General features: G+C 68.5%; 44 protein-coding genes (1 of these 44 cut by a window edge). 20 read left to right on the top strand and 24 right to left on the bottom strand.

The window, feature by feature from the left end; genetic code table 11:
* Positions 1 to 331: 331 nt before the first annotated feature.
* The 4 genes from A3CU_RS0126820 to A3CU_RS0126805 form a co-directional block, all read right to left on the bottom strand.
* Complete coding sequence (locus A3CU_RS0126820) at positions 332 to 694, bottom strand: hypothetical protein (protein ID WP_027944906.1); 363 nt, start codon at positions 692 to 694, stop codon at positions 332 to 334.
* 102 nt (positions 695 to 796) lie between these two features.
* Positions 797 to 1,663, bottom strand: a complete 867-nt coding sequence (locus A3CU_RS0126815) for a DODA-type extradiol aromatic ring-opening family dioxygenase (RefSeq protein ID WP_027944905.1) — start codon at positions 1,661 to 1,663, stop codon at positions 797 to 799.
* Positions 1,663 to 2,472: a citryl-CoA lyase gene (locus tag A3CU_RS0126810; protein ID WP_027944904.1), complete on the bottom strand. Its 810-nt coding sequence runs from the start codon at positions 2,470 to 2,472 to the stop codon at positions 1,663 to 1,665. Before A3CU_RS0126810 ends, A3CU_RS0126815 begins: the two co-directional genes overlap by 1 nt.
* Entirely contained in the window at positions 2,465 to 3,649 is a 1,185-nt protein-coding gene (locus A3CU_RS0126805; protein ID WP_027944903.1) for a CaiB/BaiF CoA transferase family protein, read from the bottom strand. Before A3CU_RS0126805 ends, A3CU_RS0126810 begins: the two co-directional genes overlap by 8 nt.
* Positions 3,650 to 3,828: 179 nt before the next feature.
* Between A3CU_RS0126805 and A3CU_RS0126800 the strand changes: the two genes are divergently transcribed.
* Positions 3,829 to 4,638, top strand: coding sequence for an IclR family transcriptional regulator domain-containing protein (locus A3CU_RS0126800; RefSeq protein ID WP_027944902.1), 810 nt, complete (start codon positions 3,829 to 3,831; stop codon positions 4,636 to 4,638).
* Between the two features lie 349 nt (positions 4,639 to 4,987).
* Here the strand turns inward: A3CU_RS0126800 and A3CU_RS46750 are convergent, their stop codons facing one another.
* Positions 4,988 to 5,941, bottom strand: coding sequence for an NADP-dependent oxidoreductase (locus A3CU_RS46750; protein WP_245617357.1), 954 nt, complete (start codon positions 5,939 to 5,941; stop codon positions 4,988 to 4,990).
* Positions 5,942 to 6,011: 70 nt separating this feature from the next.
* On the opposite strand from A3CU_RS46750, the gene A3CU_RS0126790 reads away from it, so the two are divergent.
* The gene (locus A3CU_RS0126790) at positions 6,012 to 6,617 is read left to right on the top strand and encodes a TetR/AcrR family transcriptional regulator (RefSeq protein WP_027944901.1); all 606 of its coding nucleotides are present in this window, start codon (positions 6,012 to 6,014) and stop codon (positions 6,615 to 6,617) included.
* A 164-nt stretch (positions 6,618 to 6,781) separates the two neighbouring features.
* On the opposite strand, the gene A3CU_RS52755 is transcribed toward A3CU_RS0126790, so the two are convergent.
* Complete coding sequence (locus A3CU_RS52755) at positions 6,782 to 6,949, bottom strand: hypothetical protein (RefSeq protein ID WP_156960565.1); 168 nt, start codon at positions 6,947 to 6,949, stop codon at positions 6,782 to 6,784.
* Positions 6,950 to 7,041: 92 nt separating this feature from the next.
* Between A3CU_RS52755 and A3CU_RS0126780 the strand changes: the two genes are divergently transcribed.
* Complete coding sequence (locus tag A3CU_RS0126780; protein WP_043842655.1) at positions 7,042 to 7,383, top strand: GNAT family N-acetyltransferase; 342 nt, start codon at positions 7,042 to 7,044, stop codon at positions 7,381 to 7,383.
* Between the two features lie 25 nt (positions 7,384 to 7,408).
* Here the strand turns inward: A3CU_RS0126780 and A3CU_RS0126775 are convergent, their stop codons facing one another.
* The gene (locus tag A3CU_RS0126775; protein WP_027944899.1) at positions 7,409 to 8,269 is read right to left on the bottom strand and encodes an aldo/keto reductase; all 861 of its coding nucleotides are present in this window, start codon (positions 8,267 to 8,269) and stop codon (positions 7,409 to 7,411) included.
* Between the two features lie 187 nt (positions 8,270 to 8,456).
* Between A3CU_RS0126775 and A3CU_RS0126770 the strand changes: the two genes are divergently transcribed.
* Positions 8,457 to 9,980 (top strand): MDR family MFS transporter, encoded by a 1,524-nt coding sequence (locus tag A3CU_RS0126770; RefSeq protein ID WP_052372218.1) that lies wholly within the window; start codon positions 8,457 to 8,459, stop codon positions 9,978 to 9,980.
* Here the strand turns inward: A3CU_RS0126770 and A3CU_RS0126765 are convergent.
* On the bottom strand, positions 9,882 to 10,772 hold the full coding sequence (locus tag A3CU_RS0126765) for a DUF1295 domain-containing protein (RefSeq protein WP_027944897.1): 891 nt from the start codon (positions 10,770 to 10,772) through the stop codon (positions 9,882 to 9,884). The two genes, A3CU_RS0126770 and A3CU_RS0126765, sit on opposite strands and share 99 nt — an antisense overlap.
* Positions 10,773 to 10,888: 116 nt before the next feature.
* A complete protein-coding gene (locus A3CU_RS46745) occupies positions 10,889 to 12,568 on the bottom strand; it encodes an MFS transporter (RefSeq protein ID WP_245617358.1) in 1,680 nt (559 codons plus the stop codon).
* Positions 12,569 to 13,060: 492 nt separating this feature from the next.
* On the opposite strand from A3CU_RS46745, the gene A3CU_RS52750 reads away from it, so the two are divergent.
* Genes A3CU_RS52750 through A3CU_RS46735 form a run of 3 tightly spaced genes read left to right on the top strand, consistent with a single transcriptional unit; the run spans position 13,061 to position 16,873 of the window.
* Positions 13,061 to 13,462 (top strand): hypothetical protein, encoded by a 402-nt coding sequence (locus A3CU_RS52750; RefSeq protein ID WP_156960564.1) that lies wholly within the window; start codon positions 13,061 to 13,063, stop codon positions 13,460 to 13,462.
* Between the two features lie 31 nt (positions 13,463 to 13,493).
* Positions 13,494 to 15,926, top strand: coding sequence for a glycosyltransferase (locus A3CU_RS46740; RefSeq protein ID WP_052372216.1), 2,433 nt, complete (start codon positions 13,494 to 13,496; stop codon positions 15,924 to 15,926).
* A gap of 23 nt (positions 15,927 to 15,949) precedes the next feature.
* Positions 15,950 to 16,873 carry a glycosyltransferase family 2 protein gene (locus A3CU_RS46735; RefSeq protein ID WP_084143791.1) on the top strand — a complete coding sequence of 308 codons (924 nt, stop codon included), beginning with the start codon at positions 15,950 to 15,952 and terminating at the stop codon, positions 16,871 to 16,873.
* A gap of 522 nt (positions 16,874 to 17,395) precedes the next feature.
* Here A3CU_RS46735 and A3CU_RS0126740 read toward each other — a convergent pair.
* Positions 17,396 to 18,226 (bottom strand): alpha/beta fold hydrolase, encoded by an 831-nt coding sequence (locus A3CU_RS0126740; RefSeq protein ID WP_063628893.1) that lies wholly within the window; start codon positions 18,224 to 18,226, stop codon positions 17,396 to 17,398.
* Between the two features lie 434 nt (positions 18,227 to 18,660).
* Between A3CU_RS0126740 and A3CU_RS0126735 the strand changes: the two genes are divergently transcribed.
* Positions 18,661 to 19,425, top strand: coding sequence for an acetate uptake transporter (locus A3CU_RS0126735; RefSeq protein WP_052372215.1), 765 nt, complete (start codon positions 18,661 to 18,663; stop codon positions 19,423 to 19,425).
* A 7-nt stretch (positions 19,426 to 19,432) separates the two neighbouring features.
* Here the strand turns inward: A3CU_RS0126735 and A3CU_RS0126730 are convergent, their stop codons facing one another.
* Positions 19,433 to 19,681: a hypothetical protein gene (locus A3CU_RS0126730; RefSeq protein WP_156960562.1), complete on the bottom strand. Its 249-nt coding sequence runs from the start codon at positions 19,679 to 19,681 to the stop codon at positions 19,433 to 19,435.
* A gap of 143 nt (positions 19,682 to 19,824) precedes the next feature.
* On the opposite strand from A3CU_RS0126730, the gene A3CU_RS0126725 reads away from it, so the two are divergent.
* The gene (locus tag A3CU_RS0126725) at positions 19,825 to 20,070 is read left to right on the top strand and encodes a hypothetical protein (RefSeq protein ID WP_052372225.1); all 246 of its coding nucleotides are present in this window, start codon (positions 19,825 to 19,827) and stop codon (positions 20,068 to 20,070) included.
* A 43-nt stretch (positions 20,071 to 20,113) separates the two neighbouring features.
* Here A3CU_RS0126725 and A3CU_RS0126720 read toward each other — a convergent pair whose 3' ends face one another.
* Positions 20,114 to 20,512, bottom strand: coding sequence for a hypothetical protein (locus tag A3CU_RS0126720; protein WP_027944891.1), 399 nt, complete (start codon positions 20,510 to 20,512; stop codon positions 20,114 to 20,116).
* Between the two features lie 534 nt (positions 20,513 to 21,046).
* Here A3CU_RS0126720 and A3CU_RS52745 point away from each other — a divergent pair.
* Positions 21,047 to 21,766 carry a hypothetical protein gene (locus tag A3CU_RS52745; RefSeq protein WP_156960561.1) on the top strand — a complete coding sequence of 240 codons (720 nt, stop codon included), beginning with the start codon at positions 21,047 to 21,049 and terminating at the stop codon, positions 21,764 to 21,766.
* Between the two features lie 38 nt (positions 21,767 to 21,804).
* Positions 21,805 to 22,440, top strand: coding sequence for a class F sortase (locus A3CU_RS46730; RefSeq protein WP_245617356.1), 636 nt, complete (start codon positions 21,805 to 21,807; stop codon positions 22,438 to 22,440).
* A 14-nt stretch (positions 22,441 to 22,454) separates the two neighbouring features.
* Here the strand turns inward: A3CU_RS46730 and lepB are convergent, their stop codons facing one another.
* Complete coding sequence (gene lepB / locus A3CU_RS46725; RefSeq protein WP_084143789.1) at positions 22,455 to 23,252, bottom strand: signal peptidase I; 798 nt, start codon at positions 23,250 to 23,252, stop codon at positions 22,455 to 22,457.
* A 73-nt stretch (positions 23,253 to 23,325) separates the two neighbouring features.
* On the opposite strand from lepB, the gene A3CU_RS0126695 reads away from it, so the two are divergent.
* Positions 23,326 to 24,069 (top strand): dienelactone hydrolase family protein, encoded by a 744-nt coding sequence (locus A3CU_RS0126695; protein WP_027944889.1) that lies wholly within the window; start codon positions 23,326 to 23,328, stop codon positions 24,067 to 24,069.
* 259 nt (positions 24,070 to 24,328) lie between these two features.
* On the top strand, positions 24,329 to 24,523 hold the full coding sequence (locus A3CU_RS0126690) for a hypothetical protein (protein ID WP_027944888.1): 195 nt from the start codon (positions 24,329 to 24,331) through the stop codon (positions 24,521 to 24,523).
* Between the two features lie 53 nt (positions 24,524 to 24,576).
* Here A3CU_RS0126690 and A3CU_RS0126685 read toward each other — a convergent pair whose 3' ends face one another.
* Positions 24,577 to 25,566 (bottom strand): LLM class F420-dependent oxidoreductase, encoded by a 990-nt coding sequence (locus tag A3CU_RS0126685; RefSeq protein ID WP_027944887.1) that lies wholly within the window; start codon positions 25,564 to 25,566, stop codon positions 24,577 to 24,579.
* Positions 25,567 to 25,641: 75 nt separating this feature from the next.
* Positions 25,642 to 26,634, bottom strand: coding sequence for a DMT family transporter (locus A3CU_RS46720; protein ID WP_063628892.1), 993 nt, complete (start codon positions 26,632 to 26,634; stop codon positions 25,642 to 25,644).
* A gap of 81 nt (positions 26,635 to 26,715) precedes the next feature.
* Between A3CU_RS46720 and A3CU_RS0126675 the strand changes: the two genes are divergently transcribed.
* The 4 genes from A3CU_RS0126675 to A3CU_RS0126660 all read left to right on the top strand — a co-directional run bounded on the left by A3CU_RS0126675 (position 26,716) and on the right by A3CU_RS0126660 (position 30,581).
* Positions 26,716 to 27,594 carry a LysR family transcriptional regulator gene (locus tag A3CU_RS0126675; RefSeq protein ID WP_027944886.1) on the top strand — a complete coding sequence of 293 codons (879 nt, stop codon included), beginning with the start codon at positions 26,716 to 26,718 and terminating at the stop codon, positions 27,592 to 27,594.
* Between the two features lie 104 nt (positions 27,595 to 27,698).
* The gene (locus tag A3CU_RS0126670) at positions 27,699 to 28,580 is read left to right on the top strand and encodes an AAA family ATPase (protein WP_027944885.1); all 882 of its coding nucleotides are present in this window, start codon (positions 27,699 to 27,701) and stop codon (positions 28,578 to 28,580) included.
* A complete protein-coding gene (locus tag A3CU_RS0126665; protein WP_027944884.1) occupies positions 28,577 to 29,989 on the top strand; it encodes a vWA domain-containing protein in 1,413 nt (470 codons plus the stop codon). The genes A3CU_RS0126670 and A3CU_RS0126665 overlap by 4 nt, the downstream gene beginning before the upstream one ends.
* Positions 29,990 to 30,026: 37 nt before the next feature.
* The gene (locus tag A3CU_RS0126660) at positions 30,027 to 30,581 is read left to right on the top strand and encodes a sugar O-acetyltransferase (RefSeq protein ID WP_027944883.1); all 555 of its coding nucleotides are present in this window, start codon (positions 30,027 to 30,029) and stop codon (positions 30,579 to 30,581) included.
* 62 nt (positions 30,582 to 30,643) lie between these two features.
* On the opposite strand, the gene A3CU_RS46715 is transcribed toward A3CU_RS0126660, so the two are convergent.
* The 3 genes from A3CU_RS46715 to A3CU_RS0126645 all read right to left on the bottom strand — a co-directional run bounded on the left by A3CU_RS46715 (position 30,644) and on the right by A3CU_RS0126645 (position 33,365).
* Positions 30,644 to 31,246, bottom strand: coding sequence for a cysteine hydrolase family protein (locus tag A3CU_RS46715; RefSeq protein ID WP_156960559.1), 603 nt, complete (start codon positions 31,244 to 31,246; stop codon positions 30,644 to 30,646).
* A gap of 213 nt (positions 31,247 to 31,459) precedes the next feature.
* Positions 31,460 to 32,320 carry a siderophore-interacting protein gene (locus A3CU_RS0126650; RefSeq protein ID WP_027944882.1) on the bottom strand — a complete coding sequence of 287 codons (861 nt, stop codon included), beginning with the start codon at positions 32,318 to 32,320 and terminating at the stop codon, positions 31,460 to 31,462.
* A gap of 7 nt (positions 32,321 to 32,327) precedes the next feature.
* Entirely contained in the window at positions 32,328 to 33,365 is a 1,038-nt protein-coding gene (locus tag A3CU_RS0126645) for an ABC transporter substrate-binding protein (protein WP_027944881.1), read from the bottom strand.
* A gap of 161 nt (positions 33,366 to 33,526) precedes the next feature.
* Between A3CU_RS0126645 and A3CU_RS0126640 the strand changes: the two genes are divergently transcribed.
* The 3 genes from A3CU_RS0126640 to A3CU_RS0126630 are packed head-to-tail and all read left to right on the top strand — an operon-like array spanning position 33,527 to position 36,443.
* A complete protein-coding gene (locus A3CU_RS0126640) occupies positions 33,527 to 34,585 on the top strand; it encodes a FecCD family ABC transporter permease (RefSeq protein WP_063628891.1) in 1,059 nt (352 codons plus the stop codon).
* Positions 34,582 to 35,607, top strand: a complete 1,026-nt coding sequence (locus A3CU_RS0126635; RefSeq protein ID WP_027944879.1) for a FecCD family ABC transporter permease — start codon at positions 34,582 to 34,584, stop codon at positions 35,605 to 35,607. Before A3CU_RS0126640 ends, A3CU_RS0126635 begins: the two co-directional genes overlap by 4 nt.
* Positions 35,608 to 35,627: 20 nt before the next feature.
* Positions 35,628 to 36,443: an ABC transporter ATP-binding protein gene (locus A3CU_RS0126630; protein WP_027944878.1), complete on the top strand. Its 816-nt coding sequence runs from the start codon at positions 35,628 to 35,630 to the stop codon at positions 36,441 to 36,443.
* 54 nt (positions 36,444 to 36,497) lie between these two features.
* Here the strand turns inward: A3CU_RS0126630 and A3CU_RS46710 are convergent, their stop codons facing one another.
* From A3CU_RS46710 to A3CU_RS0126600, 6 genes are all read right to left on the bottom strand, one after another.
* On the bottom strand, positions 36,498 to 36,956 hold the full coding sequence (locus A3CU_RS46710; protein WP_052372211.1) for a hypothetical protein: 459 nt from the start codon (positions 36,954 to 36,956) through the stop codon (positions 36,498 to 36,500).
* Positions 36,956 to 37,252, bottom strand: coding sequence for a YbaB/EbfC family nucleoid-associated protein (locus A3CU_RS0126620; RefSeq protein ID WP_027944877.1), 297 nt, complete (start codon positions 37,250 to 37,252; stop codon positions 36,956 to 36,958). The genes A3CU_RS46710 and A3CU_RS0126620 overlap by 1 nt, the downstream gene beginning before the upstream one ends.
* A complete protein-coding gene (locus tag A3CU_RS0126615; RefSeq protein WP_027944876.1) occupies positions 37,249 to 38,337 on the bottom strand; it encodes a CHAP domain-containing protein in 1,089 nt (362 codons plus the stop codon). Before A3CU_RS0126615 ends, A3CU_RS0126620 begins: the two co-directional genes overlap by 4 nt.
* A gap of 14 nt (positions 38,338 to 38,351) precedes the next feature.
* Positions 38,352 to 39,140, bottom strand: a complete 789-nt coding sequence (locus A3CU_RS0126610) for a transglycosylase SLT domain-containing protein (RefSeq protein ID WP_027944875.1) — start codon at positions 39,138 to 39,140, stop codon at positions 38,352 to 38,354.
* Positions 39,141 to 39,222: 82 nt separating this feature from the next.
* A complete protein-coding gene (locus A3CU_RS0126605) occupies positions 39,223 to 40,002 on the bottom strand; it encodes an ESX secretion-associated protein EspG (RefSeq protein ID WP_027944874.1) in 780 nt (259 codons plus the stop codon).
* 22 nt (positions 40,003 to 40,024) lie between these two features.
* Positions 40,025 to 40,722, bottom strand: partial view of a WXG100 family type VII secretion target gene (locus tag A3CU_RS0126600; protein ID WP_027944873.1) — the 3' portion only. Its footprint extends 415 nt past the window's final position; 698 of the gene's 1,113 nt are visible here — the last part of the coding sequence; its start codon lies beyond the right edge, outside the window; its stop codon occupies positions 40,025 to 40,027.

Raw genomic sequence — 40,722 nt, 5'->3', positions numbered from 1 at the left:
CATCGCCCGACACGCCCGCCGAGTCCACCTCCGACTATCCCGACACGCACCCTGCAACACCCTGATCATCACCGCACACCAACGCCTCACCGCCCTGCCACAACTCGCCTAACCATCACCAACCCGCCCCGACAACCAGCAACACCACCCCGGCAGTGAACACCGGCGGCCACCCCACCGACAACGGGCACCACCAACCTGCCCCAAACCAAACAAACACCCCGAACAACAACCCCACGGACCACCCAGGACCAGCCGACCACCCCATGCAAGATCCGGGCTAGTGAAGGTGCGCATTCAAACGACCGCCGTATAGGTCGTTATACAGCAATCAGGTGGAGATGTCGGGATAAGGCAGCTTGATGTGTGACAGCTTGCGCGCGTATTCCAACTGAAAACCGAGCGGCTCGTGGTAGTCCCGCTCGAACATCCCGATGAACAACGTCAACGTGAGGAACGGGTGGGCGCCGAGTTCGAACAGCTTCACGTAGTCGTGCGCCCTGAGCGCCTCACGCTCGGTGTCCTCGAAACGCAACCAAGTGCTGGACTCCTGGCCGACGCAGTTCAGAATCCGGTTGGCCTGGGTCTCCTCCCACCACGCGACCGTGCCCGATGGGTCCTCCCGGTAGCGCTCGACCAGATCCGGATCGCGGTCGATGGTGTAGAGGAACTTGTTCATCAGGTACTTGCTCACCGTTCCTCCTGTATTCAAGCGGAAAACCCGCCACGCGAGTCCTCTGTGCTTTTGTGAGACACCCGCACCCGGTCGGTCCGCATGACCGGGGCTCCGCCATCGTCAGTCACGCGGCCCTCCGTTCGGATACCAGGTGAAATACGCCTCCATGGTGTGGAACAGGTCGTAGGTGTCGACGTAGTCGGCCTTCCGCCCCTCCCCCGCGACGCCCATCATCAGCATGAAGTCCATGAAGCCGTGCGTGGCATTTCCGGGCAGATGCAGGCTTTCCAGGGTGACCTCGCCGAGACATTCCTCGATGTCCCCACCGGCGATCCAGCCCACCGCCTTGCGGTCGAACTCCGGATCCGGCCCGTGCGGCCCGAACTGCCGTGGCCCGCCCAGCTCCAGCGACAGATGCCCGGTCCCGATGATCGCGACCCGCTGGTCTGACGGCCACGACTCCACGAGCTGCCGGATCGTCTGTCCCAATTGGACGAACCGCTTCGGTTGCGGCAGCGGGGGCGCGAAAATGTTGGTGTAGACCGGCACGATCGGCAGGTCGTTGTCCGGGCGGAGGGTGATGATCGGGCAGGTGATCGAGTGGTCGATCCGCAGCTCGTTGGAGAACGCGAGGTCGAACCCGGCGTCCAGGCCCTCCCGCAGCACGTAGGCCGACAGGTCCTCCTGGCCCTTCAGCACCATCCTCGGCAGGCCGAACTCGCGCTCCTCGTTGTAGAAGTTCGCATCGTAATGCGGGGCCTTGCCGACCAGGAACTGCGGCATGTTGTCCAGCCACAGCTGGTGGAAGTGATCCGAGCCGACCATCACCAGCACGTCCGGGCGTGCCCGGGTCAGCGTCTCGCGGAACGCCTCCACCTTGCGTACCCACTCGTCGGCGAACGGCGGGCGGTCCTCGCCCGTGGCCGTGCTGGCCCGGTAGTAGAACGGATGGTGGGTAGACGCGATCACCGCGACCAGTTCGGCCATCAGTCCCTCCTGTGGGGATAGGGATCGGGTTCCACCGGACGGTTGTTGAGGTCGACCGACAGGAAGATCTCGTTGCCGACCGGGTGGCGCAGCTCCTCGGCGAGCTGCCCGATCAGCCCGGCGGTGCGGGCCAGCAAGGCGACGGCGCGCAGGAGTTCCAGCGGTAGCCCGAGATCGGCCAGTGCCGCGCCGCACACCCCCGCGCCGTTGAGGGGTAGCGTCTTGCCGAGCACCGCGGGATGCACGCGGCCGATCGCCGCGAACAACGCCAGGTGCGGGCCGAACAGGTTCTCCTCGGCCGCGATTCGCATGAGCCGCGGGGTACGCGGGTCGCCCTCCTTGTGGACGTGGTGACCGAGGCCGGGCACGAACTTCCCGTCCTGCCGCGCTTTCCGCACAATGGCCAGCGCGAGCTCGTCCCACCCGGCGTCGTCCGCTGGAAGCGCACCGTCCACACCGGACAGCGCGTCGTGCAGGAACCTGCCGCAGTCCTCGGTCACGCCGAGAAAACGCGAGCCGCCGCCGAGCAGCCCGGCCGCGAGCGCGCCCTGGATCGAGTCCGGCGCCGACAGGTAGGTCAACCGGGTCACGATCGCCGTCGGCGTGAACCCGTGATCGGCCAGCGCGGCAAGCACCGCCTCGAACACCCGCACCTCGCCCGGTTCGGGGCGGCGCTGGGTGGCCAGCCAGAACGCCAGCTCGCCGAAGGAGACCTTGCCCATCACGTCCTCGGCGAGATCCCGGCCGAGCAGCGTGATCGTCTTCAGCGAGGACGCGCCCAGCGCGGTCGGGTACTCGTGGTCAGCCACGGTTTCCCTCCTCCGGCGAGGTGAGCCACCTTCGCAGTTCCTCGCCGTGCTCGTCCAACTCCGGCGGGGGCAGCCGGTAGCCCACCGGAGTCTCGGAGAACCGGATCGGATGTCGCGTCGTGGGCACCGCCCGCTCACCCTCCCCGACCACGACGACCGGGTCGAGACCGAACCGTTCGGCCATCGCGAACCCACCGTCGATGGTGTTGATCGGACCGCTCGGCACGCCGGCTTCGACGAGCAGGTCGAACCATTCCAGCGCGCTCCGCTTCCTGAGCCGATCGACCAGGATCGGGCGCAGCTCCTCGCGATTGGCGGTTCGATCGACGTTGCGCGCGAACCGGGGATCGTCGGCGACCTCGGGAATGCCGAGCACCTGGCAGAGCTTGCGGAACTGGCCGTCATTGGCGGCGGCGACGATCAGGTCGTTGTCCGCGGTGGGCAACGGCTCATAGGGGAACACGCTCGGATGCGCGTTGCCCATCCGGTATGGCACCGTCCCGCCCGCGACATAAGCCGAACTGTGGTTGACCAGACCGGTAAGCGCCGACGACAGCAGGTTCACCTCGACCAGCTGACCGGCTCCGGTCGCGTCCCGGTGCCGCAGCGCGGCCAGGATGCCGATGGCGGCGTGGTTTCCGGCCATGACGTCGAACACGGAGATTCCGGCCCGGTAAGGCGGAGAGTCCGCATCGCCGGTGAGGCTCATCAGCCCCGACATCGCCTGCACCATCAGGTCGTAGCCGGGCACGTGGCGGCCCGGCCCGGAGCCGAAACCGGTGATCGAGGTGTAGACGATGCCGGGGTTGGCCGCGCGCACGGACTCGAAGTCCAGCCCGAACCCGGCCAGCCCGCCCGGCTTGAAGTTCTCGATCAGCACGTCCGCGCGGCGCGCGAGCTCACGGGCCACCCCGGCGTCCGCGGAGTCCCGCAGATCCAGCGCGATCGATCGCTTGCCCCGGTTGATACCCAGGTAGTAGGTCGAGACACCGTCCCGTACCGGGGGCATCCAGGTCCGCGTGTCGTCCCCGCGCGGCCCCTCCACCTTGATCACCTCGGCGCCCATGTCGGCCAGCAACATGGTGGCGTACGGCCCGGCCAGGATCCGGGAGAAGTCGGCGATCAGCACGCCCGCCAGTGGGCCCCGGTGCTCACCGTGATCGCCGCGCCCCGGCATGCCGCCACCTCTCTGTCCGTACAGCGGACACTTGTCCGTGTATGCTCGGATTATCCGCACAGCGACCGAGGACGGTCAAGGAACGGCTCGGCAACATCGGCGGTTACAGTGACGGACGGCCATCCGGCAGGCAATCATCCCCCGTCCGCCGGCCGTCTTCGGGTGGAAGGACCTTCAGCATGCGCCGGGAGACCGGCCCGGACTTCATCGAGGCGCTCGCCCGCGGCCTCGACGTGCTTCGTGGCTTCCAGCCGGGCAGGCCGCACATGACGCTCAGCGAAGTCGCCTCCCACGCGGAGCTGGCGCGGCCGACCGCGCGCCGCATCCTGCTCACCCTGCAGGAACTCGGCTACGTACGCAGCGACGAGTCGGGATTCTCGCTCACGCCACGGGTGCTCGAACTCGGCATGGCCTACATCGGTTCGCGGAACCTGTGGGACCTCGCTGAGCCCCACCTGCGCCAGCTCGTCGCCCGCACTCACGAATCGTGCTCCATCGCGCAGCTCGATGGCTCCGACATCGTCTACGTCGCGCGCGTCGCCGTGCCCAAGCTGGTAACACTCGCGGTGACCATCGGGACCCGCTTTCCGGCGCCGCAGACCTCACTCGGCAAGGTCCTGCTCGCCGCGCTCGACCACGACGAACTGGACCGGGTACTCGCCACCCCGAGCCGGTCCGGGATCACGCCCCGGTGGAACCCGGAGCGCGACGAGCTCGATGAGGTGCTGCGCGACGTGCGGGCCCAGGGCTGGACGGTCACCGACCAGGACCTCGCACTGGGCATCCGGTCGGTGGCCACCGGCATCCGTGACGGGCAGGGCCGCACGGTCGCGGCGGTGAACGTCAACGCGCACGCCGCCGAAACCTCCGTCGAGCACCTGATCGAGCACCACCTGCCGCACCTGCTGCGCACGGCCGGCGCGATCGGCGCCGACTGGGCCGCCTGGCAGGCGCGGCCCATCGACACGGTCACCGTCCCCACCTCCTGAGCCATCGCCTGTGTGGTCGTCAGTTCCAGTAGCCGCGCTCGGGAAGGGCGAGCGCCTCGCTCTGAAAGACAGCAGCACGCCACCCTCTTCGTTGAGCTCCCCCGGGATGTAAGTCCCAGCCAATGATCTCGCCATCGCGAGCGATGCTGCCCTGGTTGCGTCACCTCGAAGAAGGGTTCCTCAGGGCCACCACCCGCTGGGTCCGCGCTCACCCTCGCCCACGAGATCAAGCAGACCGTCTTACGTCAGCAGGTTATTCTCACCGTTCACGAGGGGAAACGCCTCGCCCGCAACGCCGCCGAGTACCCTCGCGACCACCACCGGCCATTTCTCGGCGCCGGTACCGCCATCAGTCCCAAGGATGCGCGTCGTCCTCAATTTTCTGTTCGAGGACGACGCCGGCCGGCTTTCCGACGACCAGGACCCGGCGTCCGCGCGTGTGACCGGCCTGGCTGTCGATGTGCGCCGCCGCGGCGTCGGCGAGCGGGTATGACTTCTCGACCGGGATGTGGAGCTTTCCCCGCGAGATGAGGCCGACGGCCTCGGCGAGCGCTTCCGGCATGCTCCCGGCCACGCCGGAGAATCGGACGCCGAACTCCGGCGCACCGAGATCGGCGATGGAGATCACCTTCCGCGGATCCCCGGTCAGCTCGACGAGCTCGCGGATCACGCCCGAGCCGGCCAGATCGAGAGCCGCGTCGACCTGGCCGAGCTGCCGCACCCGCTCGACCCAGCCGTTGCCGTATGTCGTGGCGAGGGCCCCCAGGCTGCGCAGATAGTCCTGGTTCGCGGCCCCAGCCGTGCCGATTACCGTGATGCCGCGGTCGCCGGCGATCTGCAGCACCGCCGATCCGACTCCCCCGGACGCACCGCTGACCAGCAGCGTCTGCCCGGACCGCACACCGACCTCGCGGATGATGCGCAGCGCGGTCTCCACGACGGAGGGGTAGCCGGCCGCCTCTTCGAACGTCAGGCCCTGGGGCATACGGGCCCAGGCCGATAGCACGGCAAACTCGGCATAGGTGCTCGAGCCTTCGCCGAACACGTGGTCGCCGACCTCGACTCCTTCGACGCCCTCGCCGACCTCGTCCACCACCCCGGCGGCGTCCAGCCCGACTCCGGAGGGCAACTCGATCGGATGGGCCCCGAGGATCTGGCCTTCGCGGATCCTCCAGTCGACAGGGTTCACGCCCGCCGCCCGCACAGCGATGCGTATTTGACCGGGGCCCGGGTGTGGCTCCTCGGCATCTATGAGTTGCAGAACGTCCGGACCGCCGAACTCGGCGAAGCTCACTCTCTTCATGTCGGCCACCGTAGCACTAACGGTTAGTCTTTTAAAACCGTTACGGGTTTGTATCTGGTAGCGTGAGATCATGACCGTGCCGACCGGACGCCGTGAGCGCAAGAAGGCCGCGACCCGCCAGAAGATCGCCGACACCGCCCTGCGGCTCTTTCTGGAACACGGGTATGACGCGGTGGGCATCCGTGACGTGGCCGCCGAGGCCGACGTGGCCGTCACCACGCTCTTCTCTCACTTCGCCTCGAAAGAGGCCCTGGTGTTCGAGCAAGACGAAGACTTCGAGCAACGCCTCACGCAGGCGGTCACCGGCCGGGCAGCGAACGAACCGCTCATCCCAGCCCTGCGCCGCGAGGTCCAGGCCCTCGTGCGACATTGCACGGCGGAGGGCGCCGCCCACATCTGGCACATGATCGACGAATCGCCTGCCCTGCGGCAGTACGAGGAGTCGATGAGGCTGCGCCACGCGGAGTCGCTGGCAACGGCCATCGCCGCCGATCCCGACCTGACACAGAGCACAACGGCCTGCCGGACGATCGCGAGGTTCGTGATCGACGCCTATTCGCTGGCCCGGGAGGCGGCCGATCCGGAGACCGTGCTCGACGAGATCTTCCGGATGATCGAGGCAGCCTGGGCCGTCACCTGCCCCTCCGGAAACTCCACCGGCACGCCCGGCCCGTAGTCAGGACTTGGCCGCTTTGCACAGCCGGCCCAGCCACATCACCGACGCAAACGGATTTGCACCAGGCCTGAACAGAAGGCCTGGGCTCGGCGCTAATGGCTGTACCCCGCCAGGATCCTCAAACCTTGTGACCAGCTACGACGCTCTACTTTGCACCGGATCGTTCATTCGGGAGCAGCAGGCCGACACCCAACCGGCTCCTCCCACTGGAGCGAGACGCCACGGCCGTCTTCAGCAGTTGGGTCGGCGCCCTGTTCCGGCCGCACCCACACCTTGTCGAGGTTTTCCCAGTCGTACCAGCCGAAGCCGATCCAGCCCTCGTTGTCGACCATGGCGGCCAGTATGGCGTGGCGAATCCGGCGGAATGTTTCGCCGCACGAAGCAGTTGAGTCCCGGCGGTGGCGACGACGAGAGGATGGCGACCATGCCTGGTGCTTCGAGCTCAGCCGGTTCGGTGCGGCGAAACGACGAAGCGAACCGCTACGAACTGACCGTCGACGGCCGGTTCGTGGGCCTCGCCGCCTATCTCGACCGGGACGGGCAGCGGGTGTTCTACCACACGGAGATCGAGAAATCCTTCCAGGGGCGCGGCCTCGGTTCGGCGCTCGTCGGCGCCGCCTTGGCCGACACCCGCGAAGACGGCAAGCGCGTGGTTGGGGCATGCTCGCTCGTCGCGCATTACCTGGACAAGCAACCCGAGTTCAGCGACATCGCCGACCCGGTCGGGCCGGACATCATGCGGTGGCTCGACAACGCCCTGGGCTGAACCACGACGTGCGGTGGCCCGGCGGTCAGGACGCGTCGAGGCGCGCCAGTTCCCCCGCCGACAGCGTCAGCTCGGCGGCCGCCGCCGAGTCACGGATCGTCTCCGGTCGAGTGGATCCGGGAATGGGGATGACGGCGGGTCCCTTGGCCAGCAACCACGCGAGGCAGACCCGCTGCGGACTCACCTCGTGCGCCCGCGCGATCTCGGCGAACGCGGCGAATCGCGTCCCCAGCACGCCGGCGACCGAGCGCCCGCCGAGCGGGCTCCAAGGCAGGAACGCGATCCCGAGCTCCGCGCACAGCCGGAGCGCCGCTTCACTGTCGCGAACCGCCGGCGAGAACTGATTCTGCACGCTGGCCAGCCGGCCGCCGAGGATCTCGTTCGCCTGCCGGATCTGCTCCGGGCTCACGTTCGAGATCCCCGCCATCCGGATCTTGCCCGCGTCCAGCAGGTCCCGTAGTGCGCCGATCGAATCGGCGAAGGGAACTTTCGGGTCCGGCCGGTGGAACTGATACAAGCCGATGGCGTCCACACCGAGTCGTTTGAGCGAAGCGTCGCAGGCTTGCTCGAGATAGGCGGGCGAGCCGTTGACCGTCCACGACCCGTCTCCCGGGCGCAGGTGCCCGCCCTTCGTAGCGATCAACACACCTGTGGTGTCGCCACCGTAGCCGGCAAGGGCACGGGCGATCAGCGACTCGTTGTGGCCGACCTCGCCGGCGTAGGAGTGATAGGCGTCCGCGGTGTCGACCAGGGTCACGCCGGCATCCAGCGCGGCGTGGATGGTCGCGATCGAACGCGCCTCGTCCGGCCTGCCCTCGATCGACATCGGCATGGCACCGAGCCCGATCGCGCTGACCTCAGCATCGCCGATACGGCGAGTCCGCATGGTGGTCCCTTCCATGGCTGCTAGCGGGGGCACCACCAGGTTGCGCCGGCGGGATTGCGCTGTCCAACAAAACACTTCGATCGGGTTGACCACGCCGGGTGGATCACAGGACCCGCCCGCGGGGAATGTTTCGCTATGCGAAGGAGTTGAGTCCGGACGGTGATGACCATGGGGAAAGGGGTTGTGCGTGGCGACCACAGTGGCAGGAGTCGGGCTCAGATCGGAACGCGGGCCGGTACTGGCCTCGATCATGCTCAGCACCGGGTTGGTCGCCCTGGACTCGACCATCATCGCGACCGCGGTCCCGTCCATCGTCCGTGACCTCGGCGGTTTTTCCCAGTTCCCGTGGCTGTTCTCGATTTACCTGCTCACCCAGGCCGTCACCGTACCGCTGTACGGCAGGCTCGCCGACTCGCTCGGCCGCAAACCGTTGCTGTACTTCGGAATCGCGGTGTTCCTGGCCGGTTCGGTGCTGTGCGGCGCCGCCTGGAGCATGCCGGTGTTGATCATCGCGCGGGCCGTGCAGGGCATCGGCGCCGGCGCGATCCAGCCGATCAGCCTGACCGTCGTCGGCGATCTCTACACGGTCGAGGAACGCGCCCGCGTGCAGGGTTATGTGGCCAGCGTGTGGGGCATTTCCGCGGTGATCGGGCCGGCCGTGGGCGGGCTGTTCTCCGAGTTCCTGTCCTGGCGCCTGATCTTCTTCGTCAACCTGCCGCTCGGCGCCGTCGCCGCCCTGATGCTGGCGCGCCACTTCACCGAGCGGGTCCGGACCGTCCGCCGGTCGCGGCGCCTGGACTACGCGGGTGCCGCGACGCTGACCGCCGGGTTCTCGCTGATCATCCTGGGCCTGCTGGAGGGCGGCGTCGCCTGGCCGTGGCTGTCCACGCCCACCCTGGTGATCTTGCCGCTGGGGGTGGCGATGCTGGTCGCGTTCGTGTTCGTCGAACGCCGCGCGGCCGAACCGGTGCTACCGCTGTGGGTGTTCGGCCGGCGCGTGCTCACCGGTGGGAACCTGATCGCGGTCGTCGTCGGGGCCCTGACCATCGGGCTCAACTCGTACCTCCCGACCTATGTGGAGGGTGTGCTGGGCACCACCGCGGTGGTCGCCGGGTCCGCACTCGCCGCCCAGACCATCGGCTGGCCGCTCGCCGCGACCGTGGCCGGCCGGATCTACCTTCGCATCGGGTTCCGCGACACGGCACTCATCGGCTGGGTGTTCGTCATCGCCGGCTCCGCGCTCGCCGCGATCCTGCTCGGCGAGAACACGCCGGTGCTCGTCGCCGCGGCCGCGGCGTTCGTCATCGGGGTCGGGCTCGGCCTGTCCGCGAGCCCGACGCTCGTCGCCGCGCAATCCGTCGTCGGCTGGGAACAACGCGGGGTGGTCACCGGCGCCAACATGTTCAGCCGCTCGCTGGGCAGCGCCTTCGGCGCCGCGCTGTTCGGTGCGATCGCGAACGGCACGCTGGCCACCCGGTTCGCGAACCCGCCGGCCGGGATCGCCGCGCAGCTTCCGCAGAACGAGGACGCCACCAGCCTGGTCATGGGCGGGCGCGCCAGTGCGGGGGAACCCGCCGTCACCGGCTACATCCGTGACTCGCTGCAGGCCGCGTCACATCACGTCTTCATGGCCATGGCGGTGCTGGCCCTGCTCGGCGTCGGCGCGTTGCTGATCATGCCGCGCCGCACCGAGCCGATCGCCGCTCGCTGACCGCCGCCACGGAATCATGGCCGGCGTGCTCCGCTGGTAGCCGGCGTACTCCGGATACCGGCCAAGGGTGATGCTTTCGGTGAACCGGGTCGAACCGGCGAACAGCAGAGTCAGCAGCACCGCCCCGGCGACCGTCCACTGCCACGGCGAGCCGGCCGCGATCGCGCCGAAGGCGAACATCGCCCACCACTGTGCCTGTTCGAAGAAGAAGTTCGGATGCCGGGAGTAACGGAAGAGCCCGGTCTGGACGAACCTTCGGCCGGGTTCCCGCCCTGCGGCCAGCTCGCTCTTCTTCCAGGTCTGGAAGTTCCACTGCTGCTGGTCCGCGACCGTCTCACCGGCCAGGAACGCGAGGAACACGATGGTGACCACCGCGTCGGCCGCGCCGTACGACGTCCGGTTCGTCAGCGCGGTGTAGCCGGGAAGCGTGATCAACAGGAGGATCACGTTCTGGTAGAAGGAAATGAAGACCACGTTGAAAACCTGGAACTGCCACGGCCGCATGCGCTCCCGCAGCACCGCCCACCGGTAGTCCTCACCGCCGGGCGCGTAACCACCCTTGCGCGCGAAATTGAAGGTGAGCCGCGCACCCCACAGCGCCGACAGCGCGAACATCGTGTTCAGCCTCGCGTCGGCGAATCCGGCCGCGCCGGCGAAAATCGCGAGGTAGACCACCGGGATGACCGACCAGATGCGGTCCACCCACGAGTATTCCCGGGTCAGGACCGACAGCAGCCAGGTGACCAGCCAGGCTCCGCCGGCCACGAACAGGCACAGCTGAAGCGCTTGCACGCGAACCACTTTAGTAGCGCGCCGGTGAAAAGTGTGTGTCCCCGGTTAAGACGCCCGAATTCCGGGTTCCGGCGTCCGAGTTCCCGGTTGAGGCGTCCGAGTTCCGGGTTCCGGCGCTACTTGCGCGGGGATCGCGGGTGGCTCGGGGTCACGGTGCCGGGCAGTTCCGGGGGCGGGAACCCGGGTTCGGCAGCCACATACCGGTCACCGCGGAACAGGCTGGCCGCCGCGGCGATGACACAGGCCGCGATGGCGAAGGCGAACGCGATGTGCAGGCCCGCCTGGAACGGTCCGGAGATGAGGTCCGGGAAGAACGTGTTGCCGCTCAGCGCGGCCACGTCCGCGGGCGGAAGCTGGGCCATCGCGTCGTCGCCCACCAGGTGCCGTACCGGGTTGTATCCGAGGAACGCGGCGAACAGCACCGACACCGGCGGGCTGCCCGCCACCGCCGTGGCCACCTGGGCCGACACGTGGTGCGCCTCCAGGCCGCTGGCCAGCGTCTGCGGCAGCACGGCGGCCAGCCCGGTGATCATCAGCGTGAAGAAGATGCCGATCGAGAACACCTGCGCCGAATTCTGGAACGTCGAGTTCATCCCGCCGCCCGCGCCCCGGTGATGCACCGGCAGGCTGTTCATCACCGCCGCCCGGTTCGGCGCGGCGAAGGCACCCATCGCGAGCCCGTTGAGCAGGAGGATCGCGGCGAACGCCGGGTACGGGAAGTCGATCGGCAGCAGTTCCAGGAACCCGAACGTCGCGGCGGCGACCAGCATGCCCGCGGTGGCGAACGGCCGCGCGCCGAACCGGTCCGACAGGTATCCCGATACCGGTCCGGCGAGCAGGAACCCGAAGGTGAGCGGCAGCATGTGGATTCCCGCCCACAGCGGGGTCTTCTCGAAGCTGTACCCGTGCAGCGGCAGCCAGATTCCCTGGAGCCAGATGATCAGCATGAACATCAGCCCACCACGGCCGAGCGCGGACAGGAACGTCGACAGCGTCCCGAAGGTGAACGCCCGGATCCGGAACAGCGCGAGCCGGAACATCGGATACCGCACCCGCGTCTCGATCACGCCGAAGGCCACCAGAAGCGCCACACCCGCGGCAAGCGAGGCGATCACCATCGGACTCGTCCAGCCCATCGTGTGGCTGCCGTAGGGCTGGATGGCGTAGGTGATGCCGATCATCACTCCGACGAGGCCGACCGCGAAGGTGACGTTGCCGAACCAGTCGATCGGCTCACCGCTGCGGGTGCTCAGGTCGCGCAGCCGCCGGTAGGCCCAGATCGCGCCGAACACGCCGAAGGGCACCGAAATCAGGAACACCAGCCGCCAGTTGACCGGCCCCAGCAACCCGCCGAGCACCAGCCCGATGAACGACCCGCTGATCCCGGCGACGTTGTTGATGCCCAGCGCGAGCCCTCGCTGGTCGGCCGGGAACGCGTCGGTGAGGATCGCGCCGGAGTTCCCGACCAGGAACGCTCCCCCGATCCCCTGCGCGATGCGCCAGAGCAGCAGCCACATCGCGCCGCCGCGCCCGGTCATCCAGTCGATGGTCAGCATCAGCGAAGCGAAGGTGTAGATGACGAAGCCGAGGTTGTACATCCGCACGCGGCCGAACAGATCGCCGAGCCGCCCGACGCTGACCACGAGCACGCTGCTGGTCACCAGGTACCCGAGGATCATCCACAGGAGGTAGAAGCTGTTCTCGGGCAGCAGCGGGTCGAGGTGGATGCCGCGGAAGATGTCCGGCATCGCGATCAGCATGATCGACGAGTCGATCGTGGCCAGCAGCACGCCCATCGTCGTGTTGGTCAGGGCGACCCATTTGTACCTCTCGCCACGAACGTCCGGGCTCGCTGCGCCCACCCACATCCCTCCCGCCGTACTACACCCACCGGTCAGAACCCGATCTTCATCGATTTCAGCGGATACACTCGGGCCAGGGCAAGTGTTTTCCGTTGCCGCGAACACGTTCAGCGGTCACCGGCGTAAGACCCGCGGTGATCGAACGCGAATTCCGTCACCGCACCGCCTCCGTATCGGACATTCCTCCCATTCCAGATGGAGCGGGAGCGCGACAAACCGGCTCACCGCCTTACCAGAACGATCAACCCGGCCTCCAGGTCTCCACCGAACAGGGAGCGCGCCAGGGTCGGTGTCGCTCGGACGGAGGCTTTCCGCGAGCGGGCGGGGCACTCATCAGGCATCCACGAAATTGAGACGTTCTCCCCGTAGCTTCGGTGCTGCCGCGTTGACGCATATGGCGAAAAGTTATTTTTTCATCACCAGGTCATGCCTGACCTGAATGTGAGACATGGTCACTTCGAGAATGTGGAGATCGTTATGCAGATTGCCAAATCCGCCGCACTCCTCGCCCTGGCGGCGGGAACCGTTGTGCTTGGGTCGGGCAGTGCTGAGGCTGGTGTCTGGTCCGGCGTCGGAGGCGGACCACAGATCAACAATTGCGACAGTTTTTCCCCTGGCACCGCTCGAAACCCCTCCTCGGTGACGTGCCTGAACTTCCAGAAGGCCTTCGGCAGGCGCGGCATGAGCGAGCAGTTGAACGACTGCCACGCCACCTCCCTGGGTAACCTGCTGTTCTTGCCGATCGGCGAGCCCTTCCCTCTCTTCGGGACGAGCCGCCCACCCATCCGGACGAGCTCCACGGTCACCTGCGCCAACATCAGTGGATGACGAGTAGTCGGTACGGTGAAAGCTCGTGGAAATGGCTGAGCAGAGAAGTATTCCGGCACTGATCCACCAGACGTGGCGGGACATGAATGTGCCCGCCCGGTGGCGGAAATGGGTGGATTCCTGGCAACGGCATCATCCGGGGTGGGATTACCGACTGTGGACAGACGCGGACAGCCGCTCCTTTATCGCGGAGCATTATTCGTGGTTTGTCCCGATCTACGACAGCTACCCGGATCCGGTCATGCGCGCCGACGCCATACGGTATTTCCTGCTCGACCATTTCGGCGGCGTGTACGTCGAGTTGGACGTCGAGTGCTTGCGGCCGGTGGGAGAACTGCTCACCGGCCGTGAGCTGGTGCTCGGGTGCGAGCCGTCGGTCCATACCCGCCTGCCGCCGGCACGTCAGCGTGGCCTGGAGCGCATCGTGGGCAACGCCTTCATCGCTTCGAGGCCGGGTCATCCGTTCTGGGCGCACGCGCATCGGGAACTGGTCCGGACCCACCGTCTGCCCAGCTCCTTGGATGCGTCGGGGCCCTTCTTCCTCACACACGCGCTGGAGTGCGCCCCGGATCCCGGCCCGATCGCCTTGGTGGGGCCGGAACTGCTCTATCCCAAGGCAAGCCCGTATGCGAAGGGGCTGTTCGCGCCGCGGGAGCCAAACCTTGACCAGGCATATGCCGTGCACCACGGGGCCGGAAGCTGGGCCGTCGAGGAGTCCTGGGCTTCTCGGCCATCGTCGGACAAGACGGTGCGGTTCTGGTCCAGTCAGGACGAGCGCCCCCTCGCCGATGGGGCCTTCGACCTGGACGACCAGCGCCACCGCTGGGCCCGCGGCGCGCCGGCGCCGTCCGTGTCCTGTCTGATGGTGACGAAGGACCGCCCGTCGCTTGCCCAGCGCGCGATCCGGTGTTTCCTCGCCCAGACCTATCCGAGCAAAGAACTGGTCGTGGTGGACGACGGGCCGAGTGACGCCCTGGAACAGTTCGTTCGTGATCTCGGTGACGAGCGTATTCGTTTCCACCGGCTCCCACCGGCCGGCCAACCGCTTGGTGCACTGCGCAACATCGCGGTGGACCGGGCGAGGGGAACGTACGTGTGTCAATGGGACGACGACGATCTGTACGACCCGGAGCGGATCGAGGTGCAGATGGCCGCGATCCTCGCGCTCGGCGCCCAGGCATGCTTTCTCGCACGGCAGCAACTATGGCGGCCGGCCCGTGGTGAGCTGGCCATCTCCCACGTGCGTGTGTGGGAGGGCACCATGCTCTGCGCGAAGGGTGCGCTCCCGCGTTATCCACCGCAACGCCGGGGCGAAGACACCCCGGTCGCGGCTGGGATCATCAGCAGCGGCCGAGTTGTCTGCGTGGACACGCCGGAACTGTGCACCTATGTGTGCCACGAGAACAACACCTTCGAACCCAGCCATTTCGAGCGCATTTTCGATGTCGCACCCAAGGTGTGGCGCGGCAATGACTATGCCGAGCGGCTCCTTGCGATGGCGGCGCGGCTACCGCTCGCTCCGGCAGACCTTGTCCATGCCGAGACCAGCACTGACGCCGGGACGGATGCGAGCACCGGGATGGACACCGAGTCCTTTCGGTCGCGCCGGGCGAGGTGGGTGATCAGCGAGCCGGCTGGAGCACCCATGCCGGAACGCCCTTCGGTTCTGGTGCTCACACCGGTCAAGGACGCGGCCCGGTTCGTGCCCGGCTATCTGGACAGCCTGCGCGCTCTGGACTACCCGCACGAGGCGATCTCCCTGGGCCTGATCGAGGGTGACAGCCGGGACGACACCTGGGACGTGCTTCAGCGCGCACTGCCCGAACTCGAGCAGCAGTACCGCCGCGTCACGCTCGTGCGCCACCATGCCGGGGTTCGCCTGCCCGGACAGCGCTGGGAGCCCGGCGTCCAACGAGAACGCCGCTCCGCGCTGGCCAGGGTCCGCAACCACCTGCTCTCCAGCGCCCTCACCGATGAGCAGTGGGTGCTGTGGATCGACGTCGACGTGACCAGCTACCCACCTGATCTGATCCAGCGACTGCTCGCAGCGCGGAAGGACATCGTCGTGCCGCATTGCGTCAGCGAGCCCGACGGGCCTACCTACGACCTCAACACCTTCCTGCTACGGCCGGAAGCCGCCGCCCTGGACTGGGGCCAGTGGGTCCGCGACGGCATCCTGCAACCCCCCAAGGGATTCGGCAGGGCCTACCTTGACGAGCTCAGGGCGCACGAACTCGTCCGCGTCGACTCGGTCGGCGGCACGGTCCTGCTGGTACGGGCGGACTTGCACCGTGCGGGTCTGGTGTTTCCGCCGGTCCCCTACCAGCATCTCGTCGAGACCGAGGGCCTGGCGGCCGTGGCCAAGGACATGGGCACAACCTGCTGGGCCTTGCCGAAACTCGAAGTGGTGCACCCCCACCACTGGTCGCCCTCGCCCAGCGAACCAGCCACACCGGTCGCCTGAACAGGCCATGAGAAGGACCAGAAATGAGCGACAGCCACGAACCCGCAGTCTCGGTGATCATCCCGTGCTACAACTACGGCTGCTACCTTCCCCAGGCGCTGGACAGCGTGCTCACGCAGACATTCGGCGACTGGGAGATCGTCGTCGTCGACGACGGCAGCACGGACGAAACCCCGACAGTGGCCCAGGACTTCATCAACGACCATCCCGGCCAGCGCATCCGGCTGCTCCGCCAGACCAACGCCGGAGTCTCTGCCGCACGCAACGCCGGCATCGCCGCCGCAACCGGCCGCTACATCCTGCCGCTGGACGCGGACGACGTGATCGCCCCCACCATGCTGGAGAAGACGGTCGCCATACTCGACGCCGAGCCGGACATCGCCATCGCCTCCACCGATCTTTACGTCTTCACCGATGGTGACGAATCTCCGCCGCAGGTACTGGCCCTTCCGCCCTACGAGAAGGAACTGCTGCTCCAGCGGCTGATCATGTTCTACTGCTCGCTCTACCGCCGGGAAGCCTGGAAGGTCGTCGGCGGCTACAACGAGCGCATGCGGGCCGGCGAGGACTGGGACTTCTGGATCGGCTGCGCTGAGCGAGGATTCGGTGCTCAGCACATTCCCGAGCCGCTGTTCTGGGCACGTAACAAGGACACCGGCCTCCATGTGGAGGCCGCCGAGAACGATCTCACCGCCCGGGCCCGAATAGTGGCCAACCATCCCACTTCCTTCAAGCCCCTCACTCAGGCATGGGCGCAAGCCCTGCTCCAGGAGGAGCAGGACACCCCTGAGCACGATGCGCGGGTACCCGACGAGATTCTCAGCCGAGCCGGCGAGATGGATCAGTTTCTCCGGGTCGTGATGGACCTGCAGCGTATTGCGCGCCAGCAGCATTACCACATCCGGCGACTGGAACAGGCACTGGCGGAGAAGGCCGGATCAAGATAGGGCGGCCGAATTCGATCAGATCCGCAGTATTACTCGCCCGGCGACGGCTTGAGCGCGCAGTTGATGAACAACGTCCGTAAAGCGTCACGGTGTCGTTCCTAGATCGGCATTTACCGTAAGGACTCGTCAAAGCCCGGACGTGAATGTCCTTCGGAAACGCCGGCGAAGTGAAGCGCCCCACACAGTGAAGATGGGGCAGCTCACCCGAACTGCCCCATCTCTGGAGTTTCTCGACGTAGGCCCCGACCGGCCGTCGATACGCTCCGAGCGAGCGGCGTCCCCGATCAACACCACTCGCACCCCGCGATGTAGGCGCCCCGCGCACCTACACGCACTGCTAGTGTGCCGGGTTCGAGTCACGCCGCGATACGGCTGAAAGTCCCAACGCGCGCGCGACCTAATTCGGTAAATATTGTCCCGCCGAACAGGCCGATGCTTCGCGGAAAAATCACCGTCCACTCGCGAAAAGAATCGATCTCGCGGGCGAGCTTATCGCGGGCCGGCTCGGCTGTTGATGGGGGCTCAGGCGCCGCCGTCGAGGAACGCGAGAATATCGCGGACGACGGCTCGTCGCAGACCGGTATGCCCGGTCCCCGGGTAGATGATCAGCCGGGCGGCGGGGATGCCGGCCGCAGTCCACTCCAGCAGCTGACAGCCGTGGCAGGCGTCCCGCTCTCCCCCGGCGACCAGCGTGGGCGCGGTGATGTCGCCCAGCCTCGACCGCAGGTCGAAGGTGTTTTCGGCGTCCATGGCGGCGAGCAGGTCCGGATCGCCGGGGCCGCAAATCGTCTCGCCCAGCAACCAGCCCACGGCGCGCAGCACGCGGCGGGTCCGCGCGCGGGCACCGAAGACGGTCGTCATCGCGGCGGCAGCCCGCCGGGTCCGGCCCAGCCGCAGCCACCGCGCGGCCTGCCGCCGGGTCCGGCGCCCGGCATCGCCGAGCCGGTAAGCGGCCGAGACGACCACGAGCCGGCGCACCACCTCGGGATGATCGGCAGCCAGCTGCAACGCGACGCTGCCACCGGTGGAAACGCCGAGGACGTCGACCGGGTGACCGAAGCGCAGACGCAATGCGTCGGCGTGGTCACGGGCCAGGTCCGCCATCGTGGCACCCGGCGCGAGACCGCGCTTGCGGTTGATCCACCACACTTCACGGTGCCGCGCCAGCGGCCCGCACTGCCGGACCCTCAACCAGCGCTCGATCCCGCGCGGCGGATGGTGATGCGCGGTCAGGCCGGGCAGCAGCACCAGCGGCGGGCCGGACCCGACCCGCAGATATGGCAGCCCGCTGCTGATGCTGCCCGACTCGTCCGCGCCGGTGGGCAGAAAGGACCGGGTGGGGGCACCGGACATGGCACTCCTTCCTCCCCGGGGGCAGCCCAGCATAACGGCCATGAAGTGACACCGCAGTCCGGAATGGACTTCTTCCGCGCGACAACTCCATTGCACACCAATGCATTGAGTCGCGAAACCGCACGCGCCAACCCAGAGACGGTTGCATGTGGACGGCGGGCCCCCGCTTGTGTTCAAGGTTTCGGGGCTCCGGCTCTGGGCCCACGGTGCGGGACCGAGCCGGGGCCGGGCGGCGGCCGGGCGAGCGGGCAGCAGAACGTCACCGGCATGGCGGCGTCCGAGCGGAGGCCGCCGACCGGTTCCGGCGCCAGAAGTCCCTGTTCACCGGACTCACCGGACCGGATGTCGCGCTCGTCACAGCGCGGTGTCCAGGCGTGATTCGTCCGTTCGCGGGTATCCGATGGTGAAACTCCCTGCGGAGAAGGAGGGTAGCCATGACTGCGAGCATGCCCGTGTCCAGTGGGCAGACCGGAGGGGGTGACGGCGCGGAATACTCATTCTGGCGAGAGCACACCCACATCAACCTGAGCCCGGTAGCCGCCCCGTCGATCCTGGGGCTGTTCGGGTTCGCGGTATCCACCTTCATGGTCGCGGCCAACCTCGCCGGCTGGTTCGGTGACAGCCTGGTGACGCCGGCGATTCTCGCGCCGTTCGCGTTCACCTTCGGTGGTATCGCCCAACTCCTCGCCGCCATGTGGTCTTACCGGGCCAGGGACGCGTTGGCCACCGGTATCCACGGAGCGTGGGGCTCGTTCTGGATCGGCTACGGCATATATCAGGCGTTCATCGCCCTGGGCGGGCTGCCCAGCACGGCGATCAGCCACACCGCCGCGGTCGCGTTCGGATTCTGGTTCATCGGTCTGGCCGCCGTCACGTGGACCGGTTTCGTCGCCTCCCTGGTGGAGAACACCGCCCTGGCGCTGGTGCTGTTCACCCTGGCCGCGGGGTCGACGCTGCTGGCCATCGGCCTGTGCGCCAGCTTCACCGCGCTGGTCGTGATCGCCGCGTACTTCCTCGTCGCCTCGGCCGTATTCGCCTGGTACACCGCCAGTGCCATGGTGCTGGAAGCCACCTACAAGCGGCCCGTCCTCCCTGTCGGCCTGCTGGGTACCAAGGTGGTACATGTGCCAAGTGCCGGCGAACTGCAGCGGTCAATCCAGTTCGAACGCGGCGAGCCCGGCATCAAGGTGGGCCAGTAGATCCGGCTCACCTGACCGGCCAACGCGGGCGGTACCAGCGGAATCCCTGCTCGGCGTAGAGCTCGACGAGCAGCACGCTGGTGCTGGTGATCACCGCGACGCCGCTCGCGGCCGCCGGCGCGGGAAGACCGAACAGGGCGGCGACGATTGTGCCGGCGATCCCGGCCAGTACGACGAAACCGGTCGGGAACAGCACGGTACGGCGCCGCCCTCTTCGCTGGGGACCGGTCGAACCGCGCCCCGAACCACTGTGCACGGCGTCACCTCCTGCCCGACCCGGTCAATACCCAACGGGGATTCCCGCGAAACCCGGGTTTCGCACCTACGGACCCGGCGGCGGCGAATTCGGGCGCGCGATGACCTGGTTCGTCCACATCGGAAAACGACGTAAGGATGGTCATGTCGGATAAGGCTCCGGCCGACGAGCACGTGTGGCGCGTGACGGAGCAACTGGCACACGAATTCGCCGGGATCGTGTCCCGGGCGGATCTGGAGGACGTCGTGCTCTCGGCCAGACGGGACCTGGAAGGACAGGTGGTCCCCGCGGCACTGGACGAGATGTTGCACCGGCTGGCGCATTACCGCCTCACGCGGCTCACCGCGTCGACACCCGGCTCCCCGGTTCAGTCGCCGGCGCGGCCGTGACCGAACCGGCCTCGGCGAACGCGGACCGCGACCGCTTGGCGGGTCATTCGCGACGTTGGTGGTGCGCCTTGCCGGACCTGCGCAGGTGACGACGGCGATCGACCGGCCAGGACGCCTTGCCGCGCACGAATTCGCCGAGCAACCTCATCCCGGCGGCGCCGGCCACCACCCCGCACGCCACCGCCAGGGCAGGCGGTCCGACCAGGGCCGAGGCGAGCGCGCCGCCGAGCGCGGCCAGCACCGCGACGGCGAGGACAACATTTCGCCACCGTGGGGCCGGCCACCGCACCAGCCGTGCCACCAGGCCGGCTGTCAATCGCCGGGGCACGGCCGGCCGCGGCGGTGCGGCGAACAACGTCGCCAGCGTGGCCAGGGTGGGGTCCGCGGAAAGGACGCGGTCGAGCGCGGCCAGGGCGCGCTCTTCACGTGATCGGAAAACCATGGCTGTCGCTCCCGATGTCGATGGGCTGCGAGGTTTCCCGGCCGGCCGGCGCCGGCCGGTAGCGGTTCGGTTGCGCCGATGCGCACCGCATACCCGTAACCGTGACCGGGAAAACTCGAGGCCGCCGTATAGGACGTTATACACTGAGCAACGAACGCGGCGATCACGGTTTCCGAATACTCGCAACGGCGTGCACACTGGGCAAGCACGCTGCGTTGTTCAATGAACAGCATGGATAAAATTGCTTGGGTCAACGGTTTCAACACGATCAATAACGACAATAAATCCGCGCGAAAAGCAGGCGGGTCGACCACACGTGAATCGCCCCGAAGCCACCTCGACCAGCAGTAACACTCCCCTTTTAACCCGGTTGAACACAATTCCGAAAAGTACGGCCAGATACTTGAATAATTTTCTTCTTCATGTTCACCCGGACGCTGTACACCCCATTGTGCGATCGAGTCTGACCGTTATCCGGACGATGAATGATTTCGTTCGCCTGTGACGGGCCAGACACGAGCAAGGGGTTAGAGAATGAAACAACGTCAGATACTTGGTGCGGTCCTCGGCGCGGCGGCTGTCGCGGCGGTGTCCGTCGGCACGGCCGTAGCCACGGCCCAGGCCGCCCCCGCGGGCGCGAGGGTCGGCGTGCACGCTCAGGCACCCGGCAACCTGATCCCGCCGGCCGGCATGCCCGGTCAGGAGGGTCAAGGCGAAGACAACGGGCTGGGCGAGCAGGGCCAGGACGGCGAGCAGGCCCAAGGCCTGGGCGAGCAGGGCCAGTTCCCCCAGGAAGGCATGGGCCAGCAGGGCCAGGACCTGGGCCAGGCCCTGGGGCAGGCGCTGGGCCAGGGCCAGTTCCCCCAGCAGGGCCAGGGCCCGCAACTCCAGCAGGGCCAAGGTCAGGGTCAGCAGGGCCAGGGCCAGCAGGGCCAGGGCCAGCAGGGCCAAGGTCAGCAGGGCCAGGGCCAGCAGGGCCAAGGCCAGCAGGGCCAAGGTCAGCAGGGCCAGGGCCAGCAGGGCCAGGGCCAGCAGGGCCAAGGTCAGCAGGGCCAGGGCCAGCAGGGCCAAGGTCAGCAGGGCCAAGGTCAGCAGGGCCAGGGCCAGCAGGGCCAGGGCAACAACGGCGGCAATAACGGCAACAACGGCAACTACCAGAGCAACTGGCCGACGTCGACCACCACGACGACCGTCCAGCAGGCGGTGCCGTCCGGGCCGGTCGCCGCCGGGGACGGTTCACTCGCGACCAACTGATGACCCGTTCCCTCTCCCGCAGCCACCGAGGCGCGCCGGTGCCGGCGGCACGCCGCCGCTTGTTCGCTCTCGTGCTGGGTTTCTGCATGGTGCTGACCACCTCGATGGGCTGCACCGGCGCCTCGGTGGCCAGCAACTCGCGCTCCACCTCCGGTCCGCCCGCGACCCTCACGGCCGGACCGGAGGCCTCATCCGCGGCCCCGGCGCCCAAGGCGGTGCCCATGTCCCGCTCGATGCCGACCAATGTCCGGATTCCGAAGATCGACGTGCGGTCCAACATCATGCCGCTCGGCCTCAACCACGATGGCACCGTCGAGGTCCCGCCGCTCGCCCAGCCCGAGAAGTCAGGCTGGTACCGCTTCGGCCCGACCCCGGGCGAGACCGGGCCCGCCGTGCTCCTCGCCCATGTCGACGGCTACGGGAAGAAGGGCGCCTTCTACGACCTGAAGAAGCTGGCGCCGGGCGACGAGGTCGACGTCGACCGTAAGGACGGCACGACCGCCCGGTTCCGGATCGTCCGTGTCGACGAGGTGCCCAAGGACCGGTTCCCGACCCAGGCGGTCTACGGCGACACGGACACACCGCAGTTGCGCCTGATCACCTGCGGTGGCAGTTTCGACCGGGCGGCAGGCAGCTACGAAGACAACGTCATCGCCTACGCGAGCCTGTTCTGACCCGGTGGGGCGGGCTAGGGTGCCTGGCCGGTCTGCGGGTTGATGTCACTCACGCCACCCCACCGGCTGGGTGGCAGCACGATGAACCGTGCCTTGCCGATGATGTCGGACACCGGCACGACGCCGTTCGATCCACCGTCGCCCTGGCAACGCGAGTCACACGAGTTGTTGCGGTTGTCGCCCATCACCCACACCGTGCCCGGCGGCACGGTCACCGGAGGGAACGATTGCTGGTGCTGGTTGCCGGGGTCGTCCCAGTACAGGTACGGCTCGGTCAACGGCTTGCCGTCGACCAGTACCCGGTTTTCGCTGTCACAACAGGAAACCGTTTGACCACCCACGGCAATGATCCGCTTGACGAAGTCGCGCTCGTCGGGCGCGCTGAGGCCGAACACCGAGCCGACCTGCTGGAAGAACCACACCACCGGATTCGCGGGCCGTGCCTGCGGTCCTTCCCGGAGCAGCCAGGCCGGCGGGCCCCGGAACACGGTCACGTCACCCGGCGCGGGCTCGGTGAAGTCGAAGACGACCTTGTCGACCAGGATCTTGTCGCCGTAGCACCCGGTGCAGCCGTGCAACGTGGTCTCCATCGACTCCGACGGGATCGAATAGACCCGCGCGACGAAGTTCTGGAACAAGAACGCCAGCCCCAGCGCCACGACGATCAGGACCGGCAACTCCACCCAGAACGACAAGCGTCTCCGCCGCTTCCCGCGGCGCCTTTTCCCGGATCTGCCGGACTCTCCGTGCTCGCCGGGATCAGGACGCTCCGGTTCCGGCGCGCCGGCGTCCGGCGACCCGGGTCCACGCATGGATTCAGGCTATCGGAACCGGAGCAGCCCTGCCCCTGGTCGAAGCCCCGCGCCGGGCCATAGTGTGGTCGGCATGTCAGTGGACATCGAAAACTCCCTGATCACGGTCGACGGGCTCAACGCCTACCTGTCGCGGCCGCCCGGTGGCTCCACGGGCGGGATGCTGCTGCTACCGATGATCGCCGGTATCGGCAAGCAGCTCCGCGAGTTCGCCGACGACATCGCCTCCGCCGGCGTCACCGCGCTGTCCTGGGATCCCTGGCAGGGCCGGCCGGGTGGCGACGAGACCCCGTTCGACGTGCTCAGCCGATGGATGTCCGAACTGGACGATCAATCCTGTTTGCAGGAGATGTCCCGGTTGGCCGACCACCTGTTCGGCGAGCTCGGTTGCGACCGGGTGGGCACGATCGGCTGGTGCATGGGCGGCCGGTTCGCGCTGCTGCTCGCCGGGCGGGACCACCGGCTGGCCAATGTGGTCGCCTACCACCCGACGGTGCCCGGCACCCCCGCGCCGAACCACACGATCGACGCGGTCGGCGCCACGGCCGAGGTCACCGCGCCCGTCATGATGCTGTATCCGAGCGCGGACAACCTGGTCCCCCGGAAAAGCTTCCAGCGCCTGGAAGCCGCGCTCCTCTCCCGTGCGGCCGGGCCGAGCCTGATTCATTTCTATCCCGGCGCCGAGCACGGCTTCTCCGCCCGGAACCGGCACGGCAATCCCGTCAACAAGGCCGCGTACGACCTTTCCTGGCCCCAGGTCATCGCGTTCATCCGGGCGACCACTTTGGCCGGAACACCACGCACGGGTACCGCCTGACGACGCAGCCGGTTTGCGCCCGGAACGCTGGCGAAGTCACTCCGTATCCGGACGACCGGAATTCGGTAGGGATGTCGGTATGTTCGCGGATTCGCCGCCGGCGCCGGCCGGGCAACCTAGAAGAAGCGGCCGACCGCCACGCGCATTCGCGGGGTGCGGCCCCAACCCCAGCCACCAGCACTGCCGGGCCGGGCCCCGACCTCGCTCGGCAGTTCCGGCCGCCAACAACCCGACTACGTCAGAGGCAATGAGCTTTCCCATGAGCCTGACCCGAGAATTCCCCGTCCCGACCTTGCACCGGATGATCGCCGACGCGCTGCAGGATCTCAAGCAGGCGCGCAACCTCGACGACACCAACCGCATGATCCGCGCCGAAATCAGGATGAACACCCTGCTGGAGCAGCTGGGCCGGCGCTCCGCTCCGGGCACCAGCCCGCGGGAGTCCGCGGCCTGACGGCTGGACAGTGTTTCAACGGGCGCGGGTCACCCCGGGCGGAAACCCCCACTCTAGGCGGCCAGGGCCGGCACGACGTCGCGGACGAACAGCTCGATGCCCGAGCGATCGTAGGCGGCCTCGGCGACGTAGAGGATCGCGTAGGTCATGCCCAGGCCCCGCAGTTCGGTCAGCCGCTCGGCGACCTGTTCCGGCGTGCCCACCAGCAGTCCGTTCGCCATGTTCTGATATGCCGCTTCCAGAACGTCGGAGGGCACGTACGGTTCGTAGTGCGCGCGGATCCAGGACAGCCGGTCCTGCACGTCCTTCTCGGTCTCACCGATGACCAGGTTGTAGTTTGCCGAACGCACGATCGCGTCGAAGTCGGTGCCCACGTCCTTGCAGTGCGCCGCCAGCACCTCGGACTTCTGCCGGAACTCGGCCGGCGTGCCCGCGAAGTTGGTGTAGCTCGCGTACCGGGCCGCGATCCGCAACGTCTTCCGCTCGCCGCCACCGGCGATCCACAGCGGAATACCGCCGTCCTGCAGCGGCAACGGCCGCGAGATCGCACCGTTCACCTGGTAGTGCTTGCCGTCCAGGGTGGCCCTGCCCTCGGTCCACAGCTGGCGCATGATCTGCACACCCTCGTCCAACTGGCCGAGCCGCTCCCCCGGCGAGGGAAAGCCGTAGCCATAGGCGCGCCATTCGTGCTCGTACCAGCCGGCGCCGATGCCCATCTCGACCCGGCCGCCGGAGATCACGTCGGTGGTGGCGGCGACCTTCGCGAGATAGGCCGGATTGCGGTAGCCCATGCAGGTGCACATCTGCCCGAGCCGGACCCGGCTGGTCGCGGCCGCGAACGCCGCCATCAGCGTCCATGCCTCGTGTGTGGCTTCGTCGGTGGGCGCCGGGCGGGTGTGGAAGTGGTCGTAGACCCAGATCGACTCGAACGGGCCGTCCTCGGCGAACCGCGCGAGGCCGAGCATGGTGTTCCACTGCTCGGCGGGGTCGATTCCGGCGAGATCCAGCCGCCATCCCTGTGGCACGAACAAACCGAAGCGCATGATCGCGCACTCTAGTGGCCGCACGGGCAAACCCCTCAACAGGCCCTTGCCGCACGTTCCACTGCCATGAACGGCCTACCCGCGCCGGCCGCCGCCCGCGGCCATCCCGGTGCAGGGCTGGGGCGAGGTTTCCCGGCGGCGGCCCCGCCGCCGTCCAAAAAGGACTCGGCCGGTCCGGGTCCCGGCCGCCGGGGTTCGCCGGGAGATCGCGATGCCGATCAGGCAGATCACACCCCCGACGAGACCGAACACGGTCGGGATCTCGTCAAGCGCCAGCCAGGAAATCAGCACCGACACGGCGGGAATCGCGTACGTGGTCACCGTGAGCCGGCCGGCATTCATCCGCCGCAACGCGTAAGCCCATGCCGTGAACCCGAGTGCGGTCGGGCACAGTCCCAGGTACACGGCACCCGTGATCTCACCCGGCGACGCCGCCGCCAACTCCCCGGCCAACTGCGGCGCCCATGGCAGGAGTACCACCGTGCCGATGAGGCAGCCGAGCCAGATGGCGACGAACTCGTTGATACTGCGCAATGCGACCTTCTGGACCAGCACGCCGCCGGCGTAGAGGACGGCGGCGGCAACAGACAGCACGACACCGATCCAGTCGCGGTGGGCGACGCCGCCCAGCGAGATGATCGCGACCCCGGCCAGCGCGACGACCCCGCCGCCGATGAGCGCCCGGGGATAGCCTTCGCCGAGGAACATCCCGGCGCCGAAGGCGACCAGCAGCGGCGCGATGTTCACCAGTAGTGCCGTCGTGCCCGCGTCCACGTGCTGCTCGGCGGCGTTGATGGCGATCGTGTACGCCACGAGCCACACCACGGCGTAGATCACCACCAGCAGCAGCGACTTGCGGGAGAGCCGGACCGCGCCGCGGTGCCTGGCCACCACCGGCACGGTGAGCGCGACGCCCGCGACTGCCAGTCGCAGCAGTGTCATCGGCGCGGGCGAGATCGCATGCCCTACGTCGCGGATCACGACGAAAGCGGAAGCCCAAGCCAGGACCGCGATCACGACCGCGGCCACCGTTTTCCCCGAGGCACGGGTGGTGAGTTCTTCGGACACGGCCTCATCTTGACCACGCCGACCACACAGCACAAGTGATCATTTCTGCATTGTCGTTAAGCGTCGCTGTACTGTGTTCCCATGCTCGACATACCGCGGCTCCGCGTCCTTCGCGCCGTCGTCGCGAACGGATCGATCCGGGCGACCGCCTCGGCGCTCGGCTACACGCCCTCCGCGGTGAGCCAGCAGCTCGCCGTTTTGCAGCGCGAGACCGGGCTTCAGCTGTTCGAACGGGTCGGCCGCGGTATCGAGCCCACCGTGGCCGGCCGGACCCTCGCGGCCGAGTCGGGACCGCTGTTCGAGGCGCTCAGCCGGGTCGAACGCCTCGCCGGCGACCTACGCGCCGGCCGCGTCGGCAGCCTGTCGATCGGCTACTTCGGCTCCGCCGGCGCGACCTGGCTGCCGCGGATCGTCGCCACCCTGCGCACCGAGTTTCCCGACCTCCGGCTGGACCTGCACATGACCGAGTTCACCCGGCGCGATCCGGACGTCGACATCTTCGTGGAAGCCCCCGGCGTCGACCGGTCCGCGGACGCCCACGTGCGCAGGCTCGTCGACGACCCGTACTTCGCCGTCGTCCGCGACGACGACCCGCTGGCCCGGTCGCGGCAGGTTCCGCTGGCCGAGTTGGCCGGCCGGCGCTGGGTCGACAACGACTTCTCGCACGGCGCCTGCCGCCAGGTGCTCCTGACCGCCTGCGCGGAGGCCGGGTTCGCGCCACAGTTCGCCGTCGAGGCCCACGACTACCCCACCGCGGTCCAGTTCGTGGCCACCGGCATCGGCATCACGGTGATCCCGCGGCTCGGGCTCGGCACCCTGCCCGACGGCCTGGCCACCGTGCCGGTGGTGTCACCGACCCCGGTCCGGCACATCAGCGTCGCGGTCAAGAAGTCGGTCGCGCAGCACCCGGCCGCGCAGCGCACGGTCGAACTACTGGAGGCGATCACCGCCGCCGGCTGAACGGACGCACGCCCAGGCGGGCGAAGTGATCTCGCACACCCGGGAAACCGCTGGGCGGCCGGCTGGTTCGACAATGGGCGAGAAATCGCACGCAAGGAGGCGGAATGCAGCAACCGCTGTTCGATTCGGTGGACGAGGTCGTCGAGCGGCTGGCCGGGGCGGGGTACCTGGCTTCCACCTCCATCGCGACGACCGTGTTCCTGGCCGACCGCCTGGGTAAGCCGGTACTGGTGGAAGGGCCGGCCGGGGTCGGCAAGACCGAACTCGCGCGGGCCCTGGCCGAGGCGACGAGCAGCGAACTGGTGCGCCTGCAGTGCTACGAGGGCATCGACGAAGCCCGGGCGCTCTACGAATGGAACCACGCCAAGCAGTTGCTGCGGATCACCGCGGGCCGGGACGAGGGCTGGACACAGGCCCGCGACGAGGTGTTCAGCGAAGAGTTCCTGCTGGCCCGCCCGCTGCTGAAGGCGATCCGGAACCCGCACCAGACGGTGCTGCTGATCGACGAGACCGACAAGGCCGACGTCGAGATGGAGGGCCTGCTGCTGGAGGTGCTCGGCGACTTCCAGGTGACCGTGCCCGAACTCGGCACCATCACCGCCCTCCGCCGCCCCTTCGTGGTACTCACCTCGAACGAGACCCGCGAGTTGTCCGAGGCGCTCAAGCGACGCTGCCTGTTCCTGCACCTGGATTTCCCGTCGCCCGAACGGGAACGCGACATCGTCACGCTGAAGGTGCCCGGCCTCGATGCGCGGCTGGCCGAATCGCTGGTTCGCGTGGTCGGCGCGTTGCGGTCGATGGAGCTGCGCAAGGCACCCTCCATCGCGGAAACCGTGGACTGGGCGCGCACCCTGCTCGCCCTGGGCGCGGACACCCTGGACGAGCAGGTGGTCCAGGCAAGCCTCGGCGTCGTCCTCAAGTACCAGGCCGATCACCGGAAGGCCGCCGCGGAGCTGCGGCTGGACCGGCTACCGGATCCGGCATGAGTGGCACACCCGTGAGCGGGCTGCCGGATCGGTTGGTCGAGTTCGTCGGCGCCCTGCGGGAACATGGAATTCGCGTCGGGCCGGGCGAAACGGTGGATGCGGCGGCGGCCGTCGACGTGCTCGGCCTCGCCGACCGGGAACAGCTGCGGGCGGCGCTGGCCGCCACTGTCCTGCGGCGCCACGGAGAACGGGCGACCTTCGACGCGCTGTTCGACCTGTACTTCCCGGTCGCGATCGGCCGGGCGGAAACCGCCGAGGAGCCCGCGGGCCTGCCGGCACTGCGCGAAGCCCTGGTCGCAGCGCTCGCGGCGGGAGATGACGACCGGTTACGCTCGCTGGCCGCGATGGGGGTCGAGGCGTTCGGAGAGTACGGGTTTTCCGGCGCCGGCGGCATGAGTAGCCCGGTGTCAAGCCACGGCAAGCAAAGCAGCATGAGCGGATGGTCGGCTTACCAGACGCTGCAACACCTACGGCCGGACGCACTGCTCGATCGCGTTCTGGCGGCCATTCGCGGCGAAGAACCGGACAGCATCGGTGAAGGAATCGCGCGGCGGGAAACGTGGTCGCGGATCGCCGAATTCCGCGAACACGTTCAGGCTGAAGCTCGCCGCCGCACCGCCGAGGTGCGCGGCCGCGAGCGGATCGCGCGCTACGCGGTCGCCCCGCAGTCGGACCTCGTCAGCTTCACCAACGCCGGCCGCGAGCAGCTGGCCGCGATGCGCCGCACGATCCAGCCACTGTCCCGTAAGCTGGCCACCCGGCTCGCCGCGCGACGCCGGAAGGCGCGCCGCGGCCAGATCGATTTCCGGCGGACCCTGCGCCGCTCGCTGGCGACCGGGGGCGTGCCGATGCGTCCGGTGCTGCGCGACCGGCGGCCCGGCCGCCCGGAACTGGTGTTGCTGTGCGACATGTCGGGCTCCGTGGCCGGGTTCGCACAGTTCACCCTCCTACTGGTGCAGGCGCTGGCCGACCAGTTCAGCAAGGTCCGCACCTTCGCCTTTGTCGAGCTGACCGACGAGATCACCGAGCTGGTCGCGGCCGGCGCCGCCGAGCCCGAAGGACTGGCGCGGCGCATCCTGACCCAGGCGCGGCTGACCCGCTGGGGCACGAACAGCAACTACGGCGACTCGCTTGCGTCCTTTGTGGACGACTGGCCGGACGCGGTCGGGGCGCGCACCTCGGTGTTGATCCTCGGTGACGGCCGCACCAACGGGGGCGACCCCAACCTGGCGGCCCTCCGGCGGATCGCCGGGCAGGCGCGGCACGTGCACTGGCTCAACCCGGAGCCGAGAACAACGTGGGGCACGGGCGATTCCGCGGCACTGCGGTACGCACAGGTGGTACCGATGCACGAATGCCGCAACCTCCGCCAGCTCACGCGGCTGGTCACGGAATTGTTGCCGGATTGACCGTGGCAGCCAGGAAGCCTCCAGAAAGGACCGCAACGTGGGCGAGCAGAAAGACCGTATGCTGCGCGGCGACTGGTACCAGGACGAACCCGAGCTGACCGAGGAACGGCGCCGCTGTTGGCGAATGCTCGACAGGTTCAACGCGACCGGAGCGGACGACGCCGGCGAACGCCGGCGAATCCTCGAAGGGTTGCTCGCCAAGGTCGGTCCCGGCGCCGCCGTCCTACCACGTTTCCAGTGCAGCTACGGCGCTCAAATCAGCATCGGCACCAACAGCTTCGTCAACAACGACGCCCTCTTCATGGACGATGCCACGATCACGATCGGCAACGACGTCCGGATCGGCCCACGAGCTCAACTGGTCACCGCGCTGCACCCGATGGAGGACCACGAACGACGTCGCGCTGGGTGGGAGCGAACCGCCCCCATCACAATCGGCGACAACGCGTGGCTCGGCGCCGGCGTGATCGTCTGCCCAGGCGTGACCATCGGCGAGAATACGGTCATCGGCGCGGGCAGCGTGGTCATCCGGGACATACCGGACCACACCTTCGCGGCGGGCAACCCGGCGCGGATCATCCGGCGACTCTGACAACGCGATCCAGAGGGTTCGTTCGACACCGGTTCTGACCGCGCATCCTGGCCCCCGCGGGGCTATGCCGGCGTGGGGGCCAGTTCGGCGAGGGCGTCGCGCCACGGGGCGACGGTGGCGAACATCCTGCCGACAGCGCGAAAGGACATCTCCCGCTCTTCGGCGGATGTGTCGCCCGTGCAATCCGACAGCACCGTGACCTCGAAGTCGAGTTGGAATGCGGTGCGCGCGGTCGTCTCGACACAAACGTTTGTATAAACGCCCAGCAGCAGCAACTTGCGCGCGCCGAGGTACCGCAACGTCGGCTCCAGGTACGTGTGCAGGAACCCGTCGAAGCCGCGCTTGACCACCAGGTGGTCGCCGGGCCGGGGAGCGATCTCCGCGACGATCTCGGCATCCCAACTACCCTCCACCATTGCCTTGTTCGCGGCGACGGCGGCATTCACTTTGCGCCACGTCGGGGAGGCGTCGAGGTAGTCCGGCCGGTACGTGGTGTAGACGTAGACGATCGGGACACCCAGTTCACGGGCACGAGCGAGCGCTTGTTGCGTCTCGTGCACGACGCTGTCGCACTCGTGGACCGGAAAGTCCCGGCCCACCACCCCCTCGGGATGGCAGAAACTGTTCTGCATGTCGACGACGACGAGAGCTGTTTCATGGACCACCAAGGCAACCTCCCGGCCAGCGCGTGATCTCCGAAATTCGAGTATCGCTGAAGGTTCCCAGGTTCGACAGCGCCATTTCGGTCAAACAGTAATCATGGTGCCAATAAGGGAAGATCGTGCTGGGCATCGCAGAGGGCGGAAAGAGGCCAGCGGGTTGCGCACGGTACCGGCGAACTGCAGGGCCGGACGGATCGGTTTTCGGGCAGACTTCGTCTACGCGCGAATGTCCTCTTCGGACGCTCCACGGCGCCAGTATCCGGCGAATCTCACGTTCTGGCGGGGCCAGCCCCGGTCTCGGACGAGATGCCGCCGCAGCGTCTTGACCAGACCCGACTCTCCCGCGATCCACGCATACGGTTTTCCGGCGGGAAACTCGGCCGCGCACAGCGTCGCCACCAAATGGCTGGAGCCGGCGCCACGGGCGCCCGCGCGGACCAGCCAGGTGGCCTGGACATCAGCCACCGTGGGCAGGTCCTGGATGTCGCGGGCATGCGGAACCTCGATCAGGACGCGCACGTGAAGACCGGGAGGCAGCCAGGCGAGGATGCCGCCAACCGCGGGCAGCGCGGTCTCGTCGCCCGCGACCAGCACCCAGTCGGCATCGCCGGGCGGACGGAACCCGACACCCCTGTTGTCCTCGACCGCCGGGCCGAGCAGGACGGCCCGGTCGCCGGGGCGGGCTCGGGCGGCCCAGACCGAAGCCGGTCCGGCGGCGCCGAGGGCCGTCCCCACGCCGTGCAACACAAAGTCGACATCGACCTCCCCCTGCTCCGGCCGGTGCGCGCGGGCGGTATACGAGCGCATGACTGCCCGCACGTCCACGGGCAGTTGGCGCCAGTGGGCGTACCACCCGTTCCCCGAGCTGGTGGGCACGACCGGCTCACGTTGTCCCGGGTGCGGCAGGAACAGCGACAGACTCTGGTCACGGCCGCCTCCGGCGAAATCCCGCAACTGCTCGCCGCCGAAGGTGACCCGGACCATGCTCGGCCCGAGCCGTTCGGCGCGTACCACGTACACGGCGAAGAACCGGAACTCCTCGGCGACGACAGTGGCGGCGGTCGCGTCTGAGCTCATCACCAGATCACACCTTCCGTGCGCTTTCGATGGCCTTGGCCAGGTTTTCCAGCAGGGGCGCCGCACCCGCGTAGGAGAACCGGGGGACCGCGTCCCACGCGGTGACCTGGTTGGCCCGGACCGCGGGCAGCGCCGCCCAGGTGGGCTTGGCCGCGAGGTCGGGTGGCTGAAGCGAGGTGCCGCGGTCGTCGAGCAGGATCAGGTCGGCGTGGTATCTGTCGGCGTTTTCCCAGCTGAGGCTTTCGAAGTAGCCGCCGCTGTCGGTCTTTTCCGGGGTCACGAGATTGACGCCGAGCTCGGCGAAACAGGTCAGGTCGGCGGCGGAGGCCGGGTTGGACACGTAGAACGTGTCCGGGCTGCCCGAGGCCGCCATCACGGTCAGTCCGCCGCTCGCCTTGGCCGCCTGGCGCAGGCGAGCGGAAGCCGCGTCGAACCGTGCCTTCGCGTCGACGACCGGCTTGGCGTTCAAATCCGCGCCCAGGGACCGCGCGAATTCCGCGTAGCGTTCGATCGGGGTGGTCAGCGGTACCCGGGCCACATTGATGGCGACCGTGGGGGCCAGTTGGCGGATCTTGTCCCCGCTCTCCTTCGGCACGTACCACAGTTCGCCCGGTTCGTACATGTGCGTGACCAGCAGGTCTGGACGCAATGCCGCGTATTTCTCGACACTGAATTCGCCGTAGACGTTGCCGATGACGGTGACCTTGCCGAGGTCTAGGTCCCCGGCCTGCTTCGCCGGCTTTCCGTCGCCGAGCGTGGTTTCGCCGAAGACTCCGACGATCCGGTCGCCGAGGCCGAAGTCGACGAGCGCGGCCGCGGTGCCGGTGAAGGCGACCACGCGGGCCGGGGTGGTCCTGGCGGTGACCGGGGTGCCCCGGTCGTCGGTGAACGACCACGGGCCCGAGCCCCCGGCCGCCGGCTCCGGTGCCGAACCACTGCTGCCGTTTCCACAGGCGGCGAGCAGCGTCCCCAGTGCCGCGGTGCCTCCCACGGCGAGCAGGCGACGGCGGGAGATCCCCGCGGTGAGGAGTCCGGACTGCGGCATGAGGCTTCGACCTTCTCTCATGTGATCGGCACCGTTTGCGACAAAGCGCTGACAGACAAGCGTGGGTTAGGTTAGCCTAAGCTTCGTACTTGTCCAAGTGCCTGTTCCAGACCTTCGTCCACAGGGGGCAGACAACGCCCCCGGCAAGACCGGAGCCGTTCGTGTCACAGAAGACAGCGGAAACGACGCCGCAGCAAGGAAAACCGGCGACCCAGCGACCGTCGCCACGCTCCCGTCGCGCACTGCGCGCAACGGGTCTCGTCGCGTCTGCGGCGATCCTCGCCGCTTTCGTCGTGCTCAGCATCGGCGTCGGCGCGAGACCGCTTTGGCCCGGCGAGGTGTGGCACGGGCTGGTCGACCCCGACTCCCCCGTCTACACCGTGGTACACCAGCTACGGCTGCCTCGCACACTGCTCGGACTCCTCGCCGGAGCCGCCCTGGGCCCGGCCGGCGCACTGATGCAGGCGCTGACCCGCAACCCACTGGGTGATCCTGGAGTACTGGGCATCAACGCGGGTGCCTCGGCGGCCGTCGCCACCGCCTCCGCCTTCCTCGGCGTGGCGACCTTCAGCGCGTTCGTCTGGTTCGCGCTCATCGGCGCGGCCGCGGTGGCGGTCCTGATCTACGCGGTCGGCGGCGGGCGGTCCGCGACACCGGTCCGCCTGGCCCTCGCCGGGGCAGGTCTCAACGCCGCGCTCTACTCGTATGTGACCGCACTCATGTTGCTGGACAACGCTTCACTCGACCGCCTGCGATTCTGGACCGTCGGCACGCTGGCCGACGCCGACCCCGCGACCGTGCTCAAGGTGCTGCCGTTCGTCGCCACCGGGCTCGTGCTCGCCATCGCCCTCGCCCGGCCGCTCAACGTCGTGGCCCTCGGCGACGACGCGGCCCGGGCGCTGGGCAGCCGACCCGGCCTGATCCGCGCGGGTTCGATCGTTGCGATCACGCTGCTGTGCGGGTCGGCCACCGCGGCCTGCGGGCCGATCGTCTTCGTGGGCCTGCTGGTGCCGCACCTTCTCCGGCGCCTGGCCGGTACCGATCTGCGCTGGCTGCTGCCCTACTGCGCGCTGCTCGCACCGGTGCTGTTGCTCGGGGCGGACGTGCTGGGCCGAGTGCTGGGCAGCCCGGGCGAACTCCAGGTCGGGGTGGTCACGGCGGCGCTCGGCGGCCTGCTGTTCCTGAACCTGGTCCACCGTGGGAAGGCGTCGGCCTCATGAGAAGCCTGCGTGCCGGCCGGTTTTCGCTGCGTTACCGACCGCGGGCACTGGCGGTCGGCGCGGGCTGTCTGCTGGTCACCGTGATCGCCGGGATCGTGAGCCTGGGCAGCGGCGATTACCCGGTGAGTCCCGCCGAGGTGATGCAGGCCCTGACCGGCAACAGTTCCCCGGCCGACGAGTTCATCGTCGGACAGTTGCGGCTGCCCCGCCTGGTCGCCGCCGTGCTGACCGGCGCCGCGCTCGCCCTGGCCGGCGCGGTCTTCCAGGCGCTGGTGCGTAATCCCTTGGGCAGTCCCGACCTTCTCGGTGTCACGCAGGGCGCGGCGACGGGCGCGTTGGCAACGGTCGCCGCCGGGGGCAACAGCGCGGTGCTCGCGGGCGGCGCCGCGGCCGGCGGCCTCGCCGCGGGGATCACGATCTTCCTGCTGGCCTGGCGGCGCGGAGTGCACGGGTACCGCCTCATCCTGGTCGGCATCGGTGTCGCCGCGGTCCTGACCGGGGTCAACGGTTACCTGCTGACCCGGTCCCAGTTGACGGAAGCCGCGCGAGCGGTGTTGTGGTTGACCGGCAGCCTCGACGGGCGTGGCTGGCCGGAGACACTCCCGCTGATCGTCGCGATGGTGCCGCTCGTCCCGGTGGTCCTACTGGGCTGCGGGCGGGGCCTGCGGGTGCTGGAACTGGCCGACGACACCGCGTATGGCCTGGGTGTGCGGGTCCAACGGGTGCGCCTCGTCCTCCTGCTCTCGGCGGTGCTGCTCGTCTCCTTCGCCGCCGCGACGGCGGGGCCGGTCTCGTTCGTGGCGCTCGCCGCGCCGCAGCTGGCCCGGCGGATGACCGGCTCGCCCGGGCCGAACCTGTTGCCGTCGCTGTGCACGGGAGCCGCGCTGCTCGTCATCGCGGACTGGGTGGGCGGCCACCTGGTACCCGGTCACCAGCTGCCGGTCGGCGTGGTGACCGGCCTGCTCGGCGGCGCTTACCTGGTGTGGCTGCTCGCGGTCGAACGCCGGGCGGGACGGATATGACCCTGCGGAGGACGGAGAACATGGACAACGGCCGCGTGACACGGCTCAGCGCGAGCGCGCTCACTCTCGCCTACGACCGGCGGACCATCGCCGAAGACCTCACCGTCGCCATCCCGGACGAGTCCTTCACGGTCATCGTGGGACCGAACGCCTGCGGCAAGTCCACATTGCTACGTGCACTGGCCCGGATCCTCAGACCCGTGGCCGGAACGGTCGTGCTCGACGGGCACGCGATCGGCTCGCTCCCGGCCCGGCGGATCGCCCGGATCCTGGGCCTGCTCCCCCAGTCGTCGGTCGCGCCCAACGGCATCACGGTGGCCGAACTCGTCGCGCGCGGGCGCTACCCGCATCAGAGCCTGCTGCGCCAATGGTCCCAAGTGGACGAACGCGTAGTCGCGGACGCCATGGCGGCGACCGGAGTCTCGGATCTGGCCCACCGCCCGGTCGACCAGCTGTCGGGCGGCCAGCGCCAGCGGGTCTGGATCGCCATGGTCCTCGCCCAGGAGACACCGCTGCTGCTCCTGGACGAGCCGACCACCTACCTGGACATCGCGCACCAGCTGGAAATCCTCGACCTGTGCGCCCGGCTGCACGAAGAGCGAGGGCGCACGCTGGTAGCGGTCCTGCACGACCTCAACCATGCCGCCCGGTACGCCACTCACCTGATCGCGATGCGCAACGGGCGGGTGGTAGCGACGGGCTCGCCCGAAGACGTCCTGACCGCGCAACTGGTGGAGGACATCTTCGGGCTGCGGTGTCGCGTGATCACCGATCCCGAAACGGGAACGCCGCTGGTGATTCCCGCCGGACGGCGAGCGCGTACCACGCCCGCTTGATCCGGCGCTTCGCCGTTCTCCCGGTCACCGGCGATGATCCACGATCGGGGCGGCTCACACCGGCCTGAGCACGAAGCCCTCGGATTCGTCGTCCTCGTCCGGACGGGACGACCGCCGCGCAGGCCGCGCCGGCTGCTCCGATCGTGCCGGCTGCTCGGGCTCGACCGGCGAAACCGGCTCCTCCACGTCGATACCGAGGTAGTCCGCGATCGCCGCGGCGATCTGCGGGGTGGTGCCCGCCTTGACGGCCCGCAGTCCCTCCCGCAACACCTTGCCACCCGCTTCGGTACTGAGCCGGGAAATCTCGGCGGCCAGCCGCTGCGGGCCGAGTGCGAGCCCCTTGTCGGTGATGTCCAGATCGACCAGCATGCCTTGGACGTCCACGGTCACCGACACGCCCTCTCCCTGGGCGCTACCGCGCAGGTCCTGCATCCCGGCGGCGAGGCCCAGCCGATCGGGGATCTCCTCGGCGATCTCGATCAACTCGTCGATGCTGCGCTCGTCGGAATCCATCAGAGCCTCCAGGTGCCGGGCGTCGTGCTCTCCGCGGTCTCGGTCAGGCCCGCTTCCTGGGTCAGCCCCAGCCCGGCGAGTTCGTCCTCGCGCAGGCCGCCAAGGTCGGCGACCGCGCTCTTGGCGCGCTGATTGGCCTCGGCGGCGGCCTCGCGCACGAGAGCCAGGATGTTGCGGGCGAGCGCCGTGCCCCCACCGCGAACCGCGTCGGGGCTCAGCTCCAGCGAACGCAGGGCGCCCCCGGGCAGCACCTCGACGGAAACCCCGTCGCGGCGAGCATTTCCGGTAATGCTCACTTCGGATGCACCCCTCCGTAGAATCTGTGCGCGTCGCGGGGCAGCGTGTAGGTGTGCCGCATCACCTGGTCGTTCGAGTTGCCCTCGATCGTGGTGATCTTGTTGCCCTCGACCTTCTCGATGATGCCGATGTGCTCGCTGCCGCCCCAGCTGGGGCCGGTGCCGAACAGGATCGCGTCGCCGGGACGCGCCTGCTTGGCCAGGTCATGCCGGTTGTAGGCGAGGTGATTGCGCTCGCCCCACTTGTAGACGTCCCCGGTGAAGCCGTATTTCGGAATGTTCACCCCGGCGTCGCGCCACATCGAGGTGGCGAAGTACGAGCACCACGGCTGCCCCGTCGGCCCCCACTTGTTCCGGTTGTTGGGCCCCTCGTGGTAGCCGAGGTTCTTCCGGGCGTCGGCGAGGATCTTGTCCACCTTCTTGGAATTGCTCGGCTTCGTGCCGCCCTTGCCCGGATGCTTGGCGTGCTCCTTGCCGTGCTCTTTCCCCTTGCCCGGCAGCGGTTTGTGCGCGGCCGCCCCTGGATCGGCAACGCCGTCGGAGTTCAGTTCCTTTTCAAGCGCCCGGAGCTTGTGGGCCGCGTCCGTCATTTCGGCGCGCGCGTCCTTCAGCTGACCGGCCGACTCCTTGAGGTACTGCCCCGCCAGGTCGGTGACCTCGCCCAGTGCCCTGAGCAGCATGCCCGGCGCCTGCAGTCCGGCCAGCGCGAAGCCGCTCTTGAGGAAACTCTGCGCCTTCGTGACGAACTCGTCGATCAGAGTGCCGGTCGCATTGTGCCGTCCGGCCAGCGCGTCGGTGACCTCGGAGACGATCTTCGCCGCGCGCACGCTCGCTTCGGCCGTGACGGTGAGCTCGTCGCCGAATTTCGCCGACTTCCCCTCGAACGCGGACGAGGCCTTGCTGTCCCAATGGGACAGCAGTGACGTGGCGGCCTTCCGCTGGACGTCGTGCTGCTCCATGATGGCCCTGGCGGCCGATTCCAGCGCGTTCTGGGCGGTCTGCGCCTCGCCCGCCTTGCCCGCCAGCTTTTCCTGGTGAGTCTTCATCTCGCCGGCGAACAGCGTGGCGAGTTGTGCTGTGTCCATTGTGTTTTCCCCGCCTATCCCAGGACGCTCTTGATGTCGGCGTTCTTGATCTCCACGAGCGCGTCGTCATCGGTCGCCCGGTATGCGTTACCGGCCTTCTTCACGTCCGAGCCCAGTGCCTGCGCGTTCTTGCCGGTCGCAATGACCTGCTTTTCCAGTGCCCGGCTGAAATCGCCCAGGGCCGACGCGAAACCGGTTTCCTTGCCGACCTGGCCGAAGCTGTCGTGCGCGATGGAGGTGACCGAGTGGACCGTGCGGGAACCCACGGACCGCAGCTCCCCCGCGATGTGGTCGGTCTTGCTGGTGTAGGCGTGGAACTGCTGGGCGTCCGCGGAGAAGCCGTCCTTGCCCTTCCCCTTCGGGTGGCCGGTGTTCTTGCCGTGGGCGTTGTTCTTGCCGTGGGGGTCGTGCTGGCCCTTCTTGTGGTGCTCCGCGGTCACCTTCTCGGAGGCCTTCTTCGCCGCCGCGAGGTGCTTCTTGTACGCCCCGTTGGTATAGGTCGACCACGGCCCGAAGTTCTTGCCGTGACTGGAAATCGCGTAGGCGGCCTTGGCGTTGTGGTCGGCGTTGAACAGGTCGTTGTTCGAATGGAGATGGAACTGCTCACGCCGGGCCGGCCCCATCGAGCCGAGCATGTTGACCTGCCACAGGCCGTAGGAGTTGTCCGGCGGGCGGCCGTTGTGCGCGTGCGTGTTCCCGCCGGACTCCGCCATCGCCACCGCCACCGCCGTCGTCAGCGCGTGGCCACGAAACCCCGCCTTATACGCGTGTTGCGCGATCTGCTCCGCAGTCAGCGTGCTCATATCTCCCCTTTCGCCAGATATCGTTGTCGATGATCACGCCGAATAGGATGCGCGGCGTGTGCCGATCGTTCCCGTGATCTCCTCAGCCGGGTGCGAGACGATCGAGCAGCTCGCCGATGCGCCCCGCCAGCCACCGGCCGTCGGCCGGAGTCACCGTCACCCACCGCGTCCCGGCAACCTCCTCGACGATCGCCGCGTACCGCCCCGCTTCGGTGTCGTACCAGGTCACCACCGGGGACCTCCGCCCGGCCCGGTTGGCGGCAGCCTGGCCGGAAGCCGCCCGCGGCGACTCGACGATCGTGGCCAGCGCCCGGGTTTCGCGGCCGGCGACACCGGCATCCGCCAGTGTGCGCTCGAACCCCAGGAAACCGTTGCCGGCGAAGGCATTCATCGCCGCCGAGAACACCTCACGGGGCAACCGCACCGACTGCCCAGGACCCGGCGGCCGATCCCCGATCACCCCGGCCACGAGATCGACGAGCTCGTGCGGCCGGCAGGGTCGCAGCGCCAGCTCGCGCTCGTCCAGCACCGCCAGCACGCCATCCCGGGCGCCCGCCGCGGCGAGCACCCGCAACGGCACCTCGGCGAGCACCAAGGCGTCCACCGAGAACGCCGGCCCGGCGAGCAGCATGAGCAATTCGTCCAGCCGCGGATCCACTTCGTCGTGCTCGTCGACGAACCCGCCTTGCGCCAGCGTTTCGAACACATGCCCGCCGAGCTCGTCGCGTTCGGCCATGGTGTAACCGTGCGACCGCACTTCCAGCGGGTACGGCTGGGGCCCCGCCTGGAGATCCGCCCACAACAGGTCGTACTCCTGGTGCGAGAGCACCACACCGTCCACTGTGGTCATACGCCGAGCCACGACTCTTCCTTCCTGATTCTGCTCACTCGCCGAACACCGGCGGGTAGGCCGGCGGCAGATCGTCGAGGAAGTCGACACCGAACTCGTCGCCGTAGCGGTTACGGTGCTCGGCCGCGCCTTCGCCGCCGTGCGCTCCCCCGCCGGGCGGGTACATGCCCATGCCGCCACCGGGCCCCGCACCACGCGCACCCGCGCCCGCTCCCCCGGAGCCCTGTGCGGAGGCCGCGGCCGCACCGCCCGCGCTCCCGGCAGGCGCGCCACTACCGGTCACCGAACCGGCCGCCAGTGCGCCGCGGCCATCGCTGAGCACGGGATTTCCGCCGAACCCGGAAGCCGACACGCCACCCGGCGCTCCGGCGCCGGGTCCGCCGACGGGCACCGACGACGCGACCGTGCTGTCGTGGCCGCGCGGTCCTTCCGAATCTTGGTCTGAACCGCCGACCCCCGCGGTTGCTTCCGGCGCGTCGGCGAAGTGGGGCAGCCGGTCGTGCACGTGCTTGCTGGCCGCCTCGTACCGCTCCATCACCCGCACGGCCTCCGCCTTGGCGGTACTCGCCTCGCGTTTGGTCGGCAGGTGGTCGTCGAGCAGCTGATCGGCCAGGATCGCGCCGCTCGGGCCGCTGCTCGCCTTCACGTCGTATCCCTCGCGGAAGTGCACGACGTCCGAGTAATACACCGGCTTCGGCAAGCTGTTACGGGCTTCCAGCAGGGCGCTGGTGT

It is taken from the genome of Amycolatopsis taiwanensis DSM 45107 (assembly GCF_000519205.1).
GTDB lineage: Bacteria > Actinomycetota > Actinomycetes > Mycobacteriales > Pseudonocardiaceae > Amycolatopsis_E > Amycolatopsis_E taiwanensis.
This window is presented reverse-complemented; position numbering and strand designations above follow the sequence as displayed.

Bases quoted from the DNA above. Each gene is read 5' to 3' on its own strand.
- A3CU_RS0126815 (WP_027944905.1), bottom strand. From the start codon at position 1,663: ATGGCCGAACTGGTCGCGGTGATCGCGTCTACCCACCATCCGTTCTAC.
- A3CU_RS0126805 (WP_027944903.1), bottom strand. From the start codon at position 3,649: ATGCCGGGGCGCGGCGATCACGGTGAGCACCGGGGCCCACTGGCGGGC.
- A3CU_RS0126800 (WP_027944902.1), top strand. From the start codon at position 3,829: ATGCGCCGGGAGACCGGCCCGGACTTCATCGAGGCGCTCGCCCGCGGC.
- A3CU_RS46750 (WP_245617357.1), bottom strand. From the start codon at position 5,941: ATGAAGAGAGTGAGCTTCGCCGAGTTCGGCGGTCCGGACGTTCTGCAA.
- A3CU_RS0126790 (WP_027944901.1), top strand. From the start codon at position 6,012: ATGACCGTGCCGACCGGACGCCGTGAGCGCAAGAAGGCCGCGACCCGC.
- A3CU_RS52755 (WP_156960565.1), bottom strand. From the start codon at position 6,949: ATGGTCGACAACGAGGGCTGGATCGGCTTCGGCTGGTACGACTGGGAA.
- A3CU_RS0126780 (WP_043842655.1), top strand. From the start codon at position 7,042: ATGCCTGGTGCTTCGAGCTCAGCCGGTTCGGTGCGGCGAAACGACGAA.
- A3CU_RS0126775 (WP_027944899.1), bottom strand. From the start codon at position 8,269: ATGCGGACTCGCCGTATCGGCGATGCTGAGGTCAGCGCGATCGGGCTC.
- A3CU_RS46745 (WP_245617358.1), bottom strand. From the start codon at position 12,568: ATGGGCGTGCTGCTGGCCACGATCGACTCGTCGATCATGCTGATCGCG.
- A3CU_RS52750 (WP_156960564.1), top strand. From the start codon at position 13,061: ATGCCTGACCTGAATGTGAGACATGGTCACTTCGAGAATGTGGAGATC.
- A3CU_RS46740 (WP_052372216.1), top strand. From the start codon at position 13,494: ATGGCTGAGCAGAGAAGTATTCCGGCACTGATCCACCAGACGTGGCGG.
- A3CU_RS46735 (WP_084143791.1), top strand. From the start codon at position 15,950: ATGAGCGACAGCCACGAACCCGCAGTCTCGGTGATCATCCCGTGCTAC.
- A3CU_RS0126740 (WP_063628893.1), bottom strand. From the start codon at position 18,226: ATGTCCGGTGCCCCCACCCGGTCCTTTCTGCCCACCGGCGCGGACGAG.
- A3CU_RS0126735 (WP_052372215.1), top strand. From the start codon at position 18,661: ATGACTGCGAGCATGCCCGTGTCCAGTGGGCAGACCGGAGGGGGTGAC.
- A3CU_RS0126725 (WP_052372225.1), top strand. From the start codon at position 19,825: ATGTCGGATAAGGCTCCGGCCGACGAGCACGTGTGGCGCGTGACGGAG.
- A3CU_RS0126720 (WP_027944891.1), bottom strand. From the start codon at position 20,512: ATGGTTTTCCGATCACGTGAAGAGCGCGCCCTGGCCGCGCTCGACCGC.
- A3CU_RS52745 (WP_156960561.1), top strand. From the start codon at position 21,047: ATGAAACAACGTCAGATACTTGGTGCGGTCCTCGGCGCGGCGGCTGTC.
- lepB (WP_084143789.1), bottom strand. From the start codon at position 23,252: ATGCGTGGACCCGGGTCGCCGGACGCCGGCGCGCCGGAACCGGAGCGT.
- A3CU_RS0126695 (WP_027944889.1), top strand. From the start codon at position 23,326: ATGTCAGTGGACATCGAAAACTCCCTGATCACGGTCGACGGGCTCAAC.
- A3CU_RS0126690 (WP_027944888.1), top strand. From the start codon at position 24,329: ATGAGCCTGACCCGAGAATTCCCCGTCCCGACCTTGCACCGGATGATC.
- A3CU_RS0126685 (WP_027944887.1), bottom strand. From the start codon at position 25,566: ATGCGCTTCGGTTTGTTCGTGCCACAGGGATGGCGGCTGGATCTCGCC.
- A3CU_RS0126675 (WP_027944886.1), top strand. From the start codon at position 26,716: ATGCTCGACATACCGCGGCTCCGCGTCCTTCGCGCCGTCGTCGCGAAC.
- A3CU_RS0126670 (WP_027944885.1), top strand. From the start codon at position 27,699: ATGCAGCAACCGCTGTTCGATTCGGTGGACGAGGTCGTCGAGCGGCTG.
- A3CU_RS0126665 (WP_027944884.1), top strand. From the start codon at position 28,577: ATGAGTGGCACACCCGTGAGCGGGCTGCCGGATCGGTTGGTCGAGTTC.
- A3CU_RS0126650 (WP_027944882.1), bottom strand. From the start codon at position 32,320: ATGAGCTCAGACGCGACCGCCGCCACTGTCGTCGCCGAGGAGTTCCGG.
- A3CU_RS0126645 (WP_027944881.1), bottom strand. From the start codon at position 33,365: ATGCCGCAGTCCGGACTCCTCACCGCGGGGATCTCCCGCCGTCGCCTG.
- A3CU_RS0126635 (WP_027944879.1), top strand. From the start codon at position 34,582: ATGAGAAGCCTGCGTGCCGGCCGGTTTTCGCTGCGTTACCGACCGCGG.
- A3CU_RS0126630 (WP_027944878.1), top strand. From the start codon at position 35,628: ATGGACAACGGCCGCGTGACACGGCTCAGCGCGAGCGCGCTCACTCTC.
- A3CU_RS46710 (WP_052372211.1), bottom strand. From the start codon at position 36,956: ATGGATTCCGACGAGCGCAGCATCGACGAGTTGATCGAGATCGCCGAG.
- A3CU_RS0126615 (WP_027944876.1), bottom strand. From the start codon at position 38,337: ATGGACACAGCACAACTCGCCACGCTGTTCGCCGGCGAGATGAAGACT.
- A3CU_RS0126610 (WP_027944875.1), bottom strand. From the start codon at position 39,140: ATGAGCACGCTGACTGCGGAGCAGATCGCGCAACACGCGTATAAGGCG.